The 57,671-nt window shown below is 38.4% G+C and carries 52 protein-coding genes, 1 other RNA gene, 1 riboswitch and 1 other annotated feature (1 of these 55 running past the window's edge); of the genes, 11 read left to right on the top strand and 42 right to left on the bottom strand.

Annotated features, from left to right (window positions below; all coding sequences use genetic code 11):
- From AC2VNP_RS15335 to ssrS, 3 genes are all read right to left on the bottom strand, one after another.
- Positions 1-1,669 carry the 5' portion of an L-lactate permease gene (locus tag AC2VNP_RS15335; RefSeq protein ID WP_486918166.1) on the bottom strand. 113 nt of this gene lie to the left of the window's left edge, so only the first 1,669 of its 1,782 coding nucleotides appear in the window; the start codon lies at positions 1,667-1,669; the stop codon falls past the left edge of the window.
- Between the two features lie 258 nt (positions 1,670-1,927).
- Positions 1,928-2,695: a tRNA threonylcarbamoyladenosine dehydratase gene (locus AC2VNP_RS15330; RefSeq protein ID WP_486918165.1), complete on the bottom strand. Its 768-nt coding sequence runs from the start codon at positions 2,693-2,695 to the stop codon at positions 1,928-1,930.
- Between the two features lie 297 nt (positions 2,696-2,992).
- A non-coding RNA gene (gene ssrS, locus AC2VNP_RS15325) (6S RNA) lies at positions 2,993-3,171 on the bottom strand.
- 350 nt (positions 3,172-3,521) lie between these two features.
- Here ssrS and AC2VNP_RS15320 point away from each other — a divergent pair.
- On the top strand, positions 3,522-3,662 hold the full coding sequence (locus tag AC2VNP_RS15320; protein WP_486918164.1) for a hypothetical protein: 141 nt from the start codon (positions 3,522-3,524) through the stop codon (positions 3,660-3,662).
- 184 nt (positions 3,663-3,846) lie between these two features.
- A complete protein-coding gene (locus tag AC2VNP_RS15315; protein WP_486918163.1) occupies positions 3,847-4,134 on the top strand; it encodes a hypothetical protein in 288 nt (95 codons plus the stop codon).
- Here AC2VNP_RS15315 and AC2VNP_RS15310 read toward each other — a convergent pair.
- The 14 genes from AC2VNP_RS15310 to AC2VNP_RS15245 all read right to left on the bottom strand — a co-directional run bounded on the left by AC2VNP_RS15310 (position 4,109) and on the right by AC2VNP_RS15245 (position 21,003).
- Positions 4,109-5,341, bottom strand: a complete 1,233-nt coding sequence (locus AC2VNP_RS15310) for a homoserine dehydrogenase (RefSeq protein WP_486918162.1) — start codon at positions 5,339-5,341, stop codon at positions 4,109-4,111. The genes AC2VNP_RS15315 and AC2VNP_RS15310 overlap by 26 nt on opposite strands.
- Positions 5,342-5,517: 176 nt before the next feature.
- A riboswitch (SAM riboswitch) is annotated at positions 5,518-5,629 on the bottom strand.
- Positions 5,630-5,706: 77 nt separating this feature from the next.
- Complete coding sequence (gene aspS, locus AC2VNP_RS15305; RefSeq protein WP_486918161.1) at positions 5,707-7,500, bottom strand: aspartate--tRNA ligase; 1,794 nt, start codon at positions 7,498-7,500, stop codon at positions 5,707-5,709.
- Positions 7,501-7,502: 2 nt separating this feature from the next.
- On the bottom strand, positions 7,503-8,780 hold the full coding sequence (hisS, locus tag AC2VNP_RS15300) for a histidine--tRNA ligase (protein WP_486918227.1): 1,278 nt from the start codon (positions 8,778-8,780) through the stop codon (positions 7,503-7,505).
- Positions 8,781-8,898: 118 nt separating this feature from the next.
- Positions 8,899-9,123 (bottom strand) — a binding site (T-box leader).
- 58 nt (positions 9,124-9,181) lie between these two features.
- The gene (locus AC2VNP_RS15295; RefSeq protein ID WP_275119643.1) at positions 9,182-9,358 is read right to left on the bottom strand and encodes a hypothetical protein; all 177 of its coding nucleotides are present in this window, start codon (positions 9,356-9,358) and stop codon (positions 9,182-9,184) included.
- An 82-nt stretch (positions 9,359-9,440) separates the two neighbouring features.
- Positions 9,441-9,887, bottom strand: a complete 447-nt coding sequence (gene dtd / locus AC2VNP_RS15290; RefSeq protein WP_486918160.1) for a D-aminoacyl-tRNA deacylase — start codon at positions 9,885-9,887, stop codon at positions 9,441-9,443.
- Positions 9,888-9,898: 11 nt separating this feature from the next.
- A complete protein-coding gene (locus tag AC2VNP_RS15285) occupies positions 9,899-12,085 on the bottom strand; it encodes a RelA/SpoT family protein (protein ID WP_486918159.1) in 2,187 nt (728 codons plus the stop codon).
- A 406-nt stretch (positions 12,086-12,491) separates the two neighbouring features.
- Positions 12,492-13,004, bottom strand: a complete 513-nt coding sequence (locus AC2VNP_RS15280) for an adenine phosphoribosyltransferase (RefSeq protein ID WP_486918158.1) — start codon at positions 13,002-13,004, stop codon at positions 12,492-12,494.
- A 3-nt stretch (positions 13,005-13,007) separates the two neighbouring features.
- Positions 13,008-15,359, bottom strand: a complete 2,352-nt coding sequence (recJ, locus tag AC2VNP_RS15275) for a single-stranded-DNA-specific exonuclease RecJ (RefSeq protein ID WP_486918157.1) — start codon at positions 15,357-15,359, stop codon at positions 13,008-13,010.
- Between the two features lie 154 nt (positions 15,360-15,513).
- A complete protein-coding gene (locus AC2VNP_RS15270; RefSeq protein ID WP_486918156.1) occupies positions 15,514-15,846 on the bottom strand; it encodes a LapA family protein in 333 nt (110 codons plus the stop codon).
- Position 15,847: 1 nt separating this feature from the next.
- A complete protein-coding gene (locus AC2VNP_RS15265; RefSeq protein WP_486918155.1) occupies positions 15,848-16,753 on the bottom strand; it encodes a cation diffusion facilitator family transporter in 906 nt (301 codons plus the stop codon).
- Between the two features lie 119 nt (positions 16,754-16,872).
- A complete protein-coding gene (gene secF / locus AC2VNP_RS15260) occupies positions 16,873-17,811 on the bottom strand; it encodes a protein translocase subunit SecF (protein ID WP_486918154.1) in 939 nt (312 codons plus the stop codon).
- On the bottom strand, positions 17,801-19,102 hold the full coding sequence (secD, locus tag AC2VNP_RS15255; RefSeq protein ID WP_486918153.1) for a protein translocase subunit SecD: 1,302 nt from the start codon (positions 19,100-19,102) through the stop codon (positions 17,801-17,803). Before secD ends, secF begins: the two co-directional genes overlap by 11 nt.
- A 114-nt stretch (positions 19,103-19,216) precedes the next feature.
- Positions 19,217-19,513, bottom strand: a complete 297-nt coding sequence (locus tag AC2VNP_RS15250) for a post-transcriptional regulator (RefSeq protein WP_486918152.1) — start codon at positions 19,511-19,513, stop codon at positions 19,217-19,219.
- 653 nt (positions 19,514-20,166) lie between these two features.
- A complete protein-coding gene (locus AC2VNP_RS15245; protein ID WP_486918151.1) occupies positions 20,167-21,003 on the bottom strand; it encodes a DUF368 domain-containing protein in 837 nt (278 codons plus the stop codon).
- A 226-nt stretch (positions 21,004-21,229) separates the two neighbouring features.
- Between AC2VNP_RS15245 and spoVB the strand changes: the two genes are divergently transcribed.
- Positions 21,230-22,798 carry a stage V sporulation protein B gene (gene spoVB / locus AC2VNP_RS15240; RefSeq protein WP_486918150.1) on the top strand — a complete coding sequence of 523 codons (1,569 nt, stop codon included), beginning with the start codon at positions 21,230-21,232 and terminating at the stop codon, positions 22,796-22,798.
- Between the two features lie 84 nt (positions 22,799-22,882).
- Here the strand turns inward: spoVB and AC2VNP_RS15235 are convergent, their stop codons facing one another.
- The 3 genes from AC2VNP_RS15235 to AC2VNP_RS15225 form a co-directional block, all read right to left on the bottom strand.
- The gene (locus tag AC2VNP_RS15235) at positions 22,883-23,152 is read right to left on the bottom strand and encodes a hypothetical protein (RefSeq protein ID WP_486918149.1); all 270 of its coding nucleotides are present in this window, start codon (positions 23,150-23,152) and stop codon (positions 22,883-22,885) included.
- Positions 23,153-23,299: 147 nt separating this feature from the next.
- A complete protein-coding gene (locus AC2VNP_RS15230) occupies positions 23,300-23,959 on the bottom strand; it encodes a DUF421 domain-containing protein (protein ID WP_486918148.1) in 660 nt (219 codons plus the stop codon).
- 197 nt (positions 23,960-24,156) lie between these two features.
- Positions 24,157-25,443, bottom strand: a complete 1,287-nt coding sequence (locus tag AC2VNP_RS15225; RefSeq protein ID WP_486918147.1) for an ArsB/NhaD family transporter — start codon at positions 25,441-25,443, stop codon at positions 24,157-24,159.
- Positions 25,444-25,837: 394 nt separating this feature from the next.
- Here AC2VNP_RS15225 and AC2VNP_RS15220 point away from each other — a divergent pair, with 394 nt between their 5' ends.
- Positions 25,838-26,209 (top strand): TIGR04086 family membrane protein, encoded by a 372-nt coding sequence (locus AC2VNP_RS15220; protein ID WP_275119628.1) that lies wholly within the window; start codon positions 25,838-25,840, stop codon positions 26,207-26,209.
- A gap of 182 nt (positions 26,210-26,391) precedes the next feature.
- Here the strand turns inward: AC2VNP_RS15220 and yajC are convergent, their stop codons facing one another.
- From yajC to nadB, 12 genes are all read right to left on the bottom strand, one after another.
- Positions 26,392-26,655: a preprotein translocase subunit YajC gene (gene yajC / locus AC2VNP_RS15215; RefSeq protein WP_486918146.1), complete on the bottom strand. Its 264-nt coding sequence runs from the start codon at positions 26,653-26,655 to the stop codon at positions 26,392-26,394.
- A gap of 84 nt (positions 26,656-26,739) precedes the next feature.
- Complete coding sequence (tgt, locus tag AC2VNP_RS15210) at positions 26,740-27,879, bottom strand: tRNA guanosine(34) transglycosylase Tgt (RefSeq protein ID WP_486918145.1); 1,140 nt, start codon at positions 27,877-27,879, stop codon at positions 26,740-26,742.
- Positions 27,880-28,923 carry a tRNA preQ1(34) S-adenosylmethionine ribosyltransferase-isomerase QueA gene (gene queA / locus AC2VNP_RS15205; RefSeq protein ID WP_486918144.1) on the bottom strand — a complete coding sequence of 348 codons (1,044 nt, stop codon included), beginning with the start codon at positions 28,921-28,923 and terminating at the stop codon, positions 27,880-27,882.
- Between the two features lie 79 nt (positions 28,924-29,002).
- Positions 29,003-29,221, bottom strand: a complete 219-nt coding sequence (locus AC2VNP_RS15200; protein WP_486918143.1) for a DUF2905 domain-containing protein — start codon at positions 29,219-29,221, stop codon at positions 29,003-29,005.
- Positions 29,218-30,174, bottom strand: coding sequence for a Holliday junction branch migration DNA helicase RuvB (gene ruvB, locus AC2VNP_RS15195; protein WP_486918226.1), 957 nt, complete (start codon positions 30,172-30,174; stop codon positions 29,218-29,220). Before ruvB ends, AC2VNP_RS15200 begins: the two co-directional genes overlap by 4 nt.
- Positions 30,175-30,244: 70 nt before the next feature.
- On the bottom strand, positions 30,245-30,859 hold the full coding sequence (ruvA, locus tag AC2VNP_RS15190) for a Holliday junction branch migration protein RuvA (protein WP_486918142.1): 615 nt from the start codon (positions 30,857-30,859) through the stop codon (positions 30,245-30,247).
- 553 nt (positions 30,860-31,412) lie between these two features.
- Positions 31,413-32,066 carry a BofC C-terminal domain-containing protein gene (locus AC2VNP_RS15185; protein ID WP_486918141.1) on the bottom strand — a complete coding sequence of 218 codons (654 nt, stop codon included), beginning with the start codon at positions 32,064-32,066 and terminating at the stop codon, positions 31,413-31,415.
- 175 nt (positions 32,067-32,241) lie between these two features.
- On the bottom strand, positions 32,242-33,468 hold the full coding sequence (locus AC2VNP_RS15180) for a YhcN/YlaJ family sporulation lipoprotein (RefSeq protein ID WP_486918140.1): 1,227 nt from the start codon (positions 33,466-33,468) through the stop codon (positions 32,242-32,244).
- Positions 33,469-33,676: 208 nt separating this feature from the next.
- Positions 33,677-34,957: a SafA/ExsA family spore coat assembly protein gene (gene safA / locus AC2VNP_RS15175; RefSeq protein ID WP_486918139.1), complete on the bottom strand. Its 1,281-nt coding sequence runs from the start codon at positions 34,955-34,957 to the stop codon at positions 33,677-33,679.
- Positions 34,958-35,136: 179 nt separating this feature from the next.
- On the bottom strand, positions 35,137-36,240 hold the full coding sequence (gene nadA, locus AC2VNP_RS15170) for a quinolinate synthase NadA (protein WP_486918138.1): 1,104 nt from the start codon (positions 36,238-36,240) through the stop codon (positions 35,137-35,139).
- Positions 36,237-37,082, bottom strand: a complete 846-nt coding sequence (gene nadC / locus AC2VNP_RS15165; protein WP_486918137.1) for a carboxylating nicotinate-nucleotide diphosphorylase — start codon at positions 37,080-37,082, stop codon at positions 36,237-36,239. Before nadC ends, nadA begins: the two co-directional genes overlap by 4 nt.
- Positions 37,083-37,092: 10 nt before the next feature.
- Positions 37,093-38,679 (bottom strand): L-aspartate oxidase, encoded by a 1,587-nt coding sequence (gene nadB / locus AC2VNP_RS15160; protein WP_486918136.1) that lies wholly within the window; start codon positions 38,677-38,679, stop codon positions 37,093-37,095.
- Between the two features lie 143 nt (positions 38,680-38,822).
- On the opposite strand from nadB, the gene AC2VNP_RS15155 reads away from it, so the two are divergent.
- Both AC2VNP_RS15155 and AC2VNP_RS15150 read left to right on the top strand, forming a co-directional pair.
- The gene (locus AC2VNP_RS15155) at positions 38,823-39,953 is read left to right on the top strand and encodes an IscS subfamily cysteine desulfurase (RefSeq protein WP_486918135.1); all 1,131 of its coding nucleotides are present in this window, start codon (positions 38,823-38,825) and stop codon (positions 39,951-39,953) included.
- Between the two features lie 58 nt (positions 39,954-40,011).
- Positions 40,012-40,545 (top strand): 3H domain-containing protein, encoded by a 534-nt coding sequence (locus tag AC2VNP_RS15150; RefSeq protein ID WP_486918134.1) that lies wholly within the window; start codon positions 40,012-40,014, stop codon positions 40,543-40,545.
- Between the two features lie 103 nt (positions 40,546-40,648).
- On the opposite strand, the gene pheA is transcribed toward AC2VNP_RS15150, so the two are convergent.
- From pheA to AC2VNP_RS15130, 4 genes are all read right to left on the bottom strand, one after another.
- Complete coding sequence (gene pheA, locus AC2VNP_RS15145; protein WP_486918133.1) at positions 40,649-41,533, bottom strand: prephenate dehydratase; 885 nt, start codon at positions 41,531-41,533, stop codon at positions 40,649-40,651.
- Between the two features lie 22 nt (positions 41,534-41,555).
- Positions 41,556-42,005, bottom strand: coding sequence for an ACT domain-containing protein (locus AC2VNP_RS15140; protein ID WP_486918132.1), 450 nt, complete (start codon positions 42,003-42,005; stop codon positions 41,556-41,558).
- 206 nt (positions 42,006-42,211) lie between these two features.
- Positions 42,212-43,495 (bottom strand): GTPase ObgE, encoded by a 1,284-nt coding sequence (obgE, locus tag AC2VNP_RS15135; protein WP_486918131.1) that lies wholly within the window; start codon positions 43,493-43,495, stop codon positions 42,212-42,214.
- Positions 43,496-43,512: 17 nt separating this feature from the next.
- Positions 43,513-44,046, bottom strand: a complete 534-nt coding sequence (locus tag AC2VNP_RS15130; protein ID WP_486918130.1) for a Spo0B C-terminal domain-containing protein — start codon at positions 44,044-44,046, stop codon at positions 43,513-43,515.
- A 376-nt stretch (positions 44,047-44,422) separates the two neighbouring features.
- Between AC2VNP_RS15130 and AC2VNP_RS15125 the strand changes: the two genes are divergently transcribed.
- The 4 genes from AC2VNP_RS15125 to AC2VNP_RS15110 all read left to right on the top strand — a co-directional run bounded on the left by AC2VNP_RS15125 (position 44,423) and on the right by AC2VNP_RS15110 (position 47,557).
- A complete protein-coding gene (locus AC2VNP_RS15125) occupies positions 44,423-44,683 on the top strand; it encodes a hypothetical protein (RefSeq protein ID WP_486918129.1) in 261 nt (86 codons plus the stop codon).
- A gap of 295 nt (positions 44,684-44,978) precedes the next feature.
- Entirely contained in the window at positions 44,979-45,824 is an 846-nt protein-coding gene (locus AC2VNP_RS15120) for an ABC transporter ATP-binding protein (protein ID WP_486918128.1), read from the top strand.
- Complete coding sequence (locus tag AC2VNP_RS15115) at positions 45,757-46,530, top strand: ABC transporter permease (RefSeq protein WP_486918127.1); 774 nt, start codon at positions 45,757-45,759, stop codon at positions 46,528-46,530. Before AC2VNP_RS15120 ends, AC2VNP_RS15115 begins: the two co-directional genes overlap by 68 nt.
- Before the next feature lie 22 nt (positions 46,531-46,552).
- Positions 46,553-47,557, top strand: coding sequence for an aliphatic sulfonate ABC transporter substrate-binding protein (locus AC2VNP_RS15110; protein ID WP_486918126.1), 1,005 nt, complete (start codon positions 46,553-46,555; stop codon positions 47,555-47,557).
- 293 nt (positions 47,558-47,850) lie between these two features.
- Here AC2VNP_RS15110 and AC2VNP_RS15105 read toward each other — a convergent pair whose 3' ends face one another.
- The 5 genes from AC2VNP_RS15105 to hemE form a co-directional block, all read right to left on the bottom strand.
- The gene (locus tag AC2VNP_RS15105) at positions 47,851-48,543 is read right to left on the bottom strand and encodes a hypothetical protein (RefSeq protein ID WP_486918125.1); all 693 of its coding nucleotides are present in this window, start codon (positions 48,541-48,543) and stop codon (positions 47,851-47,853) included.
- Between the two features lie 156 nt (positions 48,544-48,699).
- Entirely contained in the window at positions 48,700-49,116 is a 417-nt protein-coding gene (locus AC2VNP_RS15100) for an RNA polymerase sigma factor (RefSeq protein ID WP_486918124.1), read from the bottom strand.
- A 195-nt stretch (positions 49,117-49,311) separates the two neighbouring features.
- Positions 49,312-50,727: a protoporphyrinogen oxidase gene (gene hemY / locus AC2VNP_RS15095; protein WP_486918123.1), complete on the bottom strand. Its 1,416-nt coding sequence runs from the start codon at positions 50,725-50,727 to the stop codon at positions 49,312-49,314.
- Positions 50,727-51,668, bottom strand: coding sequence for a ferrochelatase (gene hemH / locus AC2VNP_RS15090; protein ID WP_486918122.1), 942 nt, complete (start codon positions 51,666-51,668; stop codon positions 50,727-50,729). Before hemH ends, hemY begins: the two co-directional genes overlap by 1 nt.
- Before the next feature lie 22 nt (positions 51,669-51,690).
- A complete protein-coding gene (gene hemE / locus AC2VNP_RS15085; protein WP_486918121.1) occupies positions 51,691-52,728 on the bottom strand; it encodes a uroporphyrinogen decarboxylase in 1,038 nt (345 codons plus the stop codon).
- A 579-nt stretch (positions 52,729-53,307) separates the two neighbouring features.
- On the opposite strand from hemE, the gene AC2VNP_RS15080 reads away from it, so the two are divergent.
- A complete protein-coding gene (locus AC2VNP_RS15080) occupies positions 53,308-55,023 on the top strand; it encodes a methyl-accepting chemotaxis protein (RefSeq protein ID WP_486918120.1) in 1,716 nt (571 codons plus the stop codon).
- A 254-nt stretch (positions 55,024-55,277) separates the two neighbouring features.
- Here AC2VNP_RS15080 and AC2VNP_RS15075 read toward each other — a convergent pair whose 3' ends face one another.
- Entirely contained in the window at positions 55,278-57,425 is a 2,148-nt protein-coding gene (locus AC2VNP_RS15075) for a transglycosylase domain-containing protein (RefSeq protein WP_486918119.1), read from the bottom strand.
- Positions 57,426-57,671 lie beyond the last annotated feature (246 nt).

Here is a 57,671-nt window from a genome sequence, read left to right as displayed (position 1 = left end):
ATCCAATGCCGTTAATAAGGACAAAGCCTATTCCACCAGCAAAAAATACGTAAAAGGCTGTCGGTATTAAAGTTTTTCGGATAATGTTTCCTTCTTTACCAATCAATCCTGCAGCAGCTGAAGCGGCAACAACATTATGCACACAAATCATATTACCTGCAGCACCACCAACAGCTTGCAACGCAATAATGGTTGAAGCGGTAACACCGATATTGTCGGCTACACCGAACTGAAACAGTGAAAACATCATATTACTAATTGTATTACTACCGGCTACGAATGCCCCTAATGCACCAATTAAAGGAGCCACCGCAGGCCAATTTTCTCCAATAGCAACCGACACTGTTTCTGCTAAAACAAGCGGCATACTGCTATAGCCAGAAGCATTTACACCTGAATTGATAAATACTTGAACCATTGGTACAGCAAAAAGTAAAGCCGGTGCCGCACTTACAACGGTTCCAAAAGATTCTTTTACAGCACGTAAATATGCTTTTGCATCCATTTTATGCATGAAGAACACAATAAATGAAACTAAAATTAGTATCGTTCCTGGTAAATGTAACGGTGTACTAGAAAACGTAATCGATGTTCCAAATACATCAGAAGCAGTGAATTTAACTGCTTTTAACCAATCACCAAAAGGTAACGTATTTATTCTTGTTAATACAAGAATGATACCTACAATCACGTATGGTAACCATGACATGAATGGAGAGATCTTCTTCCCAACAGGTTCAGTTGATACTTTCAGTTGACCTACCCAATCTGGATCCCACTTTGATTTATCTTCAAAATCCCATGTTTTCTTAGGAATAAGGAACCCTCGTTTAGCTGCAGGAATTACAATAGCAAGTCCAATTAATCCACCAAACATGGAAGGAAACTCAGGACCAAGTAAATTAGCAACTAAGGCATAAGGAACTGTAAATGCCAGACCTGCGAATAATGCAAATTTCCAAATCGCTAAACCTTCAAGAACCGATTTATTCTTACCAAAGAAACGAGTTAGCATCGTTACCATGAAAAGTGGTATAAATAAGCCGACCATGGCATGGATAATGGCCACTTCCCCGCCAATTGCACGCACATAAGCATCAAATGTCATACCAAGACTTGCAGCTGTCTCTTGAACCATTGTTGATTCACTTAAGCCTGAATTAACACCAATTAATATTGGTGTACCTACAGCTCCGAAAGAAACAGGTGTAGACTGGATAATTAAAGCTACAATTACGGCACCCATTGCAGGAAAACCAATTGCTACTAATAAAGGTGCTGCAATCGCAGCAGGCGTTCCCCAACCAGAAGCTCCTTCTATGAAAGAGCCAAATAACCAACAGATAATAATGGCCTGAACACGGCGGTCAGGCGACACATCTGTAAAGGTTTGACGAATCGTTTGGATCGCACCACTTTCTTTTAAAGCATTTAAAAGCAAGATTGCGCCAAAAACGATAATTAAAACTTCTACTGCAGAAACAACCCCTCTAGTACTTGCAGCTGCAACTTGGTTAGTCGGAACATCCCAAATAAACAGTGCAATTAAAACGGTTACAATGAACGCTAAAGGCATCGCTCTCTTCGCAGGCCATCGTAAGATAACTAAAAATAATAATACAGTTAAAATTGGAATGAGTGCTAAAATCGATAAAAAACCTAAACTCACTACTAAATCTCCCCTCAAACGTTCTGATAACCTATCAACTCACCTTATCATCTTATCTGCAGGTCATCAGATGTGTATATGTAAGTGTTTTCATTATAAGAAATGTTCATAAATTATTCAATATATTTTCTTAAAAAAATCACTTGAATTTATTGGGATCTAACCTTTCACAAATAAATACCTCAAAACAACAAAAAATCACGATATTTAAAACTATATCGTGATCTTCATAAAATACATAAGCCTAGTTTTCCAACCTTAACGCTCAATTATAATTTCATTTTGTTCTAAAATTTTTGTAATAACATGACCTGCCATAATGAGTCCTGAAACCGATGGTACAAATGCATTGGAAGATGGCGGCAGTTTCGCCTTGCGAATTGGTCCTTCTTCAGCCTTTTCAGGAACAATTTCTTTACGAATTTCTTCACGGATTTTCACTGGGCTCTCGTCAGAAAACACAACGTTTACTCCTTTATGAATACCTTCTTTACGAAGCTTTGTACGAACAACTTTGGCAATTGGGTCATAACTTGTTTTTGAGATATCAGCAATTCGTAACCTCGTCGGGTCCATTTTATTGGCAACACCCATACTCGAAATAATCCCAATATTTCTTTGTAAACATTGTTTAATAACATGAATTTTATAAGTAATCGTATCACAAGCATCTACGACAAAATCTAATCCATGACTAAAGAAATCCTCATATGTTTCTTCTGTATAAAACATCTTTAAGGCAATAACTTCACAGTCAGGGTTAATATCTTTGATACGTTCTTTCATTAACTCCACTTTCGGTTTTCCTACAGTAGATAATAGTGCATGAATTTGACGATTTACATTTGTAATATCGACATCATCTTTGTCCACTAATACTAATTTTCCCACACCTGACCGAGCAAGAGCTTCGGCTGAAAATGAACCTACTCCTCCTATTCCTAACACGGCAACTGTACTGTTCTTTAAAGCTTGTACGCCGTCTTTTCCTATCGCTAATTCATTTCTTGAAAATTGATACAACATTCGTTCCTCGTCCTTTCTCTCTATAAAAACACATTCATTAACTGTTGGCTTTTTTTAATATACTGATTATACCTATAAAAGTAGTCGGGGTAAAATATACCATAGCTGCCATAAAAAATCTATAGTGTTAAGAAACCTATTTTTACTCATTATTATTATGTACCAAAAGACCAGCAGACATAAGAAAAAGCTGACTATATGTATCCACTTCTTTTCGACATCATCACGTGTAGTAAATACACATTACACATCGATTGAGAAGCGTAACAGTCAGCTCGGATTGTTAATAAAATAAATAAGAGACCCAAAGTGCCGTAACTCCCTAGTTTTGAACCTGCTCTCGCAGGTGGGTGTCCAGCTTCTTTCTTTATACGTCCTCACAAATGAAGGCATGTATTCCAAAAGAAGACTTAATACTCCCAATAAAAAAGTGTTGGCTCAAAACTGTCAGTCGCTCACGAACACGCTAGGACTCTTACTTTGTTAAGGAAATAATAGCACAAAAAAGGATGAGGTTCAAGCGGAAAAATAAATTTTTCAGAATTTTCTATTAAGTGTATTTTTGCGAAATGAAATAAGCTATGCTAAAGTGTCAGTAGGAATTATGAAAGGTGGAAGCGACCGTTTAGCGGCGGATGGACTGGAGCCCTTCGTATGAGATACACAGTGAGTGCTAACGAGCTGATGTTGACTTATCGTAAGGAGAAGAGCGAAGTCCACTAGACGCTGGGCGCTGGAACTAGACAATGAAAGGTGGAGGGGTGCCCTGCTTAGCGGCAAGAAGCGCTAGAGGGCCAGCAATTAGTGTCCTGACCTTTGCACACTTTTGAATGACCGAAGCGACCTCGAGCGGATGGACTGGAGCCCTTCGTATGAAACAAAGGCTACACGCTCTGATCAGTTTAAGATATCTTTAGCGGGCTCAGAAGGCCTTATTTATGGAAAATCGGCAACATTATGGATTTAGAGGACTGAGAGGACCCTATTTGCTTAAATTCACTAAAAGTGACTATAAATACTAAGGAATAAGGGCCTCTGAGTCCGTTACGTACTAAAAGGCATGCTTCTTAAAGGAATAAGGGCCCTTGAGTCCCCTAAAATTTTATTTCTACAAGCAAAGTTTCTTATCTTTTTTATAAAGGATGTTTTCCATGAAGCCTATTACAACACAAGTTTGCATTGAAGTCGAACAAAAAATCGAATATACGAAGAAGTACACAGTCGAAAGAAACTTCGACATGGAGCTCTTCAATGATAAAATTCGCTCACGAGACAAAGAGTTTCTTTTAGAACATGTATTTGATATTTCTTACCGTCAAGCAACAGAAAAGATTGGCTTTTTGTATTTGCATACAAATCAAGGTGTTTTACCACATCTCGTAAAAACCAATCCAACTCCTTTTATTGATACATTTAAGAAGGTAAAGCGACTTTATTAACAGCTACCTTACCTAATAACGGGTAGCTGACTTGCTGTAATAAAGGAGGTAAGTCATTCAAGGACTTGCCTTTAGTTAATTTAAGGATCACCGCTTGCTTTTCGTAAAAACCGGTTTCGATTTCAACCTCGCTTGATATACTTAGTAAATCCGCATAGAATTGTTCCTTTTCTGGTTCGGAAACAAAGACAATTACACTCAATTCATCGTTGGCTCTATCGTTTTGTTGTTGACTTAATGGACGATTAAACCCTTGAAATTGCTCATGCAGAACAAAATCTTCTACCATACTATTTGCTGTTGCATTCTTCCCTGCACCTGGACCGCTCATCGTAATACGGTCAATGGTTGCACCGTCAATACAGACACCGTTCGTCACTCCGTTAATATTATATAACGGATGATCTTTTGTAACGAATGCAGGTGATACAAACCCATGAATAACCCCAGCTTCAATGGAGGTTCTAGCAATCAATTTTATCGCTAATTCATTTCTTTCCGCAAAATCCATCGCCTCCTCCTCAATGACATTAATCCCCTTACAGGAAAAGTTATTTTCATTCGGCCATGAGTTAAACGCAAGACGACTTAAAATTTGGAGTTTATATAATGCATCATATCCTTCAATATCATCTGTAGGATCCGCCTCGGCATAACCTAATTGTTGCGCTTCTGCTAACACATCAGCAAACGACCGATTTTTCTCTTTCATTTCCGTTAAAATATAATTCGTTGTCCCATTCAATATTCCCGTCACAGAATGAATCGGGGTTGTAGAAAATAACGTTTTGAAGCTATTCACAATCGGTATTCCGCCACCAACAGCCGCTTCAAATCCTAAATAAACCCCGTTTTGGCGAGCAAGCTCTTCAAGTTCTTTACCGTGCTTTGCAATTAATTCTTTATTTGCTGTAATAATCGCTGTACCTGATTGAATGAGCTTCACAATATAGCCTTTAGCAGGTTCAACCCCGCCAATTGCTTCAAAGACAATATCGTACTGTTGATTAAAAAACTCATTAGGGTCACTTGTTATAAGTGTTTTTACTTGAGTATAACCACGATCTTTTGTATCGTCCTTCACGAGAATTTTTGTCACCTGAACTTCAGTTTGAAATATCTCCTTTAGTTCCTCTCTTGAATTCAGTAACCTCTCATAAATACCCGAACCGACTGTTCCGAACCCGATAACCCCAACATTTAACATCCTAAGCTCCTCCTTATATAAAACACTAACTTGCGCCCCGTTAACTCCTCAAGCATTGCATTACCGTTCATTTATACTTAGTACCGGCTCTATTCTTCAAACATCTACACCAACTATTTGTGCATAAAATAAAAAAACCTTTCCGATAAGGGAAAGGTTTTTTTTAAAAACGCCTCCACTTATCTTTCAGAGCAATTGCTCTGCTGAAATTAGCACCTTTGTTTGTCTGGCATACAAACCGGTTGCCGGGCGTCATCGGGTCAGTCCCTCAGCCTCTCGTGATAAGTTTTATATTTACAACTAATTATTTGAATTTTAATAGTTATGATTATAATGCGATTATTCTATCTTTGTCAACTTAAAGTTTATATTTGAACTTTCTTTTCTTCCTCTTTTTTAGGAACGGTAGATAAGTTCAGCTCACGTAATTGTGCCTCACTAACCGAACTTGGTGCATTAGTTAATAAACAACTTGCACTAGCTGTCTTAGGAAATGCGATTGTATCACGCAAGTTGTTTCGGCCTGCTAATAGCATAATAAGGCGATCTAGTCCTAACGCAATTCCGCCGTGTGGTGGTGTACCATATTCAAAGGCATCTAAAAGAAAACCAAATTGTTCTTTAGCTTCTTCTTCAGAGAAACCAAGAGCAGAGAACATTTTTACTTGTACATCACGCTGATAAATACGTTGAGACCCTCCACCAAGTTCATATCCGTTTAAAACTAGGTCATATGCTTCTGCACGTACTTGACCTGGATCCGTATCAAGCAGATGTAGATCTTCTGTTTTTGGACTAGTAAATGGATGGTGAAGAGCGACGTAACGATTAGCATCTTCATCAAATTCTACAAGTGGGAAATCAACTACCCATAAGAAATTGAATTTAGATTTATCGATTAAGTCTAGGTCTTTACCAAATTTAAGACGAAGTGCACCTAAGCTGTCATACACAACTTGTTTCTTATCCGCTGCAAAAAATAATAAATCGCCCGGTTCAGCACTCATCGCTTCACGCATGCCTGCAGCCTCTTCTTCGCTTAAGAATTTTGCGATTGGTCCTTTTAACTCGTTTTCTTCGACTTTAAGCCAAGCTAAACCTTTTGCACCATAAATAGCTACAAAATGTGCTAAATCATCAATTTCTTTACGAGTCAGTTTTGTAGCTGCCCCTTTTACATTCAAACCTTTTACAATTCCACCGTTAGCAATCGCATTAGCAAACACTTTAAACTGTGAGTTTTTCATTACATCTGTTAACTCGGATAACTCTAAGCCAAAGCGTGTATCTGGCTTATCTGACCCATATCGATTCATTGCTTCATCATACGTTAAACGCTGGAAAGGAGTTGAAACTTCAATTCCTTTTAGTTCCTTCATGATTTTTGCCATCATGTTTTCCATCATGGCAAGTAAGTCTTCTTTATCCATGAACGAAGTCTCGATATCGACTTGAGTAAATTCTGGTTGACGGTCTGCTCGTAAATCTTCGTCACGGAAACAACGAACGATTTGATAGTAACGTTCGAATCCAGATACCATCAATAACTGTTTAAAAAGCTGTGGTGATTGCGGAAGTGCATAAAATTCACCATGGTGCACACGACTTGGTACTAAATAGTCACGTGCTCCTTCAGGCGTACTTTTCGTTAACATTGGTGTTTCCATTTCTAAGAATTGCTCATTGTCTAGTGTATCACGAATTAATTTCGTCGTTTGATGACGTAATTTAAAGATGTTTTGCATATCTGGTCTACGTAAGTCTAGATAACGATAGCGTAAACGAACATCTTCAGAAGCATCTGTATCTTCTTCAATCTGGAACGGAAGCGGTTTAGATGCATTTAAAATTGTAATTTTATCAACATGTACTTCGACTCTTCCAGTAGGAATTTTTTCATTAATCGTTTCATCTTCACGTTTAACAACTGTACCTTCTACATCTAAAACAAATTCACCACGTACGCGATCTGCAATTGCATGGGCATCTTTTGATATTTCAGGGTTAAAAACGACTTGAACAATCCCTGAGCGATCTCGTAAATCAATAAAAATAACTTGCCCAAGGTCACGACGAGTTTGTACCCAACCTTTTAATTGCACTCGTTCTCCAATTGTATTTTCCAATATTTGGCCGCATTGATGTGTTCTCCCTATCATTCTTACTCCTCCTTTAATCTATCTTGCATATATGTAATAAAATCATTGAGTGATACTTCAACTTGCTCTCCAGTGCTCATTTCTTTAACATTAATTTTATTAGCTGCTAGTTCATCATCTCCTAGTACAGCTGTATACTTCGCTTCTAGTCGATCAGCAGCCTTAAATTGTGCTTTAACCTTTTTATCTAGATAATCTTTTTCAGCAGATAACCCCGCTTTACGCAGTTCAAACAATAGGCTGGCACTCTTGTCTTTTGCCTCTTCACCAAGTGCCACAAGGTAACAATCAATCGTTTGTTCGATTGGGATATCGATGTTTGCAGCTTTTAGTGCCATAAGCAAACGTTCGATACTTAGAGCAAAGCCAATCCCTGGTGTTTCTGGGCCACCAATATCTTCAACAAGTCCATTATAACGGCCACCGCCACATAATGTTGTAATCGCACCGAACCCTTCACCTTCTATCATGATCTCAAAAGCCGTATGGTTATAGTAATCTAAACCACGTACTAATGTTTGATCAACGACATAGGAAATGCCCATTGCATCAAGGTGTTGTTTTACTTTTTCAAAGTATGCGACTGACTCCTCATTTAAATAATCTAAGATCGAAGGCGCTGTTGCCATTAATTCATGATCTCTATCTTTTTTACAGTCTAAAATTCGCAGCGGGTTTTTCTCGAGACGTTGCTGACAATCTGAACAAAACTCATTTATTCTCGGCTTAAAATGATTGATTAATGCTTCACGGTGTGCAATGCGACTTTCCGTATCTCCAAGACTATTAATAACAAGTTTTAAACCTGATAACCCAAGTTCACGATAAAACTCCATGGCAAGTGCCATTACTTCGGCATCTATTGCAGGATCATTACTACCGAGCGCTTCAATACCAAATTGAACAAATTGACGCATTCTCCCAGATTGTGGACGCTCATAACGGAACATAGGACCGATATAATAGAGTTTCGTCGGTTGTCCCGGATTTCCATATAACTTATTTTCTACAAATGCTCTTGTAACTGAAGCTGTTCCTTCTGGTCTTAACGTTAAGCTTCGATCGCCGCGATCTGTAAATGTATACGTTTCTTTTTGAACGATATCTGTCGTATCCCCAACCCCGCGCTGAAAAAGTTCGGTATGTTCAAAAATTGGTGTGCGTATTTCTTTATAGTTATACCGGCGGCAAATATCTTGTGCCTTGGCTTCGACATACTGCCACAGCTCTGAAGTTCCAGGTAATATGTCTTGTGTACCTCTTGGAATATGTATACTCATCATGATCCTCCCATTTCAAACATCTATTAAAGCTTACAAAGGTTCAAGTAAAATACCTTTGTTGAACACTTCATTTTCATTGCAATATAAAAAAACTCCCATCCCTGATTATAAATCAATCAGGGACGAGAGTTATACCCGTGGTGCCACCCTTATTGAAGCCTAAGCTTCCACTTTAAGCAGTTAACGCCTTGCTTACGTTTTTTCCTACTAACCAACAGTTTTCAGAAAAAAACCTACGGAGTGTTCATTCATTAAGGTCCATGTAGAAATGCTTACAGCCACGGCATTTCCTCTCTTAACATGTGCCACCTTAACTACTATTCCCCATCATCGGTTTGTTACGGTCTTTGCATTTGCTTTTTATCATACGAATGTTTAATAAAGTTGTCAATAAATTTTTAGTTTCGTCCAAGCTTTTTCTTCAATTGCTTTACTTCTCTTAACGACAATCCAAACTCATCTGCGAGTTCCATACTTGTACTGCTGTTTTCTTTTTCTACAAAATCGTGAAAGTTCACATGAAATAGCTGGTGTTCATTTCTTCCGCTACCTTCTTGCTTCATACTTGTCCGCATCTAATCTTCCTTCCGTAGTAACATCAAGAACTAGCTTAACCAAAAATCAACTAATTCTTTCAGTTTTGGAAGAAAAACTCTGTTAATTTTGTTTACTATCCAAAATTAATGTAACGGGACCATGATTGATGAGTTGTACATCCATCATTGCACCAAATACACCGGTTTCTACTTGAACGCCTTTTTGACGTAATTGTTCATTAAACGTTTCATATAAAGGTTCAGCTACATCTGGTTTAGCTGCTCCCATAAAGTTCGGTCTACGCCCTTTTCGACAATCACCATATAATGTGAATTGAGAAATTGATAAAATTTGGCCACCAACATCTAACAGAGAAAGATTTAATTTTCCTTCCTCGTCTTCAAAAATACGAAGGTTAACAATTTTATCCGTTAGATACTGAACATCCTCAATCGTATCTTCATGCGTAATACCAACGAGTAACATCAAACCAGAATCAATTCTTCCGACTACTTCTTCATTGACCTTTACGGACGCTTCACTTACTCTTTGTAAAACGACTTTCATATTAAAACTCCTTAATGCATAATTCTTCGTACTGAATAAATATGGGGTAGTTGTTTTATTTTTTCGACCACCTTATGCAAGTGATCTACATTTTGAATTAAAATCGTCATATGAATCGTTGCGACTTTATTTCGGTGATCCGAACGACCGGACACTGCATTAATCGTTGTTCTCGATTCTGTTACCGCATGAAGTACTTGATTTAGTAATCCATTACGGTCAAAACCGGTAATTTCGATATCGACGTTGTAATTTTTGTTCTCTAGATGATTAGCTTCCCACTCTACTTCCAACAGGCGCGTTTTCGCTTCATCCGTTAATACATTTGGACAGTCCGTGCGGTGAATGGACACTCCCCGGCCTTTCGTGATGTAGCCAATAATGTCATCACCTGGAACAGGATTGCAACATTTTGATAAACGGATTAATAAATTATCGACACCTTTTACGGTTACACCTGTACTCGTTTTCTTCTTAGGTGCCAACGTTTGAATTTCGGCTACCGCTTGCGCGAGAGATTGTTGTTCTTGCTCTGGTTCAGTGTCCTTTTTAAATTTCTCTGCTAGACGGTTTACAATCTGTTTCGGACTCATTCCGCCATAGCCAACGGCTGCGAACATATCCTCTTCGCCTGCAAAACTGAATTTTTGAGCCACCTCCGCCAGGTTTTCTGCTGTAATGACATCTTTAGGGTCTAAGTCTAATGCTTTAACTTCTCGTTCAATGACTTCTTTACCCTTCATCACATTTTCTTCGCGGCGTTCTTTTTTAAACCATTGGCGGATCTTATTTTTTGCATGTGAGCTTTGTGTAATTTTAATCCAGTCTTGACTAGGTCCATAAGAGTGTTTTGACGTCATAATTTCGATGATGTCACCGGTCTTCAGTGCATGATCAAGCGGAACCATCTTCCCATTAACTTTTGCCCCAATACAGCGGTTTCCAATTTCGGAGTGGATTCGGTATGCAAAATCTAACGGCACTGATCCCCTAGGAAGTTCAATTACATCACCTTTTGGCGTGAAAACAAAGACCATATCAGAAAATAAATCGATTTTAAGTGATTCCATAAATTCTTGAGCATCTTGTGAGTCATTTTGAAACTCGATAATTTCTCGGAACCAAGTTAATTTCGTTTCTAGTGATCCATCATCATTTCCAACGTGTTTTCCTTCTTTATAAGCCCAGTGAGCTGCAACCCCAAATTCTGCAATTCGGTGCATTTCTTCTGAACGAATTTGAACCTCCAACGGATCACCATTCGGTCCTAGTACAGTCGTGTGTAAAGACTGATACATGTTCGCTTTCGGCATCGCAATATAGTCCTTAAAACGACCAGGCATTGGTTTCCAACACGTATGAATTACACCTAAAACGGCATAGCAATCTTTAATATTCTTCACGATAATACGAACAGCTAATAAATCATAGATTTCATTAAACTGTTTATTTTGAAGCGCCATTTTCCGATAAATACTATAGATATGTTTTGGCCGACCTGAGATATCCGCAGTTACATGAATGTCATTTAAGTTCTCTCGTATCCTCTTAACAACCTCATCTACATACTGCTCTCGCTCGGCACGCTTCTTCTTCATCAGGTTAACAATTCGATAGTATTGCTGTGGATCTAGATAACGAAGAGCTGTGTCTTCTAACTCCCATTTAATCGTTGAAATCCCTAAACGATGAGCTAATGGAGCGAAAATCTCTAACGTCTCGTTTGAAATACGACGTTGTTTTTCAGGCGGTAAATGTTTCAACGTACGCATATTGTGAAGACGGTCGGCTAATTTAATTAAGATCACCCGAATATCTTTTGCCATCGCCACAAACATTTTTCGGTGATTTTCAGCCTGTTGCTCTTCTTTTGACTTATATTTAATTTTCCCAAGTTTTGTAACGCCATCTACCAGCATCGCAACTTCACTATTAAAAGCTTCTTTCAGTTCCTCAATCGTTACGTCTGTGTCTTCAACGACATCATGAAGAAAAGCGGCTGCAATTGTATCAGGATCCATCCCTAACTCAACTAGAATTCCAGCCACTTGAATCGGATGGTGAATATACGGTTCCCCTGATTTTCGGTACTGCTCACTATGGGCTTCTTCTGCGTATGCATATGCTTTTTTTATAAACGCCATATCTTTCTCTGAAAGATAACGTTCTGCTTTTTCAAATAATTGATCTATCGTCATGGAATCACCTTTTTATCCCTACATAATTGGTCCCATTTTTTCTATATTTCTTTATATTATCATTAAGTAGCCTATATGTGTAAAGATAAAATACGAAAAATGTCGAACTTCATTTATATTTTTGACGAGAATTTAGAATTATAGCCCTAAAATCTAAAGCTCAAAGCGTTGATCAGTGGATTCAACAGCTTGCGTACTATATATAGTAAAGAATGAAAACTTTTTTCTATTTGGGCGGAGTGGAAGACGCAATTTCAACGTTGATCACAACATCTAAAAAAGCTGACCTAAAAGTATTCGGTTCCTCGCATGTTATGACCTATAACTATTACCTTTGTTCCAAAGAACTATAGTCATTATGGAGGCTCCTGACAATTTACTTTTAAGTCAGCCTTTATTTATTTTTTTAATATTGTGTTAATGTATACACATCGTAATCTTTAAGCTTATCTCTTCCATCAAGGTAAGTCAGCTCAATTAGGAACGCAATTCCGACTACTTCTCCACCTAGCTGTTCAACCATATTAATTGTTGCTTCGATTGTTCCACCAGTGGCAAGAAGGTCATCCGCAATTACTACGCGTTGCCCCTTTTGAATAGCATCCTTATGAATCGTAAGACTATCATTTCCATACTCTAATCCATAATCTACAGAAATAACTTCACGGGGAAGCTTTCCTTTTTTACGAACAGGAACAAAACCTTTTTCTAATTCGAAAGCAATTGGACATCCGACAACAAAGCCACGTGCTTCTGGACCTACAATAACGTCAGCATTTTTTTCGCGAGCAAAACTCGCTAATTCTTCAATCGCTTTTTTATACGCTTGTCCATCTTGCATTAAAGTTGTAATGTCCTTAAATCGAATACCCTCTTTTGGGTAATCCTCTACTATCGTAATATACTGTTTAAAATCCATCTCTTATACCGACTCCTTAACTTTTCTTACCTGGTCTATTGCTTGATCGAACCAGAGCTTCAACTCATAATAAGAGGAATATAAAAATTGCTGCTCTAGCTTCGACTGTTCTGTCATTCGTTGATACGTCTCAGATTCGTCGAGTCCTTTTTTCGAAGGGGTAGGATGCAGGCTAATAATACCATTGTTTATTGTAACAAAATCTAATTCAAAAAACACCTGTGTCATAAAATCTACCGTATTTTTAGACCAGCCTTTATGTGTAGCTAGTTGTTGACCATAGCGTTTAATATCAAAGGATCCCTTTTTCGATAAAAATGCATAATACCATTTAAAGTGTTCTCGTTTCGGAAGTGTTGAGAAATAGTTTGAATCTTCTTGATAAAATACTGAATAGATACGTTCTGGACCTGCTTTTTCCTTTAGGAGTAACTCTTCTAATTGCTCGGTAGACCTTGGTAAATCTAACAGTACAATATATTTACTAGCTATATCTACTTCCCCGGAACCGACATAACAAACTTCTTCATTTAAAGTGTCTAAACCTAGCTTATCCATCGTAGTAGATTGGAATGCAATTAATTTCCGTTTTTGTTTCGGTAATGAAATAATATTCTCTGCTAATTTTTTGGCATTTCGCCAATCAAACAGCTGCCATTCGTTTACTTGAACATCTTCAATAAACAGTTGGGGCTTACAATGTCCGTTCCATTCATTGACTGATACCGTACCAACCGCAGAAACCTTCGCAGCTGGATTGATTTCAGGATGAACATAACCTAGTTGAAAACCAATACCATCTAACGTTGTTCCATCTTGTTCGAAAATGACCTTTAAGTGGTTTTCATCACTGCCGATTCGGCGGATTTGTCCGATATTCACATCTTCAATCATGACTTTTGGTATGGGATTACTTACGCCATAAGGAGCTAATTCATCTAACTGATTAATGACATCTAGTGAAATTTCATCTAACTTAGCCACAAGGTCAACATTCGTAACTGGTACAAAATCCTCTTTTGTAAGAAGTTCATCCGCTTGTTTATTTAACCGACTTCTAAGCTCTTCGATATGCTCAATTTTCATTGTAAGTCCAGCAGCCATAGGGTGACCACCAAAGTGTGGAAGGATATCTCTACTCTCAGATAAATTGACAAACATATCAAATCCTTCAATACTTCTAGCAGATCCTTTTGCTACTCCTTTTTCCTTATCAATGCTCAGCACGATCGTCGGTCGATAAAACTTTTCCACTAACCGTGAAGCTACAATCCCGATAACACCTGGGTTCCATCCTTCTTTTCCAACGATTAAAACATGATTCTCAGAAGGTGGAAACTGTGTTTCCACTTGTTCAATCGCTTCTTTTGCCATTTCGTCGACGATTGCTTTTCTTTCTTTATTTAGTTGATCGATTTCTTCAGCTATTTCTTTTCCAGTCAACTCATCATCTGTCGTCATAAGTTCTACTGCTGGGTCTGCTGAATCAAGCCGTCCTGCTGCATTAATACGAGGGCCAATTGCAAAACCGACATGCTCCGCGTTCATTACCTGAGTATCAATACCTGCTATCTTCTTTAATGCTTTTAAACCAGGCTTCGTCGTACGCTGTAACGCTTCAATTCCTTTTTTAGCAAGAAGTCGATTTTCATCCACTAACGGTACAAGATCTGCAATGGTCCCTATCGCTACAATGTCTAATAAATGGGCAGGTACTTCATCTAGTAAGGCATGTGCTAGTTTAAATGCTACTCCAACTCCCGCTAAGCCTTTAAACGGATATGTACATCCTGGCTTTTTAGGATTTACAATCGCATAGGCATCTGGCAATTGCGGCGGCGCTTCATGGTGATCCGTAATAATAAGGTCAATGTCAATTTCTTTAGCTACTTCTGCTTCATGAACAGCAGATATTCCTGTGTCCACTGTAATAATTAAATCATAGCCATCAAGCTTAGCTTGGCGAAAAGCAGCTTCATTAGGGCCATATCCTTCAGTAAAGCGATTCGGAATATAGTAATTAAAATCGGCTCCTAATTCTCGCATCAAATAAATCATAACGGACGTACTACTAACACCATCCGCATCGTAGTCACCAAAGATTAAGATCTTTTCATTTCTCTCAATAGCCAATTTAATTCGTTCAACGGCTTCTCTCATCCCATCTAATAAGAAAGGATCATAAAAAGAAACTTCTTCTTTATATAAAAAACGTGTGGCAGCCTCCACCGTTTCAATACCTCTTAGTACGAGCAATTTTGCCACGATTGGTGTTAAGTTCAACTCACTTACTAATAGATCCACTTTATCTTGTTCTAGCTGTGCTAGCTTCCATCTCTTGCTTGATTTAAGCATAAAAAACACCCCTTGACCTAACTATTATACAAGAGGGGTCATAGGGGGGCAATGAATAATAATCTGGTAGTTTTCTATGAAAGGGAAATATTAATGTCCGTCCGCTTTAATGAGTTGCTCATTTACCAAAGAAAAAATCGCAGCTAAATCGATTTTATTTTCCCTTCATTTCCGTCTGCTCACTACCTTCTTTTTTTTGTTCATCTTGATTGATGTCCTTTTCCTTTTGACTCTTTGGACTGTTTTTAGCAGCGTTCGTTTGCTTTAAACGCTTTATCTCCTGTTGGAGTTGGTAAACTTTAACCATACCTACTGCGCCAACAATAATCCCGCCCATTAATACAGACCCGATAATAACGAGAATTAATGGCCAATCGGCCGTTCCAAATAAATAATTGACACGAACCGCTTCAACATTGATAACAGCAAAAATTGCAATAATAAGTGCAGCAATAATTCCTAATATAAAACCCCATTGACCGCGCATTTTACGTCCCCTCCTTATTTTTTTCATATGGGTTAATATGCACTAACACATCGTGGACATGGTTTTCTTCAAGCAGTCTCTTCTTCACTGCTTTCCCGATTGCATGACCTTCCTTAACCGTAATGTAAGGGTCGACAGCAATTTTTAAATCGATGATGACATAATGACCGTGTTCTCTTGCTAGAAATTCATCAAGATTTAAAACCCCTTCAACCGAAGTGACAGCTTTTTTCATCTCTACCGTGTCTTCTTCATGGAGAACATGATCTAACGTATTGTGGATCGACTGACTTCCGAGACTCCACGCCATTTTAACGATTAATATCGAGACAAATAATCCAGCGACTGGATCTGCATAGACGAGCCATGGAATTCCGACAGCTCCTCCAATAATGGAACCACCAATACCAAGCAAAGCGGCTATTGATGAAAAAACGTCAGATCGGTGATGCCATGCATCTGTTATTAACGCTTCACTTCTATATTTCTTACCCAAATGATACTTATATCTAAACATAATTTCTTTCACAACGATTGAAAAAACGACAGCATAGATGGCTATCACTTTTGGAACGGCAATCGGTTCAAAAAATGCCTTTATAGCATCAATCGCAATTTCAACACCAACGATAAACAGAAGTACTGCAACAATAATCGCAGCAATGGACTCAGCTTTTCCATGTCCGTACGGGTGGTCGCGATCAGGAGGCATTTTCGCTGCACGAACACCAATGAGCACAGCAACTGAACCTACGACATCAGAAGCTGAGTGAACAGCATCAGCAATTAAAGCGCGACTGTTGGAAAGAAATCCAACGACGCCTTTAATAACGGCTAAAATAATATTACCGATTATCCCAATCCATGCACCCATCTTTACTTTCTGATAGCGAATATCTTCATCCATACTGTCACCTTCTCAATATCGTATTAAATCTTACGTATTAGATCTATTCCGTGTAAAAAAGCACATAAGTAAATTATACCAACAAAAAGGCCACGGTATGCACCATGACCTTAAGTATTTTATACTTCCCCTTCAGCTTGGGGCTTACTTTTAAATTTTCTTCTCTCTAATTGCTTAGATTTCCATACGAGCCATAATTGAGCCGCTAAGAAAATTGAAGAATACGTTCCGGCTACTAATCCAATAACGAGGGCAAATGCGAATGAGCGAATCGCTTCTCCACCGAAAATGAAGATCGCAGCCGCAGCTAGGATGACAGTAACAACCGTATTAATCGACCTGGCCAATGTTTGCGTTAAACTCACATTAACGATATTAGCTAAATCATCAAAAGACTTCACGCGCTTTGCTTTTTTCATATTTTCCCGAATGCGGTCAAAAGTAACGATCGTATCATTTATTGAATAACCTACAATCGTCAGTACAGCTGCAATAAATGGAACATTGACTTCAAACTGCACGACGCTAAATACAGCAATAATAAAGAATGCATCGTGGAATAACGCCACAACCGCTGCGACCCCATAAAGCCATTCAAAGCGGATCGCTACATAGATAACAATTCCAACCGAAGCGATCAGTACCGAAATTAAAGCATTACGGGCCAGCTCTTTACCAACCATCGGAGATACTGTACTCACATTCGGTTCTGCGCCGTATTTTTCGTTAAAATAGATTTGGATCTCAGCAATCTCATTTGGTTCAAGCTGACCAATGAAACGTGCGTGAACAAGATTATTTTGTTCTCCTGCCATCGTAATATCATCTGGGGTGTACCCTTCACCGATACTAGCAAAGTCTTCCATAATTTGCGCTGCTGTAGCAGGTTCAGTTGTCGCCACTTCAACTCGTGAACCACTTTCAAAATCAATACCTAGATTTAATCCAACGGTTGAGAGTAAGACCACTCCAACGAGAGCTGCGACCAAAGAAAGGATGAAAAACTTTTTACGGTGCTTGACAAAGTCAATCGTCCGGTCATGAAAATTAAAGCTCATTGATCTCACTCTCCTTTACACCAAACATACGAGGCTTTTTGTTAAAAATTCGACTATTTACCCAAAGCCCTAATAATAATCTTGAACCGTAAACAGCTGTTAAAAAGCTCGTTAAGATACTTACAATTAACATAATCGCAAAACCTTGTACAGAACTTGTCCCATAGTAAAACAGAACACTAGCCGCTAAAATTGTTGTGATGTTTGCATCAAGTATCGTCGATAACGAACGCCTACTTCCAGCTTTAAACGCTGACATGATCGATTTTCCGGAACGAATTTCTTCTTTAATTCGTTCATATGTGATGATATTGGCATCTACTGCCATCCCAACACCTAAAATTAATGCAGCAATCCCTGGCAATGTTAATACCGCATTCATCCAGTTAAAAATAACGAGGACGAGGAAAATGTACACGGATAAAGTAATAACTGCGATTGTCCCCATGAAACGATAGAAAATTAACATATAGATAAAAATAAGCGCGACGCCAATAAATCCGGCGAAGATCGTATTCTTCATCGCTTGTTCACCGAGTGAGGCTCCAACTGAGTTGGAATAAAGCTCATCTAGTTGAACCGGAAGAGCACCAGCATTCAGTACTTCTGCTAAAAACGTCGCTTCATCAATCGTAAAGTTTCCTTGGATGACGACATTTCTTGTATTTAATACTTCCCTAACAGTTGGTGCTGATAAAAATTTAGGATTTTCTTTTCCTACTTCTCCATAGAAGCTATCGCCTTCTTCAAAATCTAACCAAATGACAAGAAGGTTTTCACCTTGTGGAGCTCGATCACGAATTTCTCTCGTTACTTCACCAAACTGGTTCGCATCTTTTAGCGTAACCGCTACTTCTGGTTGGTTCGCCTCATTAAAAGTTACGCGTGCCCCGCCTTCTTGAAGGTCCGCCCCATCTAATTTAACGACATCATCGACGTCACGGAAGGTTAGCTGTGCTTCAGTCGCTAGTAAATCACGTGCCGTTTGCTGATCTTCTACTCCAGCCAACTGAACCCTAACTCGGTCTTCACCTTCAATTGTTATGTATGGCTCCGAAACACCTAGAACGTTAACACGTTGATTTAGAGCACTTACAGTTGCATTGAGGACGTCATCATCAATGACACCGCCTTCATCCACAGGCTTGACTTGATATAAAATTTCAAATCCACCTTGAAGATCTAAACCTAACTTAATTTCCTTTGCAATTCCCATAATGGTCGTACTTATTAAACCACCAAGAATAATTACAATGAGAAAAAAAGTAAAAATACGACCTTTTTTCACCATAGTATGAACTTCCTCCTTAACAATCACAACAATTATACTTGTCCAAAAAATAAGCAATAGTTCAATTATAGCTATTGTACTTTTTCCATGTCAATTATAGGTTAGTATTGCAGTTTAGTTGTTTTCCTCTCCAACTAACTCTTCAATAACTCCTTCATTTGCAAACCAATCGCTAGCATTGTAATTTTCCACAGTTAAATAATTCATATAATCCGGGGCACGAAGGGTTAAAATCACATTAACAAATTCATGGAGATGTATATATTCCTTCTTCTTACGTAATTTGTACATTACACTTTTCCATAAGTGATCTACTGTCGCTTTGTTATATCCAAGCATCTGAAACTCTTCTACTTTACTTTGCAACGCAGGCAGGACATCATCTTTCCAAACTTCAAACTGCTGTTTCATTCAATCGACTCTCCTTTTTCCCCTTTCTTCCATTATAATCTTATTCGTGATAAAAAAACTATTATATTCATATGGTTTTTGTTTTTCGTTTGTTGGTGGATTTTCGTGGCTATCGGATAATAATCGTTGTAATTCGTTCGCGGATTTTCAAGTTGTTTCCTTTAACCTGTACTATTCTGCGCTTTTGTTTGATGCTTTTCTCTAAATTTTCCCTCTACAACTCACCATTCGGTGCTTTTCGTTTATACTTTCTCCTAACTTTTCCCTCTACCGCTCATCATTCGGTGCTTTTCGTTCACGCTTTCTCCTATTTTTTCCTTCTACCGCTCATCATTCCTTGCTTTTGGTTCTTGCTTTCTCCTAGTTTTTCCCTCTACTGCTCATCATTCTCTGCTTTTGGTTCTTGCTTTCTCCTAGTTTTTCCCTTAACCGCTCACCATTCCTTGCTTTTCATTCACGCTTTCTCCTAATTTTCCCCTCTACCGCTCATCATTCGGTGCTTTTCGTTCACACTTTCTCCTATTTTTTCCCTCTACCGCTCACCATTCTGCGGTTTTGGTTCATGGACTCCCGTAGTTTTCCTTTACGGTTCATCAATCTCTGCTTTTGGTTTTAATCAGCAATGGTGTTCAGCCCATAAAAAAAACTGCCCCTTAGGACAGTTTTCCATTACGATTGGTTTCCATTTTGCCAAAGATTGTAGCTACGAAATAACCAACGATGAACGTTACAATGCTAATGATCAGTAACATTATGTTATTTTCAATTCCAGGGAAAATGACTACGATTGATCCGATGACCATCCCAATGATAAAAGCATATGTGAAAACGGGTAACGTCTTTAGTAAGAAACGAATGATCTTACTACTCACAACTAAGCCAACACCTACGCCTGCCCCAACAATTAGGATAATCAATAGGTTTAACTCCGCAACAGCGTGAATAACAGAATGATATACACCTAGTAATAACAAGACAAAAGATCCGCTAATTCCAGGCAATAACATCGCCATGCTGGCAATCCAGCCCGAGAAGAAAAATACTAATCCAGATGAAGCTGTCACCGATTCAATTAATGTATGACTTTCTCTTTCAACAAACAAGACCGTCGATCCAATAGCAATACTAGACACAACCAGAACTAAATAATGTGCAGGCTTAAACGTATTCTTATAATCTATCTTGCTAAATAGGTAGGGAATAATTCCGCCTATTAAACCTAGAAAGAAGAAATAAGTAGGCTGTGGATAGTACTCTAACAACCATTTAATTAGATGACTTAAGAGAAAAACTGCTAATATTGCTCCGATGGCTAACGGGATTAAAAAGCCCAGATAATCTTTCCACTTTCGACTAAAGAAACCACTAATTGCTGCAATTAAACGATCATAAATTCCAAGGATAACAGCAATTGTACCTCCACTTACACCGGGAACAAGGTCAGATATGCCAATCATCATACCGCGAAAGATATTTTTCCACTCAAACATATTGAATCCCCTTTAACAATGAGATGTATTTCAATTTATGTACAGCTTGTTTTATTTATGCTGTCAACATTCAGAATCAAAAGTCATCTTCTCACTTTCTAACAGTTATGTCAATTCATTTTTCAGATATTATTTTTCACCTAACAACTTGTCATGCTTGACCACCTTGCTTGCATATAAATGAATGTAGACATAGACCACATTATTAGAAAGTAGGGCTTCTCACATGTCAAAACAAACCTTTATACAAGGTACAATTATTTTAATATTAGCTGGACTAATTACACGTATTTTAGGGTTTATAAATAAAATTGTAGTCGCTAGAATTATGGGTGCTGAAGGTGTAGGGCTTTATAGTATGGCTGTACCAACCCTCTTACTCGTAATCACCATTACACAATTAGGACTGCCAGTTGCGATTTCGAAATTAGTCGCGGAAGCTGAAGCTAAAAAAGATCGCAAAAAGATAAAAAGAATCCTTGTTGTTTCGCTAGCAACGACAGGAATTTTAAGTGGTATTTTTACTACAGCTATGATTGCTTTTGCACCTATCATTGCTAAAACCCTGTTAACAGATGAACGAGCTTACCTTCCCCTAATTGCCATTGCACCGATTGTCCCAATTGTAGCTTTATCGAGTGTGCTTAGAGGATATTTTCAAGGTCGTCAAAATATGCGGCCCACCGCTTTTTCTCAAGTCATCGAGCAAGTTGTACGAATTACACTAGTAGCCGTTATGACAAGTGCGTTTTTACCTTACGGGGTCGAATACGCTGCGGCCGGTGCGATGGTCTCTGTCGTTATTGGTGAACTTGCCTCACTCCTCTACATGCTGTTTATGTTTAAAACTAATAAGCGCATTCGCATTCGAAAAGGCTTTATGGATTACTTGCGTCAAGGAAAAACTACATTTAATGAACTTATGAGTATTGCGCTTCCAACAACGGGTAGTCGACTCATCGGCTCCATTGCTTTTTTCTTTGAACCAATTGTTGTTGCTCAAAGTCTCGCAATTGCTGGTGTCGCAACTGTCGTTGCCACTAAGCAGTACGGTGAACTAGCAGGGTTTGTTATCCCACTGCTTTTATTACCGACCTTTATCACGTATTCCTTATCAGTTTCACTTGTCCCAGCAATTAGTGAAGCAGCTGCACAAAAAAAGTATCGATTAATTAATCATCGTTTGGACCAAGCTTTACGACTCGCCCTTATTTCAGGTGGAATATCTGTTGTCGTTTTATATATATTCGCAGAGCCGATTATGTCATTAATGTATAATGCTCCAAACACAGCTATCTATCTACAAGTCATGGCACCATTTAGCATCTTTTTATATTTTCAGGGGCCGTTACAAGCGACTTTGCAAGCTTTAAATTTAGCAAAAGCTGCGATGATGAACAGTTTATTCGGCGCCGTCATTAAAACAGCCGCTATATTTGTTCTTGCAACTAGACCAGAGCTTGGAATCATGGGAGCCGCCTTAGCAATCGTAATTGGTATGGTCCTTGTCACGCTGTTACACTTTGCTTCTATTGTTAAAGTGTTAAGCTTTACGTTGCATGTTCGAGAAGTCGGTAAATCGCTACTTGCAATGATTGCGACTGGAGCCGTTGGAATGCTCTTATATGAACATGCTTTCTTATCGATGAGCTTACTTGTTAAGACCCTGCTCTCCCTAATGATTGTTGGCCTATTCTACGGATTACTCCTGATCGTATTCGGTTTAATCAAAAGAGAAGAAATCATTCGGGTACCATTTATCGGAAAATGGCTAGCCCCATTCACAAAAGCTTAAAAAAATTAGGTACCAGGCACCTTTAACGAACTGATGTGTTAAAGGTGCCTGGTACCGTTTACTTATATAATACTAATTGTGGTTTTACCACCATAAGAAGGCGCTTGCTAAGGCAAATCCACCGATTGCTGCTAAAGCAATTGGAACGACTCCAACTCCCCATGGACGGAAACCCCATCCTCCATAAAACCCATAACTAAATCCACCTAATCCACTAGAATGTGGGTGTACGGGTTCAATATAAACAAATTGATGATCTACATTAACGATACGGCCATAATGCCTACGTCCACATTTTTCATAAATAGTAACAACTTTTCCTCGGTGCTTGCAGCACATTTGATAATAATCCATTTGTCTCCTCCTTTCTGTTACTACTGCATCCTATTGCAGAAAGGAGCCTATTGCTTGTACGGATGTACTATATTGGACAATTTTTTCAATTATACAAGCCCAAGAACAAAATATAGCCCCCCTTTCATCTATAAAGGGGGACTTGCTTTATTTTTCATCCTTTAAATCAATAAAAAAGCTGTCATCATCGTGTATAGCACAATAAGAGATTTTTTTAACTTCTCGATAACCTAGCTTCCGTAATTGTTGTCTTAACCATAATGGCGTTTTACCGAGTTGTTCGAGATGATCTTCATTTACTTTCCCATCGAGAATTACCGGTAATGGCAATCTTGGCTGTTGATCATCTGGGCGGTCTTTATCTTTTTCAATAACCGATAACTTTCCCGAAGGTTCAAGGATAGCGAACTCCACATCAGACAATTTACTTACTTTGTTCTGCCGGAGTTGAACGAGTAAGTCATCAAAGTTATACCGCTGCTTTCGCATTTCTCCTTCATCAATTTTTCCTTGGTTGATTAAAACTGAAGGTTTACCATCTACAAGTTTTCGCAAATTCTCACTTTTAAGCGATATATATGCAAAAAGAATTTGAATTAATGAAAGTACGACGATCGGAATGATGGTATGTAGCATCGGGACACGAATATTCTCAATTGATATTACTGCTAACTCTGCAATCATAATAGAAACGACAAAGTCAAGGACTGATAACTGACCAATTTCACGTTTACCCATGAAACGAAAGATAAACAAAATGATAAAATAAATAAAGATTGTCCGTAAAATTATCGTTGAAAAATCCAAGTGATCGCGCCTCCCTTCATCTCACTCCTACGTCTACGTCATAAAGACTTTCCTAAGCTAAAGGAAAAATAAACCTAGTCCTTCTTGTAACAAGTAAAGTTAGCTTTATTTTTGCCTTAGACAGTTAGAAAATGAGATGAAGCTTTTGGCAACACGTCCAAAGTTTTTTTTGCATTCCCATTCGGACAAAAGATTTTTTAAAAATAGATCAAATAACGAAAATAAATATAAATAGTGGATATAATAAACGAAACAAGAGCGACCGGGGCACCTACTTTTAAAAACTCTAAATAGCTAAAGGATTGTTTCGCTTTAACTGCTAAGCCTGCAACAATCACATTTGCTGTCGCGCCAATTAATGTTGCATTTCCACCAAGACATGCCCCTAAAGCAAGGGCCCACCATAAAGGATCTAAGTTCGTCATCCCGTAACTTTCAAACTCAAGGATGACTGGTATCATTGCTGCCACAAACGGAATATTATCAACAAAGCCAGAAAGTATACCTGAGCCCCACAAGATATAAATAGCGGTTTTTGGTAAATCACCTTCTGTATAATAAATAATCGACTTAGCAATTTCATCAATCAAGCCAACCTCTTTAATACCACCTACTAGCATAAATAACCCGATAAAAAAGAATAACGTCACCCACTCTATCGACTTGAACACTTCTTCTACATCTTGCGTTTGATAAGTTAACAACATGAGCAGAAGCGCACCACCCATGGCAATACTCGTTATATCAACATTCAAAAGCGGTTGAATAATAAAGCCGATCGTCGTAATACTTAACACCGAAATGGATTTTAATAATAAAACTTTATCCTTTAAATAATCTTTTGGCCGCACTCTTTCTAACTTCGACTGATCCTCTAATGAAACTTGTAAAGAATTTCGATAGTACGCCACCAACCCAAACATGACAACTATAAAAATGAGTAATACCACAGGACCCAGATGTACAAGAAAATCATTAAACGTTAAATGCTCTACAGCTTGCCCGATCATCAAATTAGGCGGGTCCCCAATCAAGGTTGCCGTTCCTCCAATATTAGATGCCAGTATGATCGATAACAAAAAAGGGACAGCATTAAGCTTTAATAGTTTAGTTAGAGTTAGAATGATGGGAACAACTAATAGAACCATAGTCACATTGTTCAAAAAAGCTGAACCGAGTGCAGTCATTAGCGATATTAATATAAGAAGTGGAATGGGTCTTCCATTTACGTATTTGGCAACATGAAGGGCAATGTACTCGAAAAATCCACTTTGACTAGTAATGGATACTAAAATCATCATCGCTAACAATAACGAGATGGTATGCCAATCAATATATTGCAGGAAAGCTCCGTCCAAATCGATAATTCCAACAAATAGCATTCCTACTCCACCTAAACAGGCCACTAATGCCCGATTAACTTTTTCACTAATGATGAATATGTAACTGATGATAAAAATGATAAAGGCTAAGGTCACTTCCATGTTGAATTTTCCTCTCCCTCTTATTTCTACCATCCTATGTCAGGGATGTCCCATTCATGTTGATTTTTAACAAACCAAACATTTTTTTAAAAAGTTTATTCTATGTTTGGCCAAGCATGAATAAGCTGTATTAACTGTATAAGTGCATGTTCAAAAAGGAGGACAAAAAGATCCAGAAGTTCAAGGGCGGTGCAGTTGCGAGTCCCGTACCAAAGCGTATGTTACTAATACGTGAGGAACGCTGTAACAAACCAACGAGCTTCCACAGAATTTGGTGACTTCGACGTTTCCACAGGACGTGGCGGGCTTAGGTCAAAGATCTTCTACTGACAGAGATTTTTCCCAGACTTTTTGAACATCCCCTATAAATGAATGGTGAGAGGAGAGGGTTTCATTGGTATACCGTGGGATATTCGGATCTATGCTTTATGGTCTAATCGGTGTATTGTTTATTGCTGTTGCCTTTAGCTTTGTTATTTCATTAATATTATCATTCAGTTCTTTAACTGAAGCATCATTTTCTTGGTTTATTCTTATTGTATCCTTTTTAGCGCTTTTCATCGGCGGAATGATAGCTGGTGTTAAAGCCAAACAAAAAGGTTGGATGGTAGGAGCAGGTACTGCACTTTTATTTACAGTCATCACATTCTTGATCCAATATTTAGGTTACAACTCAACCTTCACAATGGAACAATACTTATATCATGGTGGTTATTTACTCGCTTCAGTCTTTGGCGGAATAATTGGCGTTAATGTAGGAAAATAAATAAAACAAGCTGTCTTTTAAGTTTACACACTTGAGCGACAGCTTGTTTTATTTCTAAGCAAATTATATTTATCTTTCCTAACAAAAAAAGAAAAAGAGACTGACTTACAGGCTCAGGTTCATTTCTACACTACCATAGGCGGTAGAACCAAGTCTTTAGGAGTCAGTCTCTTTTATGTACATCAATCTGGGTTTACAACTTCACGTACCGCATTACGGTCAAACGTAAGCTTGCGGTTATCGTTGACAAGAATAACCATGATGTCTTCGTCAATTGAATCAATGACACCATGCAAGCCACCAATTGTGATAATTTTATCACCTTTTTGTAAGGCTGCATGCATTTCACGAATTGCTTTTTGACGCTTTTGCTGTGGACGAATGAGTAAAAACCAGAAGATTGCAAACATCAGTAGCAACGGTAAAATCGTACCTAGCATTTCCATGTTCATTTCCCCCCTTTATAAAATATAATGTTTTTCGTTCTGTGTTCAAAAAGACGATCATACGATCATATTCTTTGAACGATTTTAGAAGTTTTTCGCATTAGGTTTATTAAATCCATACTGTTCGAAAAACTCTTCTTTGAAGTCAAGAAGACGGTCTTCACGAATTGCTTGTCTCACTTGTTCCATTAATTTTATCAGGAAATAAAGATTATGGTAAGAGGTAAGTCGAAATCCGAAAGTTTCCTCGCATTTTACAAGATGTCGAATATAGGCACGACTATAATTTTTACATACATGACAATCACAATTTTCATCAAGTGGTCGGTAATCTCTAGCATATTTTGCATTACGGACAACAAGACGTCCCGTGCTTGTCATACATGTCCCATTCCTGGCAATACGTGTCGGTAAAACACAATCAAACATATCGATTCCTCGAATCGCACCATCGATAAGAGCGTCCGGCGAACCTACCCCCATTAAATAACGAGGCTTATTTGTCGGTAAAAGTGGTGTCGTAAATTCCAACACTCGATTCATAACATCTTTCGGTTCACCTACGGATAAACCACCAATGGCATAGCCCGGAAAATCCAGTGAGACAAGATCAGCAGCACTTTGCTTACGTAGTTCCTCATATTCGCCGCCTTGGACAATTCCGAACAACGCCTGATCTTCTGGTCGTTTATGAGCTTTTAAACACCTCTCGGCCCAACGGCTCGTTCGTTCTACAGAGCTTTTCATATAATCATATTCTGCAGGGTATGGTGGACATTCATCAAAAGCCATCATAATGTCTGGTCCTAACGCATTCTGGATTTCCATCGCACCTTCAGGACTAAGGAACAGCTTCTCTCCGCTTAGATGATTTCTAAAATGAACACCCTCTTCTACGATCTTACGTAAGTCACTTAAGCTAAAGACCTGAAACCCGCCAGAATCGGTTAAGATGGGACGGTCCCAGTTCATAAATTTATGTAAGCCACCTGCTTCTTTAATAATATCATGACCTGGTCGCAACCAAAGGTGGTACGTATTACTTAGGATGATTTGAGCGTTGATTTCTTTTAACTCTTCTGGACTCATCGTCTTCACTGTCGCTAATGTCCCTACTGGCATAAAGATCGGTGTTTCAATTACGCCATGAGGAGTATGGATTTTTCCAAGACGAGCTCCAGATTGTTTACACGTTTTAATTAATTCATAGGTTACGGCAGACAATTAACGTTGCCCTCCTTCTCTAATAAACATAGCATCACCGAAACTAAAAAAGCGATATTTATTTCGGACCGCATGTTCATAAGCTGAAAGTATATTCTCTCTTCCTGCCAATGCTGATACGAGCATGACTAGTGTTGACTTTGGAAGGTGAAAGTTTGTAATTAAAGAGTCTATTCCCCGGTATTTGTAACCAGGATAAATAAAAATATCCGTCCATCCCGAAGCTGCTTCAAACTCTCCATCACATTGGCTTGCAATCGTTTCTAAAGTACGGGCTGACGTTGTACCTACAGCAACAATTTTTCCACCTTGTTCCCTCACCTGATTAAGAAGTGCAGCTGTTCCTTCAGTCATTTGATAAAACTCAGCATGCATCTCATGCTCTTCAATACTCTCAACACTAACTGGTCTAAATGTACCTAAACCAACGTGCAGCGTAATAAAAGCAATATGTACACCCTTTTCTCGAAGCTTCTCGAGAAGTTCCTCAGTAAAATGAAGCCCCGCAGTTGGTGCTGCAGCTGACCCGCGATGTTTAGCAAAAACGGTTTGATAACGATCTTGATCTTCAAGCTGTTCTTTAATGTAAGGTGGGAGTGGCATTTCACCTAGAGAATCTAAAATTTCATGAAATATCCCTTCATACATAAACTCGATAATTCTGCCACCATGGTCAAGACTCTGTCTACAGATCCCGCGAAGTTTTCCGTCACCAAATACAAGTTCCGTTCCTTCTTTTACCTTTCTACCTGGTTTTACTAGCGTTTCCCAAGAGTCACCTTCTAATTGTTTGAGAAGAAGAACTTCTACTTTAGCTCCAGTATCTTCTTTTATTCCAAACAGCCGCGCAGGAAGCACCCTCGTATCATTCAATACAAGACAGTCTCCCTCGTTAAAAAAATCAACGATTTCGTAGAAATGTCGGTCGTTTATTGCACCCGTTTCTTTATCTAAAACAAGCAGTCGTGATGCCGTTCGATCAAGTAAAGGGGTTTGAGCAATTAATTCTTCTGGTAAGTGAAAGTCAAAGTCGTTTACATTCATTTTATTCGTTCCTTTTCAAAATGATCAGATGTCAATCTTTATTAGCATACATAAACAAAAACTTAAACACAAGTACAACCTAACGAATTCGTCCGATGATCAATAGAATAAGTGAAATCACTACACTCAATACAATGGAAGTAACAATCGGAAAATAGAAAGTGGCATTTTCCTTTTTAATTAAAATGTCACCAGGGAGTTTGCCTAGAGGTAATATTCTTCCCCCTACTTGCCACAAAATTCCTATAACAATTAAAATGACACCAATCGTTATTAACAGCTTAGGCATATTGCTCAAGCTTCTGGCACCTCCATTTGAAAATGGCTGTAGACTAAAGGCGTAACAACTCTTCCGCGCGGTGTTCTTTGTAGAAAGCCAATTTGAAGAAGGTATGGTTCATACACTTCTTCAATTGTATCTGGTTCCTCACCAATCGTGGCTGCAATCGTATCAATACCAACAGGACCACCACGAAACTTTTCAATAATCCCCATTAATAATTTATGATCAATATGGTCCAATCCTAAACGGTCTACTTGTAGACGTTCTAAAGAGTGGTGAGCTAGGGATGCCGTTATTTGACCATCTCCTTGTACTTGTGCAAAGTCACGGACTCGGCGGAGGAGGCGGTTAGCGATCCTCGGTGTTCCTCGAGATCTTCTTGCAATTTCTAGTGCTGCATCTTCTCCCAGCTCTGCTTCTAAAATATCTGCTGTCCGTAAAACAATTTCAGACAGTTCTTTTTCATTATAATATTCTAACCTTGATAATACTCCAAAACGATCTCTCAGCGGTGCTGACAATAACCCTGCTCTTGTCGTTGCTCCTACAAGCGTAAATGGCGGTAAGTCCAGACGTACCGATCTTGCTGTTGGTCCTTTACCGATAACAATATCAATACAAAAGTCTTCCATCGCAGGATATAAAACTTCTTCAACAACCCTGTTCAATCGGTGAATTTCATCGATGAATAAGACATCCCCAGGTTCTAATGCTGTTAAGACAGCTGCTAAATCCCCTGGTCGTTCTATAGCTGGTCCTGAAGTCGTTCTCATCTGAACTCCCATTTCATTGGCAATTATAGAAGACAACGTTGTTTTTCCAAGTCCTGGCGGGCCATATAAAAGGACATGATCTAAGCATTCTTGACGCATTTTTGCCGCTTCAATAAAGATCTTAAGGTTGTCTTTAACCTTCTCCTGCCCAATATACTGAGAGAATTGTTGCGGACGGAGACTGCCCTCAATCATGTCTTCCTCGATCTGCGATTGTGCAGAAATTATACGTTCTTCCACAATTTTTCCTCCTGTCCGATTGTTATTACAGCTTCAGCATAAGTTGTAATGCTTTTTTTATGTATTGATCTGTAGTCAACTGTTCTTTTTCCAGCTGTGGAACAATCTTATTGATTTCACGATCCACATAACCTAGTGCTTTTAATGCTTCAACTGCTTCTTCTAGTTCCTTGGAAGTCATGCTGTTTTTAGGCTTACTAAATGCTTCCGATAAATCTTGTTGAAAAAGATTAGGTGCAAATTCATCTAATTTACCTTTTAAATCTAAAATGATTTGCCGCGCTGTCTTTTTACCAACACCAGGGAATTTGACAAGGAACTTTTCATCTTCTTCTTCAATTGCATTAACCAGCTGTTCAGGTTGACCCGAAGCAAGAATGGCTAAAGCACCTTTAGGTCCAATTCCAGAAACATTTAATAGCTTTTCAAATAAATGTCGCTCTTTCCTTGTTTTAAAACCATAGAGCCGGATTAAATCTTCTCTAACATGTTGGTATGTATAGATCTTACATTCTTCACCTAATTCTTTTTGGAATATATATGGGTTAGGACAATGAATTTGATAACCTATCCCGTGTGTTTCAATTACAATAAATTGAACATCTATATGGTCTACTTTTCCTTGAATATAATCAAACAACCTACTCTCTCCCTTTTAACTGCATGCTTTGTATAATTACAAAATTCAGCTAGTCTAATCTTATGTAAAAAAACGAACATGTATTTCTATATCTTATCATATCCAAACTTTTTCATATAGTGTAAAACACACTGCTTTTAGTTACTATCCCCCCTAGATTCTTCCTCTACCGTTAACGATTTAACCCTTTTCGTTCACGCATTCTCCTAACTTTTCCCTATATTGCTCACGATTCGTGCCGTTTCGTTCACGCTTTCCCCTAATTTTTCCCTCTACTGCTCACGATTCAACCCTTTTCATTCACGCTTTCTCCTAATCTTTCCCTCTACCGCTCACAATTCAGCCTTTTCGTTCATCCTTTTCTCCATAAATACCCCCTCTACTGCTCATCATTCTGCGCTGTTACTAATTCTCGAAATCATTCCACAACAGCGTACCAACGATAATTTAGTGCTTCAACTCTTTACCTTAAAGGTAACGTTCTATGCACTTGATAAGAAGGATGATCTAAACAGCGCACAACGAAAAAAAGACGTGAAGGTATCACGTCTTTTTACATTTCTGTTATCGCATATTTTTCAAACGTTTTTAAAACTTCCTGATAATTTTCACGTGACATTACCGGAATTCCGTTTTTTAGTTTACTTTCATGATGGCTTTTTAATTTTTTTGTATTGATTTGGAAGAAAGACTGAATGATTTTTTGGTCATCTGGTTTTCCTTCATAAATATTTAAAACACCATCTTCTGATATTCCAAAATATCCATTAATTTTTAATAAAGGTGATATATCATCTATCTCCTGCTTAAAAAGTATTTCTTCTTCATTTTGATCAACCAGCAGCCATTGGTCATAAAATGCCCAAAAGTCCTCCATAGACCAAATGGTTTCTTCTACTACTTCTTCACTTATTTCACCATCTAAGTATACACGTTGTAATATTACTTGTATTGTTTTAGGGCCTGCATCTACATCTGTATCTACATTTTCAACCAGTTTCGTTACTGGAACTACTGACTTAGAAGCATGGGATTGAATAGTCTTTGCGCTTTCTGGTTGAAATCCTAAGAGTAAGACAAAACTTAAAGAAAATAGGACAGCTATAACCATATGTCTCCTTGTTATTTTCTTAATGATTTGACCGCCCTTCATATAATCACCACCATATAAAAAATAAAAGCATTTATTCATAATTATTCTAGCCATGAATAAATGCTTTTATCCGTAAAGTGATGAAATTCATTCCAATTGTTCTTCTAGTGTGAGAATAAGAGGTATAAATTTACCATTACTGAATATGCTAGTAAACGGAGGGTTGGTTACATATGTATATTGAACAGGAGAAATAATCTCCTGCTCAATCTTAAAGAACTATATACAACTAGTTACGAGTACGTTCAAACGGTCGACCAGCTGCACGACCTAAGTCTCTTACCATCTCAGTGAATGTAGCTGCGACTTCATCAAATGCTGCTCCCCCACGTAGACGGTCGTCCATTGTACGAACGCGTGTCATAGCATCTTTTTCAGTTACAACATGAACGTTTTTACCACGTACCATGTTTTCAATGTTGTTCTCAACTTTTTCTTCTAATTTAGCTCCATTATCTCTATCTGTTGGTTCAACTGCAACTACAACTTGATCGTCATGCATAACAACACGGCAATCTCTAACACCGTCCATATTTTCTACAGAACGTTCAATTTCTTGAACTGTTTGTCCATCATACCCACGGTGATAATTAGCTGTAGTCTGGCCTCTCATTGTACGATTTTGACCACGTAAAACACCACGTTGGTCTACCATACCTTCACGGTTGCCACCTGTAATACCTGTAGCACCACCACGAGTACCAGCTTGACCTTGGATACCAGCTCCACGAGTAGCTGCGCCACCCATACCTGTTTGGTTACCATCATTTAATGTTCCATGTGGTACTGCAGTTCCAGCACCAGTCATACCTGTTCTTCCAGCCATGCCACGACCAGTGAAACCTGCTCCACCGATACCAGTGCCACGCATATCATAGTTAGGACCTGTCATTCGTTGGTTCATTGTTCTGTCTGTACCTCTTAAACCAGCATTACGGTCATTAACACCTAATTGGCCACCACGAATGCCTTGTCCTCGACGTTGTTCAACGCCAAAACCAGTAATACCTTGACGTCCAGCACGATTATTTGGTGTAAACATATCCGTGATAGGACCTTCCCCAGTCCATCTTGCACCAGTTACTCCACGACCGCCAGCAGCTCCTGCTCCTGTCATCCCGTGTCCACCAGTGCCAGCTCCAGCGCCGCCAAATCCAGCACCACCGAATAATCCACCACCAGCACCTGCTCCAGCTCCAGTACCACCGTGAGCACCTGCTCCAGCAGCTCCCTGTCCAGTCATGCCAGCTCCACGGCCTTGACCAAATAGTCCAACTTCACCATGGGCACCTGCACCTGCACCAGCGGCTCCATGTCTACCAGCATCTGTATAACCAATTTCTCGGTTAGCTGCACCAGCGCCACCCATATCTCTTGCTTGATTATCGACACCACATCCAGCTAAACCACCTATTATCATTGTTGCTGCAGTAATTGTGATCGCGAATTTTCGCATTTGTATCTCCTCCTTTCACCACTTATAGTGGCATTTTGTGATCTTTTTTAGTCTGTTAATATGTAGGAAAAGAAGTAAAAACAAGGGCTTTAACTCTCAAAATTTTCATCTAGTGCGTACTTCTTTATAAAAATAATGACTGCCGTGGTGTAATATAAAAAAAGAGACAGCAATATTTCACTGTCTCATCCTATATAAGTTCATTTAATTAATCATCAAATTCATCAAATTCTTGGAATTGATGAGGCATCTGAGGACTCATCGGCTGACCTGGACCTGTCATTCCACCGGGCATACCCGCTTGGTGATGAGATCCTGGCAGTTGTGGAGAATGTGCCATTCCAGTCCACGGTTGCATTTCGTCCATATCGTGTGGCTGTGGTGCAAATGGTTGTTGCGGCATCATTTGATGATGTTGCTGTGCCATGGTTTGTTGCGGCATCATCATTTGATGATGTTGCTGTGGCATTGCTTGTTGTGGCATCATCATTTGATGGTGTTGCTGTGGCATAGCTTGTTGCGGCATCATCATTTGATGGTGTTGCTGTGGCATTGCTTGTTGTGGCATCATCATTTGATGGTGTTGCTGTGGCATAGCTTGTTGCGGCATCATTTGCTGTCCGTAACCTGGAGCCATTTGTTGCCCATATACCCACTGTCCACCACTGCCACAAGGAGCACAACCTGGGAGAACCGGCGATACTGGATAATACGGTGGGCATGGGACCATCTGTTGCATAGGTGCCATTTGTTGCATAGGCGCCATTTGCGGCATTGGTGCCATTTGTTGTTGCATCGGTGCCATTTGCGGCATTGGCGCCATTTGATCCATCGGTGCCATTTGGGGCTTCATTTGAGGTTTCATCATTGCCTCCTCTTTTGGCATAGTTGGCATTTTCATTGGCTGCTCTTTTGGCATTACTGCTGGTTTTTTCGGCATCTCTTGTTTAATTGGCTGTTTTTTCGGTACCTCTGGCTTAACCATTGGTTTTTCCACCTTTGGCGCAACTGGCTTAGGTGGTTTTGGCACTTTAGGTGCTGGTGCTGGTGGTTGATATGGTTGCGGCTTATAAATATTAAAATTCATATTAAATTCTTGCATTTGTTTTGCAGTAATAGGCTGCGGCTGAGGTGGCGGCGGCGGAGCCGTTGGCATCATCATTGGAGGCATTTCTGGCATTGGCATTTCCTTTGGTTTTTCCGGCGGTTTCGGTGCAACGATTGGTTTTTCTTTTACCGGCGGAGTTACTGGCTCCTCTTTTTTAACGATAGGAGCTTCTTTCTTCTTAGCCATTCCTACGAGAGCATCTAACGGCTGTTCTTTTTTTACAGGAACACTCCCCGTCGGAATTTTAATCTTCATGCCTGGCATAATCATATCTGGGTTAGATAAATGATCGTTAGCTGCTTTTAACTGTTCAAAATCTACGTTGTACTTTTTGGAGAGCTTCCATAATGTGTCTCCTTTTTGAACGATGTGAATCTTCATAAATGTCCCTCCTTAGCTTAGTTTCCATTTGCTTTATAGAATAAATGGACGAAATGATTACTCTAAGGTCAATCTATGCGGTCAAACCTCGTCCTATAACCATTTACGATCACCTTAACCGAGCTTAATTGATAAGAAATAAAAAAAGAAGGAGGAAACTAATCCCCCTTCACTTCGAGTTAAACTCGTTCTAACATGCGCTCTAATGCTAACAATGCATCTTTTGCAACATCTTTATCCACTTTTATTTGATTTACTGGTGTTCCATCTACAATTGATTCTAACGACCATAATAAATGTGGAAGGTCAATTCGATTCATTGTTAGACATGGGCACATATTAGGATTTAATGAAATAACCTTTTTATCTGTATGAACCTGTCCTAAACGACGAACTAAGTTCATCTCTGTTCCTACTGCCCACTTACTATTTGCTGGAGCAGCCTTTAATTTTTCAATAATATAGTGCGTAGACCCAGCATCATCTGCTAATTGAACAACTTCATGTGTACATTCTGGGTGTACAATAATTTGAAAATCTGGATCCGTTTCACGAAGCTCTCTAATATTCTCGACTGTAAATTTCTCATGAACTGAACAATGACCTTTCCAGAGAATAACCTTGATATCGTCAATGTTTCCTTCATATTCAAGCTTTTCTGCAATTGGGTCCCACACTGCCATTTGTTCGAGTGGAATTCCTAAATCAAATGCAGTATTTCTTCCTAGATGTTGGTCTGGTAAAAATAAAATTCTTTCTTTTTGTGTAAAAGCCCATTGAACCATCTTTTTAGCATTAGAAGAAGTAACAGTCGCACCACCGTTACGTCCACAAAATGCTTTAATAGCTGCTGTACTGTTCACATAAGTTAACGGCAGGATGGTATCTCCAAAATCAATTCCTAATGTTTTCCATGCTTTTTCTGTTTGGTTAATATCGGCCATATCAGCCATAGAACAGCCCGCGCGCATATCAGGTAATACTACTACTTGACGATCATCCGTTAAAATATCTGCTGTCTCCGCCATAAAGTGAACACCACAGAACACAACATAATCTGCTTTACTGTTTTTTGCAGAAATTTGAGCTAGTTGCAGGGAATCTCCACTTGCATCAGCAAATTGAATAACTTCATCCCGTTGATAGTGATGACCTGGAATAAATAGACGTTCGCCTAATTCTGCCTTAATTTCACGAATTCTATTTTCCATTTCCTCTGTTGACATTTGTTTATATTTCTCAGGAAGACCTTGATTTGTATTCATTAATTCCACTAAGCTCATCCTTTTTTACCCCCTTCTAAATTAAAACTAATATCTAATGCCTTAACAGAATGTGTTAATGCACCTAATGAAATATAATCTACTCCGATATTCCGGTAATTTCCAAGGTCACTGACTTGTATGCCACCTGATGCTTCCGTAACAATATGTTTGGGAACAAGTTTAACCCATTCTCTCATTACTTTTGGAGGACAATTATCAAACATGATAATATGGGCACCAGCTTCAATAGCTTCTCGGAGTTCTTCCTCTGTTTCGACTTCAACTTCAATATTAACCATATGACCAAGCGTTGATTTTGCTTGATTTACTGCAGCCATTATACTCCCAGCTGCTGTGATATGATTATCTTTAATCATGACCCCATCATAAAGTCCAAAGCGATGATTAAACCCTCCGCCGCTTCTCACAGCGTACTTTTCAAACATCCTTAAGCCTGGAGTCGTTTTTCTCGTATCACAAATCCTCGTATGATCATCATTTAATGTATCTACAGCAACTCTTGTAAAAGTTGCAATCCCACTCATCCGCTGTAATAAATTTAAAATGACTCTTTCTCCAGTCAATAATGTTTTGACTGGTCCTGTTACTTGAGCGACACAAGTTCCAAAGCTGACTTTTTCTCCATCGTTATAATGCAACTGGACATCTACATCGGAATTAAGAAGTTCGTAGCCTAGCTTAATAATCTGAAGGCCGGATATGACCCCCTCATCTTTTATTATGAATTTTCCTGTCTGAATATCATCATCGGAAAATATCGTATTGGTTGAGACGTCTCCTTCACCAATATCCTCAATGAAAAATTGCTGTAGTTTTTCTTTTACCTTAAGATGGTTCATGATTGTCCCCCTATATCACAAAGTCACTAACGTAATCTTTTTTATTTCGTACATACGGCTCTTGTTTATTAATCAAACAAAATACCGTTTGGTTAGACCAACGATCACTCGCAAGCGGATAATCTAAACGGAAATGGCTTCCACGACTTTCCTTGCGGCATAGTGCCGCAGTAGTAATTAAGTAGCCTGCAGTCAACATATTGCGTATCGTATGTTGTTCACATGAAAGGATGTATCTTTGATTAGATTGAATTAACTCTTCATACCTCTCAAACCATTTCATTGCCTTTACTAAGTTCTCTTTCGTTCTTACGATGCCAACATACTTAGACATAACCGCTTGTACTTCACCTTCCGTTGGTAGAGGTTGCGGATACTTTTTATCAATAATAGCAATTGGCTTTACATTCGTTTTCATAATACTTTCATCGGATTGAATGATGGCCCTAGCTAGTTCATTCGCAAACACAACCCCTTCTAAGAGCGAATTACTCGCCAGCCGGTTTGCACCATGAACACCTGTATTTGCAACTTCACCGATCGCATATAAGCCCTCTACAGTCGTTTTTCCATAAGATGTTGTTTCTACGCCACCCATGACAAAGTGTGCACCAGGAGAAACCGGAATGAGACCGTCTTCTAATGTAACTCCAGCCCCCAAGCAAAGTGCAGAAACCGAAGGGAATTTTCGTTTAAAATCTTTAATAGGTCTTATATCTAAGAACACTTTTTGATGATTAGATACCTGCTCAAAAATCTCTCTGGCCACTACATCACGAGGAGCTAAGTCACCTAGTTCATGTTTACCTTCCATTAACAACTTGCCATCTTCTGTAATAAGACGAGCACCTTCTCCTCTTACTGCTTCGGAAACTAATCCAGCACCTTTTCCATTCTTTACAAGCATTGTCGGATGAAATTGAACAAACTCCATATCTGCAAGTCTGGCACCTGCACGATAAGCCAACGCCATTCCATCCCCCGTTATGGACGAATCGTTGGAAGTAACTGAATATAATTGTCCTGCACCACCTGTAGCCAAAACAACATGAGGTGCAAAGTATTGAACATATTGTTGATCTTGATCTATACAAACGACACCATTACAACGACCGTTCTTAATAATTAAATCAATCGCGTTCATATGATCATGAATAGTGACACTCTGTTTTACTCTAGATATAAGTTTTGAAATTAATTCCTTACCTGTTGCATCTCCACCAGCATGGAGAATTCTCCGTTTTAAGTGTGCGCCTTCTTGGCCTAGTAAGTACTTACCATCTTTTCCTTTATCAAACTGCACCCCAATGTCTTCCAATTTCTCAATCATTTTCGGTCCTTGTCTAACAAGAAGCTCAGTGACATCCTCACAGTTGTGGTAACAACCCGCACGAACCGTATCAAAGAAGTGATCTCTCCAATCATCTTCTTTATCCACGACTGCAGCAATACCACCTTGAGCCATAATTGAGTTGCTTCTTACCACATCTGACTTTGTGATAAGTATCACATTCTTATCGAAAGAAAGAAGCTCAGCTGCCATTAATCCTGCAATTCCACTTCCTATGATAATGACATCTGACGTAAATACTTTCATACTAAATGACCTCCTTAGTCATTTACACCTGTCTTGACACCTATCTTTACATAATTTTAAACTAGTGACAAGAGTTTTTTATAATTCTATTCGTGTAAGATAATAGAAACCAAGCAAATACGCCTGAAAGAAGGTCTTTATAAATGATATATCTCGATTACTGTGCAACTACACCAATGTCTAAAACATCGTTGTCGATATACGCTAAGGCAGCGAAAGAATTTTTTGGGAATCCTAGCAGCTTACATGATTATGGTACAACTGCTAACCAGTTACTAGATCAATCAAGAGTTGACATTGCAAAAATGATTAACGGGGAAAAAGAGGGCATTTATTTTACTAGTGGTGGTTCGGAAAGTAATTATTTGTCACTATTATCTATTGCAAGAGGCAATAAACACCATGGTAATCACATTATTACAACAAATATTGAACACCCTTCTGTCCTTAATTCGTTAGAACTATTAAGAGAAGAAGGTTTTAAAATCTCATTTGTTCCTGTCAATTCATACGGGGAAGTGGAAATCGAACAATTAGAACGACAAATCAATCCAGAAACTGTCCTTGTTTCAATCGGACATGCCAACAGTGAGCTTGGAACCATTCAGAATATAGAAGTGATCGGACGATTTTTGAAGGATCGAAACATCTTTTTTCATAGTGATTGTGTACAAACGTTTGGAAAAGTTCCAATAGATGTAAAAGCATGCAATCTTTCAGCTGTCACAATGTCTGCCCACAAAATTTATGGACCAAAAGGAGTTGGGGCTGTATACTTGTCACCTGAACTGTCATGGAAAGCAACTGTACCAAACAGCTCACAAGAAAAAGGTTTCAGGCAAGGAACAGGAAATGTCCCTGGAATCGCAGCGTTTACAGTTGCAGCATCGCATTTGTTTTTAGAACAAGACGCAGAAACAAAGCGTTATCAGGAACTACAACAGCTATTTTTAAATTCTATTGATCGCACTAAGATTATCCTTGAGGGGCATCCGACGAACCGTTTAGCACATCATCTTTGTTTACGAGTAAAAGGAATAGAAGGACAGTATATTATGCTTGAATGTAACCGGAGAGGTATCGCCATCTCAACGGGAAGTGCTTGTAAAGTTGGACAAACTTCACCTTCAAGAGCAATGACTGAAACCGGAAAAACTCTCGATGAGGCGAGAGAAATGATTCGCATATCCTTTGGAAAAGAAACGACTGAAGAGCATATCCGTTATACCGTTGCTGCATTAAATAACATCATTGAACAATTTTATTCTCATTAAATCATTTCACTAGTGGGCTTTGAGACATTCTTAATTTAAAGATAGGAAGGGGAAACTAATGACTACAAAAAAAATATTAGGAGAAGAGCGCAGGAATTTAATTTTAAGCTGGTTAAAAACGGCCAGTACTCCTCTTACGGGAAATGAATTAGCAGAAAAAACAGGTGTAAGCCGCCAAGTGATCGTCCAAGATATTTCAATTTTAAAAGCAAGAAATTATCCACTCCTAGCAACGGCACAAGGCTATATGTATATAAAACCAACTTCAGAAGAGCAAACCGTTAAACAAGTCATTGCTTGTCAGCACTTCCCAGATGAAACAGAAGAGGAGCTGTTGTTACTCGTAGATAATCGTGTAACCATTCGTGATGTCATGATTGAACACCCGATATATGGGGATTTAACAGGTTCTTTAATGTTAAATAATCGAAATGATGTAAAACTATTTATTGAAAAAATGCGTAATACAAAAGCCGCACTACTTTCCGAGTTAACCGAAGGAGTACATCTTCACACGATAGAAGCGGATCGAATGGAGCATATTGAGGCTGCGATTGAGGCTTTAAAACAAAGAGGCTTTTTATTAAATTAACACATTAAAGAGTGGAGTTAACCGATTATTTAGAAAAGGTGATTATTCCACTCTTTATTTATTTATTTATTTATTTATTTATTTATTTATTTATTTAGTATTGTTATTCGGGAATTGGCTTTTTAGATACATCATCAACCGATGCGATTGTAAAACAAGGATAACTTCCTAATACACGGACTCCACATCCTAATGCCTCTAATTCAGCCATAACACCAGGTATTAAAATTTCATCCATTTTTTGTTCAACATCTATGACAAAGAAATAATTACCTAAGCCCGTCTTCATTGGACGAGACTCTATTTTTGAAAGGTTAAGTTTTCTCCAAGAAAATGCACTTAACACTTGATGGAGAGCCCCGGAATAATCAGATGGCAAGGTCACCATTAATGTCGTCTTATGTCCAACAGTATAAGGTGTAATGATTTCATCTTTCTTTCTAGATAAGATCACAAACCGAGTACGATTATTATCATAATCATGAATATTTTTTGCAATAATTGAAAGATTATAGGTCTTGGCTGCTAATTCATTACCAATTGCTGCTGCTTTCAGATCTGAATTTTCCATGATGAATTTTGCTGCTGCACTTGTAGAATTTGTATATTCCACTTCACCTTGTGGTAAGGCGGTTCTTAGAAACTCATGACATTGAGCAATGGCATGGGGATGGGAATATATCGTACTAACTGCTTTCCAATCGTCTCTATGTTTAGGGTGTATAAGCAGATGTTGTTCAACAGGCACAACGACTTCCCCGACAATTGGAAGCTGATGTTTATGAATGATATAGTCTAGAGTTAAGTTCACAGATCCTTCAATCGCATTTTCTAATGGAACAACTGCAGCGTCTACCTCTCCAGTAGAAACACCTTCCATACATGCTGGAATTGTTGAAAATTCTTTTCGTATTTGTTTCGGAAAAATAGACATGGTGGCCATTTCTGTAAATGTACCAACTGGTCCTAAAAATCCAATCGTTTTCACCTAAGTACACCGTTCCTTTCTGTTAAGAGCCTGAACCTACAATTTCTACCTTAATTACGGTCTCTAAATCACGAATCGACTGCATAAGTTTATTTACTTCCATTTTCATTGACACCGTATCCAATGATAACGTGATATTCGCTCTCCCTTTTAACGGGATCGTTTGATTAATAGTGAGTACATTACATCCCGATGCAGCTACAATAGACAGAAGTTGCGATAATGTTCCTGAGCGATCCTCTAAATTAATGGATAAAGTTATTATCTTCTCTTTAAGCATTTTATGAAAAGGGTATATCCCATCACGATATTTATAAAATGCACTTCGGCTTAATCCAACTTCTTTCACAGCTTCATTAATTTTCTTTGCTTTTCCCGAGTCTAGTAATTCCTTCGCTTCTAGCGTCTTTTGCATCGCTTCAGTTAACATATCTTCTCGAACAAGATAAAATTGCTCAATTCCTCTGGACATAATACCACCACCGATCCCCATCTAAAGTTATTTTTCATTATAAATTTGTTAGAACTTTTTGACAATGGTAAAATCCACTTGAGATCATAATACTTTCTGGTGCTCCGGTCTTTAGTTTTAGCTTCATAGACTTTATCCATCGTTATTTTTATAATTGGTAAAAGTCTAAAGAGCCGCCTAGTCCAAGGCAGCTCTCTTTTTACAGCTTATTCAATAAACTCAAATTCGTATTCAAGCAAGCGGACAATATCCCCGTCTTTTGCACCTCTTTGTCTTAGTGCATCATCTACTCCCATTCCACGCAATTGACGAGCGAAACGACGAACGGACTCGTCGCGAGAGAAGTCTGTCATTTTGAAAAGTTTTTCAATTTCTGTACCCGAAATCACATACGAACCATCGTCAGCTCTAGAGATCATGAAAGGATCTTCTTTCTTCTCATGCTTATAAAGAACTCTTGTTTGATCTGGTGCTTCTTCATAGAGTGGGAATTCTGGTGTCGTATCTACTTTATCAGCAACTGCTAAAAGAAGTTCCCTTACCCCTTGTCTTGTAAAAGCAGAAATCGGGAAGATTGGAATATCTTCTTGCAATGCCTCTTTAAATTTAACTAAGTTTTCTTCTGCATCAGGCATGTCCATTTTATTTGCAACAATAACTTGTGGTCTTTCTAATAGACGCATATTATATTGTTTTAGTTCATCATTAATCTTGACGTAATCTTCATAAGGGTCTCGACCTTCTAAAGCAGACATATCGATAATATGTACGATGACTTTCGTACGTTCAATATGTCTTAAGAATTGATGACCTAACCCTACTCCTGAATGGGCGCCCTCAATTAATCCTGGTAAATCGGCCATAACAAAGCCTCTTCCATCTTCGGTCTCTACAACACCTAAGTTCGGGGTAAGCGTTGTAAAATGATAATCCGCAATTTTTGGCTTGGCTGCTGAAACGACAGATAGTAATGTTGATTTACCAACACTCGGGAAACCGACTAAACCAACATCTGCAAGTACCTTTAGTTCTAACGAGATATAACGTTCAATACCCGGTTCTCCATTTTCAGCAATTTCAGGTGCCGGATTCGAAGGAGTAGCAAAGCGCGAATTTCCTCGTCCGCCACGACCACCTTTAGCAATTACTGCACGTTGCCCGTGTTGTGTTAGATCAGCAATTACTTCCTTCGTATCATCATCAACAACCGTTGTGCCAGGCGGAACTTTAATCACAAAATCTTCCGCATTTTTCCCATGCTGATTTTTTGGACGACCATGCTCTCCTCTTGGTGCTTTAAAATGCTTCTGGTAGCGGAAATCCATGAGCGTTCGTAATCCCTCTTCCACTTCAAAAACTACGTCTGCCCCTTTTCCACCGTCGCCGCCAGCTGGCCCGCCGTCTGGAACATATTTTTCGCGGCGATAGGCAACCATTCCGTTCCCACCGTCGCCACCTTTTACATAAACCTTGACCTTATCTACAAACATTGTGATCTCACCTCTAATTAATTCAACGTTACTACACAAAACATCTCATTAACTGAAATCTCTTTTTCAGCAATGACTAATAGTTCTGATGATGGGGACTCGAACCAAGATTCAATTACAGAAATATCTTTGAACTGTCCTTGAAAATCAAAAATTATCTTTACTTCTTCCTCTAATAATTGGAACGTAACTAATAAATGATTTTCAGTACCTTCATCACAGCATTGATCCAGCAATTTTATAAATTGAGAATACCACTCATGGAGCTCGTTCTCATAATGGCTTAAATCTTTCACATCACCAATGACTTCTATTTCTAGTTCATAATAATGGTTTTCCCAATTAAAAGTTAATAAATCCGCAACTAACGCTGGTATGTTTAAATTGGATAACTTACTTTCGTTTTGAGACTGCTGTATGACTGAATGAATAATCTCTTCAATTCGTTCAGGTCGGTTCAAGGCAAGATTTCCTTTAATCAATTGCATTACATTTAACCAATCATGCCTGGAATGACGTAAAATATCAATAATTTCATTTGGTTTTGCCATGCCTGTACTCCACCTTATCATTACTATGCTCTAAACAGTATAGCAAAAATTCACGTAGGTTTCTTTTTATTTATGACAGAAAAGCGAAAGTCAGCTAATTATTTCCTACAAACTATAAGCAAATACTCACTTTTTATCTTCTTTTTCAAAGAAAGAATGTGAAAGCAGCCATCATTTTTCTTTAAGATATCCTTGGAACTCATCAAACGATTCCGTTGCCTTATAGGATAAAAGTCATATTAGATAACATTTAGAAATAATCCTTCCTATCCCTATCCATACTATTAATAGCCTGTCTTTTCCCATTTTATTTCCTTGAAAGACGTGAATATATTTTAATTTTAAAACGTAAAGACTCACATAGGGGGGATTTGCAGTGGCTCAACCACAGAACCAAGTCGTGCATCAATCAATACTTGCTATGCAACGTGCTTTACAAGCATTGCAGACTAAAGACCAACATCCAAATTTAATGTATGATGCAGAAAATGAACTTCAAGATCTAATCCAACAATTAAAAGAAGAAGAAAAATCTTCTGTCCCACAAATTCAACAGGAAATACTACAAACCGAACAACAAATCCAAGCCGTACTATATGAATTAAATCATCAATTACATCAACAACAAGAACTATGAAATCAGACGATTTATATTGGAACTTGATGGGCCACCTCTCATATAAGGCATGAAGAAACCTTGCTTCATGTCTCTTGTTCCCTTGCTTAAGTGACTTTCATACGGCTGCTTTTATAAATATAGCCTTACAGTTTCAGAAGACTGTCAACAAGCTGTTTAACTTACTAAAATATACGGAAATAAGTGTTGACAGACAAAAAGTTCCGTCATATACTAACAACATGATTAAAGCCGACTAAAAAGATATGTTTTATCAAAAATTAGAAAATTAAGGGACTTAAAGGAGGTCTGTGCAATGGCTGAGGTTCAAATTAAAAATGTAGGCAAGACATTCCATAACAAAGATGACAAAACAGCATACACAGTCTTTGAAAATATTAATCTTGAATTAAAATCAGGAGAGTTTTTATCGTTGCTAGGTCCTTCTGGATGCGGAAAGTCAACGTTATTAAATATTGTTGCAGGATTAGACCAAGCAACAACTGGTACGGTTGAAGTTAGCAACCAAGTAATTACAAGTCCAGGGTCTGACCGCGGGGTCGTATTCCAAGAAGCAGCACTTATGCCTTGGTTAACAGTTCTTGAAAACGTCATGTTTGCGTTAAAAAAGAAAATGAAAAAAGAAGAGGCAAAGAAAAAAGCCATCGAATACTTAAAGCTCGTCCATTTAAGTAAATTTATCAATTCATACCCTCATGAACTTTCAGGAGGAATGAAGCAGCGTGTATCCATTGCAAGAGCCCTAGCAATGGACCCGAAAATCCTTTTAATGGATGAACCATTCGGTGCTTTAGATGAACAGACAAGATCTATGCTTCATAAAGAAGTTCAATACATTTGGGAAGAAACAAAGAAAACGATCTTGTTTGTTACACATAACATTCGTGAAGCCATTCTTTTATCTGATCGTATTGTCTTAATGGGTGTTAGACCGGGTGGGATTATTAAAACATTTGACGTTACTATTCCAAGACCTAGAAAACAGGCTAGTCCAGAATTTATTAAACTAGAAGAAGAAATTATGGAGCATCTAGCTGGTGAAATCGAAAAAGTCATGAGGGAGGAAATGGGAGATGACTACAATAGTAAGAAGGCTGCTCTTCTTTATGGCACTCATCGCGATATGGGAGATCACATATAGACTAAACCTTAGTTATCAGTTCTTCTCTGTTATGATGTTTCCATCACCAGGTGGAACTCTGACTCAATTGTATCGTGGTTTCTTTGAAACTGGTATTTTATTTCATGCCCTGACAACGAGTATCCAGCGAATAGCGATTGGTTTTGTGCTCGCTATTATTATAGGTGCATCATTAGGAATTTTATTAGCACGTTCAAAACTGGCTGATGAAACATTAGGATCTCTTGTTATTGCACTCCAATCAGTTCCTAGTATTGTATGGTTACCAATTGCGCTTATGATCTTTGCAGGAAGTGACCTTGCTATTATCTTTATTATTGTTTTAGGTGGAACGTGGGCAATGACGATGAATGTAAGAATGGGAATAAAAAATGTTCAACCGCTCCTTATTCGTGCAGCACGGACAATGGGCTATAATCGTTCCGAACTCGTTTGGAAAGTGATGATTCCAGCTTCTATTCCTTCAGCTTTAACCGGTGCCAGACTTGCATGGGCATTCGGATGGCGTGCATTGATGGCTGGGGAGCTTCTTGGTACAGGCGGTCTAGGACGTACACTATTAAACGCCAAAGATATGTTTAATATGGACCTCGTTATTGCAATTATGGTCATTATTTCTTTAATTGGATTAACTGTTGAATATTTAATTTTTAATAGAGTTGAAAAACGAGTTCTTACTCGCTTTGGATTATCCAAAAATAATTAAGTTTTTTAGGGGGAAGAAAAAAGTGAAAAAGTTTTTAAAAGCTGTTGCAAGTGTTGCGTTTGTTGGAATGCTCGCTGCTTGTGGATCTGGTAACACGTCTGGTGACGGTACTGCAGATAGTGTCTCTATTGGATACTTTCCAAACTTAGATCACGCTGCAGGTATTGTAGGAATGGAGAAAGGCTTCTTCCAAGATGAACTTGGAGAAGTTGAAGCAAACTTCAGAGACTTTCCAAATGGAAATGACTTTATCGAAGCGCTTGATGCTGGTACGTTAGATATCGGTTATGTTGGACCAGGTCCAGCTATTAACTACTTCTTACGTGGCGGAGATGTTGTTGTTATTAGTGCTGCAGCTAATGGTGCTACATTAATTGTTGCTCGTGAAGATGCTGGTATTGAAACTCTCGAGGATTTCGACGGAAAGTCGTTCTGTACGCCAGGAAATGGTTGTACTCATAACGTTCAATTAGAAATTATGCTGCAAGACCTTGGACTTCAATCCAACCGTCTAGGTGGTACTGTAGAGCACCAATCTCGTGTCGCTCCTGCTAACATGGTTGCTATGTTTGAACAAGGACAAATTGATGCGGCAGCAGCTCCAGAACCATGGGGAACGTACCTTGTTGAAGAATTAGGTGCAAAAGTTGTCTCAGAATGGAATGATGTATTCCTTGGAGAAACATTAGCAAGTGTTGTATTAGTTACTTCTAAGCGTTTCATGGAAGAACAACCGGAAATTGTTGAAGCTATGCTTAAAGGACACATTCAAGCTGTTAACTACACACATGAAAACACTGAAGATACGTTAAAAACAATAAATGACTCACTATATAACTTAACACAACAACGTTTACCAGAAACTGTACTAGAAAACGCATGGCAACGTATGGTCGTTACTACAGATACGTTCCCAGAAGCACTGCAAGCATGGGCTGATGCTTCTTATCAATTAAGCTTTATTGAAGACGATCCTGATTTAACAGGATTTGTTGATACAACTAAACTAGAAGAACTGCTAAAATAATAAAGAATGAGACAGTCATCATAAACTGGTTTACATGTGGAAGTGCAAAATCGTAAATTCACATTAATAATCTCATAAATTATATTATCTAAAGAAGAGCATGGAATTTGATCTCCATGCTCTTCTTTTTCTATTTTCTTGTTGCCCTAACCCTTCGGTTAGGGCAACATGGAAAGGCTGTTAATAATTTAATAACAACCTAATAGTCCCCTTTTCAACTGCACGTAAAAGCCAATATTTTTCCGAAGTTACTCCTCTTGATTATGATAAACAAACTCCTATATTAATTCTTTTCAATCTAAGGTGATCGTTAATTCGGTTTCCCAAGTTCCATGAATAAATGTATGAGTAAGTCCGGCAACGGTTTGTTGCTGCCAATTTCCAGGTCCATCAACAACTTTACCCAAGTAGTCAGAATATACCTTAGACGAAGCGTTCGACCAGTGGTAAATCTCTTTCTCAGGAGAAATAGAAACTGGCTCCAATCCAACCGGATACAACAAGTCTCCATAGCCGTGTGTGACATAAAGTTGATCAGCATGAACATATGGTTCTTTCCCTTTGAGCTCTAAAGTGGACATTGCGTGGAAAATTTCAGCATATTCAAGCTTCGGGTAATCAAATGTAATGTGTATCCATTTCTCATCCGTAAATGCAATAAAGAAGTGATATCGTGACGAAACTTCCATCATCTTAACATGCTCAATATACATAGTTATAGGGTAAGGAAAACTTTCAAGTGTTTCTTCTACATAGATAGGTAAGTTAGATACAAGCTTATTTTTCTCCTCTTCAGTAACCTCCTTCACTGCTCCTACTTCAACCGGATTATCTTTCCGATAAATGAGCATGCCGTCACCCGATTTCTCTGGATAGACATCGGTCAGGTTCCAACTGAACTGTTCAAGACCGATTGGTTCTTCATATGCCGTTGGTGGCTGTCCGCTTTCTAGTAAAATCAGCCATAAAAAAACTCCACTAATCATTAAAAAAATCGTGGAGCTACGATACTTTTCATTGGAATATAGTTTCTGAGAGCACGATTTACCGTTTGAGCCTCAAGTGTTTTCAAAACCCTTGTCCTCGTCGTATGTTTTTGTTCTTTCGTTGACCTAACTTGTTGGGGCTGCTTCCACTCGTCATCAAAATGTTTGCTCAATACGGTCGCATTCTTCTACTTTCCGAAAAATAATAACGACACGGTAATTGGGTTTTAACTTTTGAATGGACTCTATTAGATGCGTGACAGCTTCTTTATCTTCAATATGCTGTTCCACACTAATAGTGGAAGGGATTTCCTTCACAAACGAAATAAACCTCCTTCGTTTGCGTTTTCGAATTTCATCAATGACCAAATGTTTCGCTATGCTGAACAACCACGTTTTAACGTTCGACCGGTTATCAAACCGATCATATGCCATAAACGCTCGCACGAACGTGTCATGAACCAAATCTTCACAACATTGGTTGTCGCCAAGCATAATGAGAATAAAACGGTACACGTCATCATAGTATTTTTCGTACCATTCCATTAAGAGTTGCTGTTTATCTTTGTTCAATCCAACCATCACCTTCTTTCCTTCTTTGTATCTAATAAGTCGTTTAAATGTTCATTTTGTGACACCTGCACAGAAGAATTGAATGCTTAGAAAAAATATAATAAAAAAACACATGCGATTTCTTGCTAGAAATCTGCATGTGTTTTTACTTGGCTGTTTACATCTATGAAGTAAACCCGTTATTCTCTCGTTCTGTTAAAATGATTGAACTACGTTCTGAACTACAGCTTCACCTTGATCGATACAGTCCGGTAAACCAAGTCCTTCGTAAGCTGCACCAGCTACATAAACACCTGGCATTTCCTTCTTTAAGCTCGTTTTTAACTGCTCAATTCTTTGTTTATGACCAACAATATACTGCGGCATCGCCTTTTTCCAACGAGTGATGCTGTGGAATTGTGGTTCTTCATCAACTTGCATTATCTCTCTTAAGTCCTTTTTTACTGCTGTAAGGATCTCATCATCTGATTGACTTACTATTTCATCATTACCAAACCGACCCACATAGCAGCGAAGAAGCGCATATCCTTCTGGAGCAGAATGTTTCCACTTTTTATGCGTCCACGTACATGCAGTAATAGAGTATCCACTTTTCTTGGCGACAACAAATCCAGTCCCACCGAGATTACCTTTTATACTCGATAGCGGAAAAGCCATCGCAACTGTGGCAACTGATGTTGACGGGATCTCTTTAAGAGGTTGAATAATGTGAGAATAATTTCTTAATATATCCGTAGTCACTTCATGTGGTGTTGTTAGAATGACACGGTCAAAAGTCTCGACATGACCATCTGTAAAGGTGAGCCTGTACTGCTCACCTTCTTTCAGAATGGAATTAACACTCACAGACTTTTTTATTGCGTCTTCATCTAAATGATTTTCAATGCTGTCAATGAACGACTGTAAGCCACCTTTAAAGGACATGAACATTCCTCTAGCCTTGGTTGGCTGTACAGGTTTTGCTGGTTTTGGCATGGCCTTGCTCATTCCAAGAATCAGACTACGATGTTTTTGTTCTACCTGATGAAACTGTGGAAAAGTGGCCATCAAACTTAATTGGTCAATGTCACCTGCATATATACCTGATAACAGCGGTTCAATTAAATTTTCAACGACTTCATCCCCTAACCGCTTTCTAAAAAAGTGACCGAGTGATTGATCTTCATCTGGTTGACTCGTTTTAGGTAAAAACAAATCCCCGGCAGCTCGTAATTTGGCCATTGGTGAAAACAATTTTGTCGTTGCAAATGGAGCCAGTTTGGTTGGAATACCCATAATAGCACCACCTGGAATGGGATAAAGTTGGTCTCCTTTTAAAACGAATGATTGACCTGTATCGTTATGTACAAGCTCACTCTCTAGTCCAACTTCTTTTGCTAATTTAGCTGCACTTTGCTTTCTCGCAAGAAATGAGTCAGGACCTTGTTCAATAACAAACCCATTGGTATAGTCAGTTTGAATTTTTCCGCCTAATTTGCCACTCGACTCAAACAACTTGTACTCTAAGTTTAACCTTTTACTCATAATTTCTTTTTGTAGGTAATAGGCAATGGTTAAACCTGTAATTCCCCCTCCAACGATAGCCACTCTTTTTTTCCGTTCATCTGCCACTAGATGTCACGTACTTTCTCTTTGAGCTTATCCGTCACCACTTTTGCTAGACAGTCAATAAATTCCGGCTTCGCATTTGGCATTTCCGGTCGATAGTAATCCACATTGAGCTCATCGGTTACAATTTTACATTCAATATCATTATCATAAAGAACTTCCAGATGATCAGCGACAAACCCTACTGGACAATAAACATATGATTGGTACTTTTCTTTTTGATAAAGGTCACGAGTTAAATCTTGAACATCTGGTCCAATCCAAGGGTCCGGTGTGTTTCCTTCACTTTGCCAGCCGATCGTGTAATTTTTAATATTGGCTGCACTTGCAATCAAATCAGCGGTTTCTTGCAACTGATCAACATAAGGATCTCCGTTTTGTAGAATTTTTTCTGGCAAGCTGTGAGCTGAGAATATGACAACAGCGGAGTCCTTATCCTCAATATTAGCCATCGTTTGTTTAATTTGCTCCGCCCAATATTCAATAAACAATGGCTCATTATACCAACTATCGATACTGTGAATAGAAGGACCTGAGACTTTTTCTGTCTCTTCATGTGCACGACCGTTATATGATTTAACACTAAAAGTAGAATAATGCGGTGCTAGAACAATACTAATTGCTTCTTCTATTCCATCTTCTTTCATTTGTTGAACCGCATCTTCAATGAAAGGATCAATATGTTTTAAACCTAAATATGCTTTAAACTCTAAGTGATCAAAACGCTTGTTCATTTCATCTTCAAGACCTTGTGCTTGTGCTTCTGTAATTTTAGCTAAAGGACTGATACCACCAATTGCTTCATAACGTTCAGTTAATTCGTTTAACGCTTCTTCAGAAGGCTTTCTTCCTCTACGAATATGAGTATAGTATGATTCTACCTCATCTAAACTGCGAGGAGTACCATATGCCATTACAAGAAGACCGATTTTGCGTTTAGACATTCTTCAAACACTCCAATGCTATTTATTTAGTACTGCTGTATTCATGTACAAATGCAGTAAGTCTGCGTAGTGTATCTGGATTTACTTCAGGAAATACACCATGGCCTAAGTTAAAGATGTGGCCAGGAGCGTGATCTAACCCTTGATCAATAATAGCCTTTGCCTTCTCTTCAATAACTTCCCATGGGGATAATAGAATAGCTGGATCTAAATTTCCTTGAACAGGCTTATTCACACCTTTTTCTCGTGCTTCTGCTATGGATAGTCTCCAGTCTAAACCAACTACATCTAATGGGAGGTCATGCCACTCATTAACTAAATGACTTGCCCCAACACCAAACATAATTAATGGGACTCCTTCACTTCTTAACTCTGCAAAAATACGATTCATTACAGGCTTCACAAATAAACGATAATCTGCAACATTTAATGCTCCAACCCACGAATCAAAAATTTGAATTGCTTTTGCTCCAGCTTTAATTTGTGATTTGATATATGTAATTGTCATTTCTCCAAGCTTGTCCATTAATAGGTGCCATGCTTCTGGCTCAGCATACATAAATGCTTTTGTTTTGTTATAGTTCTTTGAAGGTCCACCTTCGATCATGTAGCTGGCTAACGTAAATGGCGCACCACCAAAGCCAATTAAAGGAACACTTAGTTGCTCTTCTAAAAGCTTAATGGTTTCTAAGACATAAGGCACATCATCTTCAGGATGAATCGTTCCTAGCTTTTCAACATCCGCTTTTGAGCGAATTGGGTTATCAATAACAGGACCGATACCTGCTTTAATTTCAACATCAACACCTATTGCTGGAAGTGGTGTCATAATGTCCTTATATAGAATTGCTGCGTCATTATTATATTGATCAACTGGCAGCTTCGTTACATAAGCACAAAGCTCAGGTTGATGCGTAATCTCAAATAGTGAGTACTTTTCTTTTATTTTTCGATATTCTGGCTGCGATCGTCCTGCTTGCCTCATATACCAAACAGGAGTGTGATCTGTTTTTTCTCCTTTACATGCTCGTAAAAAATTATCATTAAATTGGGTAGTCATTCCTACACACCTTTCTGCTTCCGAATAAATCATACGTTGTTTATTGTAAATCATTCTTAAGAAAAAATCATTTTTATCCTCTTAACGTTGTCTTGCAATAAATTCTAAAGAAAAAACTAACTATTAAAAGGATAGTATTTCCTTAATTTCTAAACAGTAAATGCTCTTTTTAATATAAATCCCACAAATTACAATGTATATACTCCTTCTTAAAGTGTCAAAAAATTGATGAATATATAGGACTTATTAACATTTTGCACATTCTAAAACTTGAAATCTACGTAGGATATTTTACCTACTTTCTTCACAATTAAACTACTTTGAAACCACTTTTTATACTATACTTATACTTCCCTTGTATTTCAAATGTTCAAATAGTACTAAAATGTGTTAAAATTACGCTAAGATATTTTGTCAAAAATTTAAATTTTTTGGCGAAATAGTACTTTATAATTAATAATCTGTTCTATTTTTGTGAAATTGTTGCTTTTACACCATTTTTTTAACTGCAAGCTACTTACGGAGAGCCAATTCACACACAAATGACATCTTTTAGAATTAGGGGGCTAAGACGAAACAATGAGGTCTATAGGAAAAAAGGAGAACTTAAAAAACGGTAAGAAACGTTTCATCAGTATTCAGTTTAAACTTTTAGGTGGCTTAGCATTTGTGCTAGGTTTATTCTTTATTGGATTTATTCTTAATTTTTATCAGTACCAAGTAGTGGACAAACATAGAAGTGATATGGAATTAATTAGTGATAGAACTGTTCAGATATCAGAAGTTGGCTCTTTATTTCAATATAAGTACATAGCTATAACCGATGTTGACTACCATGGGGTTATTAATCAAAACCTGTACCGCGAAAATGAGACTAAACTTCATGAAATATTAGTTGTCATTGAAGATGTAATGGTGACTGAAACTGAACAGCAATTATATCAATCACTCTTACTTTATAACTCCCAGTTTGACAGCAGGGTCGATGTGATCCTTGAAGGCTTAACCGGAACGAATGCACAAACCATGCAGCAACTTGCGCTAATTCGCAATGAAACTATCAATGCAGTTAACGAACTAGATGCTATCTTAAAAAAACGAATGATAGAGATAAGTGCTAACTTGAATAGTGCCATTACTTTAGCCGTCATTATTAGTGTGATCTCATTTATCGTTGCAGCAGTACTTGGCGGAATACTATTTTACGCCTTATCACGATCTATTAAACAATCCATACACAGTACGTTAACTGTCGCAACCGAAGTTAGTAAAGGTAATCTTTTAGCTGATGAAATTAAAGTTCGCTCTAAAGATGAGTTTGGTTTATTAGCGATTGCAGTTAACGAAATGACTCGTAACCTGCGTGATCTAGTTGCTAATATTACATCGACTTCACAAAATGTATCCGCTGCAAGCCATGAGCTCGTTTCTTCATCAGAAGAAGTGAATGCAGGGTCGCAACAAGTAGCCGGCTCATTACAAGAAATGGCTAGTGGACAAACTCTGTTAAATCAATCGATCAATCAATCAGCGACGATATTCCAGGAGATGGAAGCGCGTTTGAAGCAAGTACAGAACTCTACACAAACCATCGTATCAGCTGTACAAACGTCTAACGAAAAAGCGACTTTTGGAAAAGAAAAGCTCGAAGACTCAATCTTATCGATGGAAAACATTCGTAAGCAAAATGAAGAAAATGTGATTGTTATTGAAGAGTTAGGAAGAAATTCAACTGAAATTCAAAATATTGTGCAAATGATCCAAGAAATTTCATCGCAAACGAATTTGTTATCGTTAAATGCGAATATCGAAGCAGCTCGTGCTGGAGAAGCTGGAAAAGGTTTCGCAGTCGTTGCAGATGAAATTCGTAAATTGTCTGCGCAAAGTGAAAAAGCAGCAAACACGATTTCTGCAATCATTAACCGAATATCTACACAAGTAGGACATTCCATTGAAAAGTCACATGCTAGTACAACCATGATTAAACATGGTGAACAAGTAATACAAGAAACAGGCTTATCATTTGATGAAATTTTAACATCGGTAAAACAAGTACTATCCCAAGCAAGTCAAATTAACGAAATGGTTATATCTGTTAATACCTTAAGCCAAAACATTCTAGCGACTGTAAATGATATTCAAAACATATCTACGATTGCTAATGACAGCACGGACAGTATTTCAGCTACAATGGAACAACAAGTAGCCACGATGGAAAGTGTCACGCAATCAGCCGAAGAGTTATCCATTATAGCAACCGAGTTAGAACAAAAAATCTCAAACTTTAAAATTTAATAAAGAAAAGGCCTGTTAGCTAGAGATGACGCTTCTCTAACTAGCAGGCCTTGTTATTTTATTTTAACGAGTGAATTTTTTTGACATAATGAAGCATTTCTTGACTTGAGACGAATAATATCGGTTGGACATAATTTGGACAATAAAAGTCCGAATCGGACAATAAATTTGAAAATTGGACAATAAAAATCCAAAACGGACAATAAATCGTAAAATTGGACAATAAATCGTCCAGTGGAATATGTTGCTAGATATTAAAAACCAAATGGACCTGACACAGATGATAGATTAGATGCTGGGCCTTCTCGGTCTGTTAAATAATCATATGGGACAACGAAATATTCGTGCAATCGGAATAAGTTAATACTTCTAACTAGGTATTCACCGCTCCCATCAACGAAACCAATTTTTTGTGCACCTTGTTCATTCGTGACTTCATAAATATGATAGCGAACTCGTTCATCAGCTGCAGGTGTCCACGATAACTTAACACTTAAAACTCGTCTACCTCCAAAAACTAGCGAAGCTTTAAGGTCAGTAATTTTCTCGAGGTGAATAGCCGGTTCAAGATCATTTACTGCCACTGACTTTACAAAACGATCGGTTTTGAGGTCATCGGGCAATTCATTTAAGATCTCTTTAAATAATGCTGTAGGATAGCTGCTTCCCCCTTGTAAATAAGACGTTTCTGTCGTACGGTCATGTCCCATCCAAACGGTTCCTACTACTTTTGGTGTATAACCTGCAAACCACGCATCTCTTGTACCTCCAGTTACAGCTGTATACGAAGTTGTCCCTGTTTTCCCTGCTAACGGCTCACTTGTAACTCCAGAAGTCCCCGTTCCTTCATTAACTACTAATTCGAGCATTCTCGTTAAGTACCACGCTGTCTGCTCCGAGAATACTTGTTGTTCACTATTTTCAACATTTACAAGAAGTTCTCCATTACGATCATACAGCTCTTTAATAAAATAGTGATCTGTATACGTTCCTTGATGAGCAAGTGCACGGTAAGCTTTTGTTATTTCAAGGGGAGTATATCCTTCTGTCATTCCTCCTAATGCTAGAGCTAGTCCATCATCTTCAGTACTCAACCCGAGTTGCTCTAGGTAGGTTTTTCCTCGGTCGATTCCTAATTCATTGAACAACCATACAGCTGGAGCATTTAATGAATGTGTTAGAGCATCGACCATTGGCACTTCCCCTCTATACTCATTCGTAAAGTTCCTCGGTTCATATCCATCATAATCATGTAGTTCATCGGTTAACATCGAATATGGATGATATTGCCCTGTCTCAATTGCCGGTCCAAATATAGCTAATGGTTTAATAACCGATCCTGGCTGACGTTTTACATTAACTCGGTTAAGTCCTTTGCTCACATACTCTCTGCCGCCTTGTACCGCAAGGACTCCGCCCGTTTCAACATCCATTAGAACAATCGAACTTTCGACGTTAGGATCTTGACCAGGGAAAAATTCATTTTGCTGGAACTTTTCATAAACACTTTCTTGGAGTTCCTTTCTCATCGGTACAACAATTGTATATCCACCAGTTAATAACTCTTCGTTTGAGATTTGATATCGTTGTTCGGCTTCATCCAAAACCATATCAATATAGGTTAAGTATTCTTCTTTTTTACTAACTGTATTTCGCTGCACTGCAACCGTTTTTCCCTGCAGCCGAACAGCTTCTTCTGGTGATAAATAGCCTCTTCGTTCCATTACACTTAGTACAACATCTCTTCTTTGTTTACTTCTTTCAGGATAGGTAATCGGCGAAAAAGCATTCGGTGCTTTCGGAAGCGCTGCTAATAAGGCTCCTTCTTCGATCGTCAATTCACTTACATCCTTATCGAAATAGAGTTTAGAGGCTGCTTGAATCCCATACGCTCCATGCCCAAAGTAGATGCGATTTAAATAAAATTCTAGAATTTCTGATTTGCTATATTTATGTTCTAAGTTCATTGCAATAAGAACTTCTTTTGTCTTCCGCCAGAACGTTTTTTCATGACTAAGGAAAGTGTTTTTAGCAAGTTGTTGCGTAATTGTACTTCCACCTTCAACTTTAGCTCCTGCTCGTATATCTCGATATAAAGCTCTAGTGATGGCTCTAAAATCAATGCCTTGATGGTCATAGAAACGCGCATCTTCTATTGCCACAAATGCATCTTGTACATGCTGAGGCACTTGTTGAATAGAGACTAATTGTCGATTCTCTATAAATAATTTCGTTAATAAATTCCCATCTTCATCTACTAATGAAGATGAGCTGTGCATGACTAGCTTTTTATCATCTATGACATAATTCCCAGCTAATATAATTGAAAAATATATAATAAATCCAAAACCGATTGCTACTAATAAAACTAGAACACTCAAAAGTAGTCGTTTTTTCGTCATGATCATCACCTTTTGTCGAATCCGATTAAGTGTAATTATAATATAGTTTGACTTCTAATTAAAATAAAGAGTGCCATATAAACATTATGGAACCGACAAGAAAAGCGGTGGAACCTGTTTAGCGATGTTCGGACTAGGGTGCGCCGTACGAGATAAAGGAAACACGAGGAGTTTAGCGAGTCGATGTTGACTTATCGTAAGGAGGAGAGCGAAGTCCACTAGACGCTGGGCACTGGAGCTAGACAT

Source organism: Alkalihalobacterium sp. TH-98 (genome assembly GCF_057473385.1).
This window is presented reverse-complemented; position numbering and strand designations above follow the sequence as displayed.

What these genes read in the sequence shown, in the direction of transcription:
- nadB (WP_486918136.1), bottom strand. Translation starts at nt 38,679, where the DNA reads ATGAAAGTATTTACGTCAGATGTCATTATCATAGGAAGTGGAATTGCA.
- safA (WP_486918139.1), bottom strand. Translation starts at nt 34,957, where the DNA reads ATGAAGATTCACATCGTTCAAAAAGGAGACACATTATGGAAGCTCTCC.
- queA (WP_486918144.1), bottom strand. Translation starts at nt 28,923, where the DNA reads ATGAATGTAAACGACTTTGACTTTCACTTACCAGAAGAATTAATTGCT.
- hisS (WP_486918227.1), bottom strand. Translation starts at nt 8,780, where the DNA reads ATGAGTATACATATTCCAAGAGGTACACAAGACATATTACCTGGAACT.
- AC2VNP_RS15315 (WP_486918163.1), top strand. Translation starts at nt 3,847, where the DNA reads ATGAAGCCTATTACAACACAAGTTTGCATTGAAGTCGAACAAAAAATC.
- AC2VNP_RS15225 (WP_486918147.1), bottom strand. Translation starts at nt 25,443, where the DNA reads ATGGAAGTGACCTTAGCCTTTATCATTTTTATCATCAGTTACATATTC.
- AC2VNP_RS15285 (WP_486918159.1), bottom strand. Translation starts at nt 12,085, where the DNA reads ATGACGATAGATCAATTATTTGAAAAAGCAGAACGTTATCTTTCAGAG.
- obgE (WP_486918131.1), bottom strand. Translation starts at nt 43,495, where the DNA reads ATGTTTGTAGATAAGGTCAAGGTTTATGTAAAAGGTGGCGACGGTGGG.
- AC2VNP_RS15280 (WP_486918158.1), bottom strand. Translation starts at nt 13,004, where the DNA reads ATGGATTTTAAACAGTATATTACGATAGTAGAGGATTACCCAAAAGAG.
- recJ (WP_486918157.1), bottom strand. Translation starts at nt 15,359, where the DNA reads ATGCTTAAATCAAGCAAGAGATGGAAGCTAGCACAGCTAGAACAAGAT.
- AC2VNP_RS15150 (WP_486918134.1), top strand. Translation starts at nt 40,012, where the DNA reads ATGACTACAAAAAAAATATTAGGAGAAGAGCGCAGGAATTTAATTTTA.
- AC2VNP_RS15130 (WP_486918130.1), bottom strand. Translation starts at nt 44,046, where the DNA reads ATGGCAAAACCAAATGAAATTATTGATATTTTACGTCATTCCAGGCAT.
- secF (WP_486918154.1), bottom strand. Translation starts at nt 17,811, where the DNA reads ATGAGCTTTAATTTTCATGACCGGACGATTGACTTTGTCAAGCACCGT.
- AC2VNP_RS15270 (WP_486918156.1), bottom strand. Translation starts at nt 15,846, where the DNA reads ATGCGCGGTCAATGGGGTTTTATATTAGGAATTATTGCTGCACTTATT.
- AC2VNP_RS15075 (WP_486918119.1), bottom strand. Translation starts at nt 57,425, where the DNA reads ATGACGAAAAAACGACTACTTTTGAGTGTTCTAGTTTTATTAGTAGCA.
- AC2VNP_RS15330 (WP_486918165.1), bottom strand. Translation starts at nt 2,695, where the DNA reads ATGTTGTATCAATTTTCAAGAAATGAATTAGCGATAGGAAAAGACGGC.
- AC2VNP_RS15080 (WP_486918120.1), top strand. Translation starts at nt 53,308, where the DNA reads ATGAGGTCTATAGGAAAAAAGGAGAACTTAAAAAACGGTAAGAAACGT.
- hemH (WP_486918122.1), bottom strand. Translation starts at nt 51,668, where the DNA reads ATGTCTAAACGCAAAATCGGTCTTCTTGTAATGGCATATGGTACTCCT.
- ruvB (WP_486918226.1), bottom strand. Translation starts at nt 30,174, where the DNA reads ATGATTGAGGGCAGTCTCCGTCCGCAACAATTCTCTCAGTATATTGGG.
- AC2VNP_RS15115 (WP_486918127.1), top strand. Translation starts at nt 45,757, where the DNA reads ATGACTACAATAGTAAGAAGGCTGCTCTTCTTTATGGCACTCATCGCG.
- AC2VNP_RS15265 (WP_486918155.1), bottom strand. Translation starts at nt 16,753, where the DNA reads ATGGATGAAGATATTCGCTATCAGAAAGTAAAGATGGGTGCATGGATT.
- AC2VNP_RS15180 (WP_486918140.1), bottom strand. Translation starts at nt 33,468, where the DNA reads ATGCGAAAATTCGCGATCACAATTACTGCAGCAACAATGATAATAGGT.
- nadA (WP_486918138.1), bottom strand. Translation starts at nt 36,240, where the DNA reads ATGAGCTTAGTGGAATTAATGAATACAAATCAAGGTCTTCCTGAGAAA.
- AC2VNP_RS15155 (WP_486918135.1), top strand. Translation starts at nt 38,823, where the DNA reads ATGATATATCTCGATTACTGTGCAACTACACCAATGTCTAAAACATCG.
- AC2VNP_RS15310 (WP_486918162.1), bottom strand. Translation starts at nt 5,341, where the DNA reads ATGTTAAATGTTGGGGTTATCGGGTTCGGAACAGTCGGTTCGGGTATT.
- AC2VNP_RS15120 (WP_486918128.1), top strand. Translation starts at nt 44,979, where the DNA reads ATGGCTGAGGTTCAAATTAAAAATGTAGGCAAGACATTCCATAACAAA.
- nadC (WP_486918137.1), bottom strand. Translation starts at nt 37,082, where the DNA reads ATGAACCATCTTAAGGTAAAAGAAAAACTACAGCAATTTTTCATTGAG.
- AC2VNP_RS15235 (WP_486918149.1), bottom strand. Translation starts at nt 23,152, where the DNA reads ATGGATTATTATCAAATGTGCTGCAAGCACCGAGGAAAAGTTGTTACT.
- spoVB (WP_486918150.1), top strand. Translation starts at nt 21,230, where the DNA reads ATGTCAAAACAAACCTTTATACAAGGTACAATTATTTTAATATTAGCT.
- yajC (WP_486918146.1), bottom strand. Translation starts at nt 26,655, where the DNA reads ATGGAAATGCTAGGTACGATTTTACCGTTGCTACTGATGTTTGCAATC.
- dtd (WP_486918160.1), bottom strand. Translation starts at nt 9,887, where the DNA reads ATGAAAGTCGTTTTACAAAGAGTAAGTGAAGCGTCCGTAAAGGTCAAT.
- AC2VNP_RS15105 (WP_486918125.1), bottom strand. Translation starts at nt 48,543, where the DNA reads ATGATTAGTGGAGTTTTTTTATGGCTGATTTTACTAGAAAGCGGACAG.
- AC2VNP_RS15185 (WP_486918141.1), bottom strand. Translation starts at nt 32,066, where the DNA reads ATGGCTAGAATAATTATGAATAAATGCTTTTATTTTTTATATGGTGGT.
- AC2VNP_RS15245 (WP_486918151.1), bottom strand. Translation starts at nt 21,003, where the DNA reads ATGTTTGAGTGGAAAAATATCTTTCGCGGTATGATGATTGGCATATCT.
- hemE (WP_486918121.1), bottom strand. Translation starts at nt 52,728, where the DNA reads ATGACTACCCAATTTAATGATAATTTTTTACGAGCATGTAAAGGAGAA.
- secD (WP_486918153.1), bottom strand. Translation starts at nt 19,102, where the DNA reads ATGGTGAAAAAAGGTCGTATTTTTACTTTTTTTCTCATTGTAATTATT.
- aspS (WP_486918161.1), bottom strand. Translation starts at nt 7,500, where the DNA reads ATGATAGGGAGAACACATCAATGCGGCCAAATATTGGAAAATACAATT.
- AC2VNP_RS15295 (WP_275119643.1), bottom strand. Translation starts at nt 9,358, where the DNA reads ATGCGGACAAGTATGAAGCAAGAAGGTAGCGGAAGAAATGAACACCAG.
- AC2VNP_RS15140 (WP_486918132.1), bottom strand. Translation starts at nt 42,005, where the DNA reads ATGTCCAGAGGAATTGAGCAATTTTATCTTGTTCGAGAAGATATGTTA.
- AC2VNP_RS15250 (WP_486918152.1), bottom strand. Translation starts at nt 19,513, where the DNA reads ATGAAACAGCAGTTTGAAGTTTGGAAAGATGATGTCCTGCCTGCGTTG.